The 44,833-nt window shown below is 72.0% G+C and carries 47 protein-coding genes, 1 tRNA gene and 1 pseudogene; 22 read left to right on the top strand and 27 right to left on the bottom strand.

The annotated features are described in order from the left end of the window. From V7Q31_RS07450 to V7Q31_RS07440, 3 genes are all read right to left on the bottom strand, one after another. The coding region (locus V7Q31_RS07450; protein WP_333833064.1) for an HAS-barrel domain-containing protein at positions 1 to 277 on the bottom strand (277 nt) is incomplete at its 3' end. Continuing rightward, a complete protein-coding gene (locus V7Q31_RS07445; protein WP_333833063.1) occupies positions 274 to 834 on the bottom strand; it encodes a F0F1 ATP synthase subunit delta in 561 nt (186 codons plus the stop codon). The genes V7Q31_RS07445 and V7Q31_RS07450, both read right to left, overlap by 4 nt. A 226-nt stretch (positions 835 to 1,060) precedes the next feature. Further along, positions 1,061 to 3,253, bottom strand: a complete 2,193-nt coding sequence (locus tag V7Q31_RS07440; protein ID WP_333833062.1) for a primosomal protein N' — start codon at positions 3,251 to 3,253, stop codon at positions 1,061 to 1,063. Positions 3,254 to 3,328: 75 nt separating this feature from the next. Between V7Q31_RS07440 and fsa the strand changes: the two genes are divergently transcribed. The 5 genes from fsa (at position 3,329) to V7Q31_RS07415 (ending at position 7,088) form a co-directional block, all read left to right on the top strand. Continuing rightward, a complete protein-coding gene (gene fsa, locus V7Q31_RS07435) occupies positions 3,329 to 4,006 on the top strand; it encodes a fructose-6-phosphate aldolase (protein ID WP_333833061.1) in 678 nt (225 codons plus the stop codon). After that, positions 4,003 to 4,740 (top strand): DUF484 family protein, encoded by a 738-nt coding sequence (locus tag V7Q31_RS07430; protein ID WP_333833060.1) that lies wholly within the window; start codon positions 4,003 to 4,005, stop codon positions 4,738 to 4,740. The genes fsa and V7Q31_RS07430 overlap by 4 nt, the downstream gene beginning before the upstream one ends. 3 nt (positions 4,741 to 4,743) lie before the next feature. Continuing rightward, positions 4,744 to 5,685: a tyrosine recombinase XerC gene (locus tag V7Q31_RS07425; protein WP_333833059.1), complete on the top strand. Its 942-nt coding sequence runs from the start codon at positions 4,744 to 4,746 to the stop codon at positions 5,683 to 5,685. 70 nt (positions 5,686 to 5,755) lie between these two features. Further along, the gene (locus V7Q31_RS07420; RefSeq protein ID WP_333833058.1) at positions 5,756 to 5,983 is read left to right on the top strand and encodes a DUF6324 family protein; all 228 of its coding nucleotides are present in this window, start codon (positions 5,756 to 5,758) and stop codon (positions 5,981 to 5,983) included. A gap of 4 nt (positions 5,984 to 5,987) precedes the next feature. Continuing rightward, on the top strand, positions 5,988 to 7,088 hold the full coding sequence (locus V7Q31_RS07415) for a sensor histidine kinase (protein ID WP_333833057.1): 1,101 nt from the start codon (positions 5,988 to 5,990) through the stop codon (positions 7,086 to 7,088). Positions 7,089 to 7,137: 49 nt separating this feature from the next. On the opposite strand, the gene V7Q31_RS07410 is transcribed toward V7Q31_RS07415, so the two are convergent. Continuing rightward, a complete protein-coding gene (locus tag V7Q31_RS07410; protein ID WP_333833056.1) occupies positions 7,138 to 7,887 on the bottom strand; it encodes a L,D-transpeptidase family protein in 750 nt (249 codons plus the stop codon). A 167-nt stretch (positions 7,888 to 8,054) separates the two neighbouring features. Here V7Q31_RS07410 and V7Q31_RS07405 point away from each other — a divergent pair. The 6 genes from V7Q31_RS07405 to V7Q31_RS07380 all read left to right on the top strand — a co-directional run bounded on the left by V7Q31_RS07405 (position 8,055) and on the right by V7Q31_RS07380 (position 10,210). Then, positions 8,055 to 8,138 (top strand) — tRNA-Leu (locus tag V7Q31_RS07405). Further along, positions 8,109 to 8,879: a monofunctional biosynthetic peptidoglycan transglycosylase gene (gene mtgA, locus V7Q31_RS07400; RefSeq protein WP_442976386.1), complete on the top strand. Its 771-nt coding sequence runs from the start codon at positions 8,109 to 8,111 to the stop codon at positions 8,877 to 8,879. Before V7Q31_RS07405 ends, mtgA begins: the two co-directional genes overlap by 30 nt. Positions 8,880 to 9,068: 189 nt before the next feature. Beyond that, positions 9,069 to 9,215, top strand: a complete 147-nt coding sequence (locus tag V7Q31_RS07395) for a hypothetical protein (RefSeq protein ID WP_333833054.1) — start codon at positions 9,069 to 9,071, stop codon at positions 9,213 to 9,215. Next, positions 9,203 to 9,394, top strand: coding sequence for a hemin uptake protein HemP (gene hemP / locus V7Q31_RS07390; protein ID WP_333833053.1), 192 nt, complete (start codon positions 9,203 to 9,205; stop codon positions 9,392 to 9,394). The genes V7Q31_RS07395 and hemP overlap by 13 nt, the downstream gene beginning before the upstream one ends. Then, positions 9,391 to 9,870: a hypothetical protein gene (locus V7Q31_RS07385; protein ID WP_333833052.1), complete on the top strand. Its 480-nt coding sequence runs from the start codon at positions 9,391 to 9,393 to the stop codon at positions 9,868 to 9,870. Before hemP ends, V7Q31_RS07385 begins: the two co-directional genes overlap by 4 nt. Positions 9,871 to 9,931: 61 nt before the next feature. Continuing rightward, complete coding sequence (locus tag V7Q31_RS07380) at positions 9,932 to 10,210, top strand: DUF1289 domain-containing protein (protein WP_333833051.1); 279 nt, start codon at positions 9,932 to 9,934, stop codon at positions 10,208 to 10,210. 10 nt (positions 10,211 to 10,220) lie between these two features. Here the strand turns inward: V7Q31_RS07380 and V7Q31_RS07375 are convergent, their stop codons facing one another. The 9 genes from V7Q31_RS07375 to V7Q31_RS07335 form a co-directional block, all read right to left on the bottom strand. Next, the gene (locus V7Q31_RS07375; RefSeq protein ID WP_333833050.1) at positions 10,221 to 10,694 is read right to left on the bottom strand and encodes a Dps family protein; all 474 of its coding nucleotides are present in this window, start codon (positions 10,692 to 10,694) and stop codon (positions 10,221 to 10,223) included. A 112-nt stretch (positions 10,695 to 10,806) separates the two neighbouring features. Then, entirely contained in the window at positions 10,807 to 11,277 is a 471-nt protein-coding gene (locus V7Q31_RS07370; protein ID WP_333833049.1) for a hypothetical protein, read from the bottom strand. A gap of 101 nt (positions 11,278 to 11,378) precedes the next feature. Further along, on the bottom strand, positions 11,379 to 13,001 hold the full coding sequence (locus V7Q31_RS07365; RefSeq protein WP_333833048.1) for a hypothetical protein: 1,623 nt from the start codon (positions 12,999 to 13,001) through the stop codon (positions 11,379 to 11,381). A gap of 258 nt (positions 13,002 to 13,259) precedes the next feature. Continuing rightward, positions 13,260 to 13,973, bottom strand: coding sequence for a rhodanese-like domain-containing protein (locus V7Q31_RS07360; protein WP_333833047.1), 714 nt, complete (start codon positions 13,971 to 13,973; stop codon positions 13,260 to 13,262). A 119-nt stretch (positions 13,974 to 14,092) separates the two neighbouring features. Beyond that, on the bottom strand, positions 14,093 to 15,091 hold the full coding sequence (nrfD, locus tag V7Q31_RS07355) for an NrfD/PsrC family molybdoenzyme membrane anchor subunit (protein ID WP_333833046.1): 999 nt from the start codon (positions 15,089 to 15,091) through the stop codon (positions 14,093 to 14,095). 24 nt (positions 15,092 to 15,115) lie between these two features. Further along, entirely contained in the window at positions 15,116 to 15,658 is a 543-nt protein-coding gene (locus tag V7Q31_RS07350) for a 4Fe-4S dicluster domain-containing protein (RefSeq protein ID WP_333833045.1), read from the bottom strand. After that, on the bottom strand, positions 15,655 to 17,841 hold the full coding sequence (locus tag V7Q31_RS07345; RefSeq protein WP_333833044.1) for a molybdopterin-containing oxidoreductase family protein: 2,187 nt from the start codon (positions 17,839 to 17,841) through the stop codon (positions 15,655 to 15,657). The genes V7Q31_RS07350 and V7Q31_RS07345 overlap by 4 nt, the downstream gene beginning before the upstream one ends. A 338-nt stretch (positions 17,842 to 18,179) precedes the next feature. Next, the gene (locus V7Q31_RS07340) at positions 18,180 to 18,722 is read right to left on the bottom strand and encodes a hypothetical protein (protein WP_333833043.1); all 543 of its coding nucleotides are present in this window, start codon (positions 18,720 to 18,722) and stop codon (positions 18,180 to 18,182) included. A gap of 28 nt (positions 18,723 to 18,750) precedes the next feature. Beyond that, positions 18,751 to 20,307 carry a class I adenylate-forming enzyme family protein gene (locus tag V7Q31_RS07335; RefSeq protein ID WP_333833042.1) on the bottom strand — a complete coding sequence of 519 codons (1,557 nt, stop codon included), beginning with the start codon at positions 20,305 to 20,307 and terminating at the stop codon, positions 18,751 to 18,753. A gap of 178 nt (positions 20,308 to 20,485) precedes the next feature. Here V7Q31_RS07335 and V7Q31_RS07330 point away from each other — a divergent pair, with 178 nt between their 5' ends. From V7Q31_RS07330 to V7Q31_RS07320, 3 genes are read left to right on the top strand one after another with little or no spacing between them, the layout of a single operon-like run. Further along, positions 20,486 to 20,899 (top strand): RidA family protein, encoded by a 414-nt coding sequence (locus V7Q31_RS07330; protein WP_333833041.1) that lies wholly within the window; start codon positions 20,486 to 20,488, stop codon positions 20,897 to 20,899. Between the two features lie 6 nt (positions 20,900 to 20,905). Then, positions 20,906 to 21,577, top strand: coding sequence for a DUF1028 domain-containing protein (locus tag V7Q31_RS07325; protein ID WP_333833040.1), 672 nt, complete (start codon positions 20,906 to 20,908; stop codon positions 21,575 to 21,577). Positions 21,578 to 21,584: 7 nt separating this feature from the next. Further along, positions 21,585 to 22,811, top strand: coding sequence for a flavin-containing monooxygenase (locus V7Q31_RS07320; RefSeq protein WP_333833039.1), 1,227 nt, complete (start codon positions 21,585 to 21,587; stop codon positions 22,809 to 22,811). A 21-nt stretch (positions 22,812 to 22,832) separates the two neighbouring features. Here the strand turns inward: V7Q31_RS07320 and V7Q31_RS07315 are convergent, their stop codons facing one another. Beyond that, positions 22,833 to 24,428: a thiamine pyrophosphate-dependent enzyme gene (locus V7Q31_RS07315; protein WP_333833038.1), complete on the bottom strand. Its 1,596-nt coding sequence runs from the start codon at positions 24,426 to 24,428 to the stop codon at positions 22,833 to 22,835. Positions 24,429 to 24,629: 201 nt separating this feature from the next. Here V7Q31_RS07315 and V7Q31_RS07310 point away from each other — a divergent pair, with 201 nt between their 5' ends. Together V7Q31_RS07310 and V7Q31_RS07305 are read left to right on the top strand one after the other, a co-directional pair. Next, positions 24,630 to 26,306 (top strand): formate--tetrahydrofolate ligase, encoded by a 1,677-nt coding sequence (locus V7Q31_RS07310; RefSeq protein WP_333833037.1) that lies wholly within the window; start codon positions 24,630 to 24,632, stop codon positions 26,304 to 26,306. 26 nt (positions 26,307 to 26,332) lie between these two features. Next, positions 26,333 to 26,794, top strand: a complete 462-nt coding sequence (locus tag V7Q31_RS07305) for a hypothetical protein (protein ID WP_333833036.1) — start codon at positions 26,333 to 26,335, stop codon at positions 26,792 to 26,794. Between the two features lie 35 nt (positions 26,795 to 26,829). On the opposite strand, the gene V7Q31_RS07300 is transcribed toward V7Q31_RS07305, so the two are convergent. From V7Q31_RS07300 to V7Q31_RS07280, 5 genes are all read right to left on the bottom strand, one after another. Next, the gene (locus tag V7Q31_RS07300) at positions 26,830 to 27,786 is read right to left on the bottom strand and encodes a PfkB family carbohydrate kinase (protein WP_333833035.1); all 957 of its coding nucleotides are present in this window, start codon (positions 27,784 to 27,786) and stop codon (positions 26,830 to 26,832) included. Further along, the gene (locus V7Q31_RS07295) at positions 27,783 to 28,454 is read right to left on the bottom strand and encodes a D-lyxose/D-mannose family sugar isomerase (RefSeq protein WP_333833034.1); all 672 of its coding nucleotides are present in this window, start codon (positions 28,452 to 28,454) and stop codon (positions 27,783 to 27,785) included. The genes V7Q31_RS07300 and V7Q31_RS07295 overlap by 4 nt, the downstream gene beginning before the upstream one ends. Beyond that, on the bottom strand, positions 28,451 to 29,239 hold the full coding sequence (locus V7Q31_RS07290; protein ID WP_333833033.1) for an ATP-binding cassette domain-containing protein: 789 nt from the start codon (positions 29,237 to 29,239) through the stop codon (positions 28,451 to 28,453). Before V7Q31_RS07290 ends, V7Q31_RS07295 begins: the two co-directional genes overlap by 4 nt. Then, positions 29,236 to 30,465, bottom strand: a complete 1,230-nt coding sequence (locus V7Q31_RS07285) for an ABC transporter permease (protein ID WP_333833032.1) — start codon at positions 30,463 to 30,465, stop codon at positions 29,236 to 29,238. The genes V7Q31_RS07290 and V7Q31_RS07285 overlap by 4 nt, the downstream gene beginning before the upstream one ends. Before the next feature lie 180 nt (positions 30,466 to 30,645). Continuing rightward, the gene (locus V7Q31_RS07280; protein ID WP_333833031.1) at positions 30,646 to 31,677 is read right to left on the bottom strand and encodes a sugar ABC transporter substrate-binding protein; all 1,032 of its coding nucleotides are present in this window, start codon (positions 31,675 to 31,677) and stop codon (positions 30,646 to 30,648) included. Between the two features lie 169 nt (positions 31,678 to 31,846). Here V7Q31_RS07280 and V7Q31_RS07275 point away from each other — a divergent pair, with 169 nt between their 5' ends. Then, positions 31,847 to 33,052, top strand: coding sequence for an ROK family transcriptional regulator (locus V7Q31_RS07275; RefSeq protein ID WP_333833030.1), 1,206 nt, complete (start codon positions 31,847 to 31,849; stop codon positions 33,050 to 33,052). Between the two features lie 6 nt (positions 33,053 to 33,058). Here the strand turns inward: V7Q31_RS07275 and V7Q31_RS07270 are convergent, their stop codons facing one another. The 7 genes and pseudogenes from V7Q31_RS07270 to V7Q31_RS07240 all read right to left on the bottom strand — a co-directional run bounded on the left by V7Q31_RS07270 (position 33,059) and on the right by V7Q31_RS07240 (position 41,157). Next, on the bottom strand, positions 33,059 to 34,261 hold the full coding sequence (locus V7Q31_RS07270; protein ID WP_333833029.1) for an FAD-dependent oxidoreductase: 1,203 nt from the start codon (positions 34,259 to 34,261) through the stop codon (positions 33,059 to 33,061). A 60-nt stretch (positions 34,262 to 34,321) separates the two neighbouring features. Then, the gene (locus V7Q31_RS07265; RefSeq protein WP_333833028.1) at positions 34,322 to 34,783 is read right to left on the bottom strand and encodes a hypothetical protein; all 462 of its coding nucleotides are present in this window, start codon (positions 34,781 to 34,783) and stop codon (positions 34,322 to 34,324) included. A gap of 32 nt (positions 34,784 to 34,815) precedes the next feature. Beyond that, complete coding sequence (locus V7Q31_RS07260) at positions 34,816 to 36,384, bottom strand: peroxidase family protein (protein WP_333833027.1); 1,569 nt, start codon at positions 36,382 to 36,384, stop codon at positions 34,816 to 34,818. Between the two features lie 261 nt (positions 36,385 to 36,645). Then, the gene (locus V7Q31_RS07255; protein ID WP_333833026.1) at positions 36,646 to 37,134 is read right to left on the bottom strand and encodes an ureidoglycolate lyase; all 489 of its coding nucleotides are present in this window, start codon (positions 37,132 to 37,134) and stop codon (positions 36,646 to 36,648) included. Beyond that, positions 37,131 to 38,575, bottom strand: a pseudogene (puuE, locus tag V7Q31_RS07250) (allantoinase PuuE). Before puuE ends, V7Q31_RS07255 begins: the two are co-directional and overlap by 4 nt. A 54-nt stretch (positions 38,576 to 38,629) precedes the next feature. Further along, positions 38,630 to 39,976: an 8-oxoguanine deaminase gene (locus V7Q31_RS07245; protein ID WP_333833025.1), complete on the bottom strand. Its 1,347-nt coding sequence runs from the start codon at positions 39,974 to 39,976 to the stop codon at positions 38,630 to 38,632. Then, positions 39,973 to 41,157 (bottom strand): urate hydroxylase PuuD, encoded by a 1,185-nt coding sequence (locus V7Q31_RS07240; protein WP_333833024.1) that lies wholly within the window; start codon positions 41,155 to 41,157, stop codon positions 39,973 to 39,975. Before V7Q31_RS07240 ends, V7Q31_RS07245 begins: the two co-directional genes overlap by 4 nt. 143 nt (positions 41,158 to 41,300) lie before the next feature. Here V7Q31_RS07240 and V7Q31_RS07235 point away from each other — a divergent pair, with 143 nt between their 5' ends. The 5 genes from V7Q31_RS07235 to V7Q31_RS07215 all read left to right on the top strand — a co-directional run bounded on the left by V7Q31_RS07235 (position 41,301) and on the right by V7Q31_RS07215 (position 43,506). Then, positions 41,301 to 42,005, top strand: coding sequence for a hypothetical protein (locus V7Q31_RS07235; protein WP_333833023.1), 705 nt, complete (start codon positions 41,301 to 41,303; stop codon positions 42,003 to 42,005). Between the two features lie 83 nt (positions 42,006 to 42,088). After that, the gene (gene mce, locus V7Q31_RS07230) at positions 42,089 to 42,493 is read left to right on the top strand and encodes a methylmalonyl-CoA epimerase (protein WP_333833022.1); all 405 of its coding nucleotides are present in this window, start codon (positions 42,089 to 42,091) and stop codon (positions 42,491 to 42,493) included. After that, positions 42,493 to 42,765 carry a DUF1467 family protein gene (locus V7Q31_RS07225; RefSeq protein ID WP_333833021.1) on the top strand — a complete coding sequence of 91 codons (273 nt, stop codon included), beginning with the start codon at positions 42,493 to 42,495 and terminating at the stop codon, positions 42,763 to 42,765. The genes mce and V7Q31_RS07225 overlap by 1 nt, the downstream gene beginning before the upstream one ends. Further along, complete coding sequence (locus V7Q31_RS07220) at positions 42,743 to 43,036, top strand: DUF167 domain-containing protein (protein WP_333833020.1); 294 nt, start codon at positions 42,743 to 42,745, stop codon at positions 43,034 to 43,036. Before V7Q31_RS07225 ends, V7Q31_RS07220 begins: the two co-directional genes overlap by 23 nt. A 68-nt stretch (positions 43,037 to 43,104) precedes the next feature. After that, positions 43,105 to 43,506, top strand: coding sequence for a hypothetical protein (locus tag V7Q31_RS07215; protein WP_333833019.1), 402 nt, complete (start codon positions 43,105 to 43,107; stop codon positions 43,504 to 43,506). A gap of 19 nt (positions 43,507 to 43,525) precedes the next feature. Here the strand turns inward: V7Q31_RS07215 and V7Q31_RS07210 are convergent, their stop codons facing one another. After that, on the bottom strand, positions 43,526 to 44,530 hold the full coding sequence (locus V7Q31_RS07210) for a 2-hydroxyacid dehydrogenase (RefSeq protein WP_333833018.1): 1,005 nt from the start codon (positions 44,528 to 44,530) through the stop codon (positions 43,526 to 43,528). Between the last annotated feature and the right edge of the window lie 303 nt (positions 44,531 to 44,833).

Below are 44,833 nucleotides of genomic sequence, written 5' to 3'. Positions count from 1 at the left end.
CGTTGGTGCGCTTGACGACGTCGCCTTCCTTGATCGAGCGGTCGTCGCCGAAGATTACGACGCCGACATTGTCGGCTTCGAGGTTGAGCGCCATGCCGCGGATGCCGCCCGGAAACTCGACCATCTCGCCCGCCTGGACGCTGTCGAGCCCGTAGACGCGAGCGATGCCGTCGCCGACGCTGAGCACGCGGCCGACTTCGGAGACTTCGGACTCCTGCCCGAAATTCCTGATCTGCTCCTTGAGGATCGCAGAGATCTCGGCGGCCTGAATGGTCATATAGCTGCCTCTTTCATGGCGGTCTGCAACTGCGACAGCTTCGAGCGGATCGAGCTGTCGATCATTCTGGAGCCGAGCTTCACCACGAGCCCGCCTATCAGCGACGGGTCCACGGAGACGTCGAGCGCGATCTTCGCGCCGGCGGCTTCGGCGAGGGCGGCTTCGAGGGCCGAGCGCTGCGCGGCGGTCAGCGGACGCGCGCTGCGCACTTCGGCCGGCACGATCCCGCGATGGCGGGCGAGCAGCGCGTCGAAGCCCTTGATCACGTCGCCGAGCGCGAACAGGCGGCGCTTGGCGGCCATCAGGCCGATCAGGTTCGAGGTCGGCGCGCCGATCCCCATCGCCTTGCACAGCGCCGAGAGGGCGGCGGCCTGCTCGTCGCGCCCGTAGAGCGGCGAGGAGACGGCGGCGCTCAGATCGGCGCTGGCGGCGAGGGCGGCGGAGAGTTGCGCCATGTGACCTTCGACCAGCTCGAGCTGACCGGACTCCTGCGCCAGTTCGAACAGCGCAGTCGCATAGCGACCCGAGACGCCGGAAACGGGGGTGGTGTCGGACACGAGCGACCCTTCGGCTGAGCCGGGGGCGGACCCGGCGCTGGACGACGTCCGGCGCGCGAGCGGCCCGGAGCGAACGCCGTGGGTGCTAGCATAGGGTCGCGGTCCGCGCAACAATGGCGCCGCAGCGCGGCAGAGGGTCCGGAGGCCTTTATCCAAAGGGCGTTTGCGGAGTTTTCGCCGGTTTCGCGGCGTCAAGACGCATCGTCGCAGCGGGCGCGCGAATCCCTCAGAGGAAGCTTTGCGGATCGACGTCGACGGCCAGCCGCACCGAGGAGGGCGGCGGCGCGGCGGCGATCCAGGAGCGGAGCGCGGGTTGAAGGGCCGCACCCTTGGCCGCCTTGACGAGCATCCGCACCCGCGCCCGCCCCCGGATGCGGGCGATCGGCGCCGGCGCCGGCCCGAACAGCCGGGCGCCGATCGCCGAGAGGGGCGCGGCGGCGCGCGCCAGCGCCTGCGCCGCCGCCCAGACCCGCGCCTCGTCGCGCCCCGACAGGATCGCGGCGGCCATCCGCCCGTAGGGTGGCGACCCCGCCGCCCGCCGCTCCGCCGCCTCGCGCCGCAGGAAGGCTTCTTCCGCGCCAGTGAGGATCGCCTGCATCACCGGATGCTCGGGCGCCGCCGTCTGGATCAGCGCAGCGCCGGGGCGGTCGCCCCGCCCCGCCCTGCCCGACACTTGCCGGATCAGCTGGAACGTCCGCTCGGCGGCGCGCAGATCGCCGTTCTGCAAGCCGAGATCGGCGTCGATCACCCCCACCAGCGTCAGCAGCGGGAAGTTGTGGCCCTTGGCGACGACCTGCGTGCCGATGACCACGTCGGCCTCGCCGGCGGCGATGCGCGCGATTTCGGACCGCAAGGCCTCGGCGCCGGCCGCGTGGTCGGAGGACAGCACCGCCAGCCGCGCCTCGGGCCAGAGCGCGCGCGCCTCCTCGGCCAGCCGCTCCACCCCCGGTCCGACTGCGGCGAGCTTGTCCGCCGCGCCGCATTTGGGGCAGGCGGGGGGAACGGGCTCGGCATGGCCGCATTGGTGGCAGATCAGCCGCGAGAGGTAGCGGTGCTCGACCAGCCGCGCGTCGCAGTCGGGGCATTCGAGGAAATGGCCGCAGGCGCGGCAGACGGTGAGCGGCGCATAGCCGCGGCGGTTGAGAAAGAGCAGCGACTGCTCGCCCGCCGCCAGCCGCTCGGTCACGGCGCGCGCGAGCGGGGGCGCGATCCAGCGGTTGCGCTCGGAGGGGCCGTCGCGGCGCAGGTCGATGGCGCGCAGGGAGGGCAGCACGGCGGCGCCGTAGCGCGCGGGCAGATCGAGGCGGGCGTATTTGCCGGCCTCGGCGTTGGCCCAGCTTTCGAGCGAGGGGGTGGCGGAGGCGAGCACCACCTGCGCGCCCTCGATGGAGGCGCGCAGCACGGCCATGTCGCGCGCATGGTAGAGCGCGCCTTCCTCCTGCTTGTAGGAGCCGTCATGCTCCTCGTCGACGACGATCAGCCCCAGCCGCGCGAAGGGCAGGAACAGCGCAGAGCGCGCGCCGACGACGACTTGCGCCTCGCCGGTCGCGGCGGCGGTCCAGAGGCGGCGTCGGCGGGCGGGGGCGACGCCGGAATGCCACTCGGCGGGGGGCGCGCCGAAGCGGGCGGAAAGGCGTGCGATGAAGCTCGCCGAAAGCGCGATCTCGGGCAGGAGGACCAGCGCCTGGCGGCCCTGGCGCAGCGTCTCGGCCACGGCCTCCAGATACACCTCGGTCTTGCCCGAGCCGGTGACGCCGCGCAGCAGCGTCGCGCCGTAGCCGCCCGAGGCCGCGCCCGCCCGCAGCGCCGCGGCGGCCTCGGCCTGAGCGGCGGACAGCACAGGGCCGGGGCAGTCGGGATCGAGGCGGGGAAAGGGCGCGGCGCGCGGCGCCTCGACGCGCAGGAGCGCGCCGGCGGCCTCCAGACCTGCGACCACGGAGGCCGAGACGCCGGCGAGGCGGGCGAGTTCGGCGGGCGCGACGGGCGCGCCGCCGAAGCCCGACAGCGCCTCCAGAACGCGGGCGCGGGCGGGGGTCATGCGGTCGGGGGCGCCGGGGCCTGCGACGAGGGCGACGCGCGGCGCCTCCGCCTCGCCGAGACCGGGGGCGCGGGTGGCCAACCGCAGCATCGCGCCGAGGGGCGTGAGGGTGTAGTCGGCGGCGCGGGCGAGGAAGGCGCGGAAGGGCGGCGCCAGCGGGGGCGCGTCGAGAACGCGCAGGAGCGGCTTGAGCGCCTTGCCATGCGCCGCCGCCCCCTCCCCTTCGCCCCAGACGGCGCCGATGGCGCGCCCGCCGCCGATCTCGACCTCCACCAGCGCGCCGTCGGGCGGTCGCGGCCAGCCTTCGGGGAGCGCGTAGTCGTAGGCGCGGTCGAGCGGCAGGGGCGCCAGCACCGCAACAGCGCGCGGCGCGGCGGTCACGACCGGCCTCTGGCGTCTGGCCCGCGCCGCGCCGCGCCGCTATGGTCGGTCTCGCCGCAGAAGCGAGAGGGACCGATGCAGTTTTTCGTGGACACCGCCGACATCGCCGAGATCCGCGATCTCGCCGCGACGGGCATGGTGGACGGGGTGACGACCAATCCGTCGCTCATCCTGAAATCGGGCCGCGACATCATCGAGGTCACCCGCGAGATCTGCGCGCTCGTGCCCGGCCCGGTCTCGGCGGAAGTGGCCGCGACCGACGCCGAGACGATGATCGCCGAAGGCCGCGCGCTGGCCGCGATCGCCCCCAACATCGCCATCAAGGTTCCGCTCACCTGGGACGGGCTGCGCGCCTGCCGGACCTTCGCCGACGAGGGGCGGATGGTCAACGTCACGCTGTGCTTCTCGGCGGCGCAGGCGCTGCTGGCGGCGAAGGCGGGCGCGGCCTTCATTTCGCCCTTCGTCGGGCGGCTCGACGACATCGGCCTCGACGGCATGGACCTGATCGCCGACATCCGCCAGATCTACGACAATTACGGTTTCCCGACCAAGATCCTCGCCGCCTCGATCCGCGGCGTGAACCATGTGCGCGACGCGGCGAAGATCGGCGCGGACGTCGCCACCGTGCCGCCTTCGGTGCTGCGCAGCCTCGCCCACCATCCGCTGACCGACAAGGGGCTGGCGCAGTTCGTCGCCGACTGGGCCAAGACCGGCCAGAAGATCGACGCCTCCAAGCTCGGGGGCGGGGCGTGAGCGTCGAGCCGGCCTCGGGCGAGGCGGCGGAAGGCGCGCGCGATTCGAGCTCCGCGGCGGCGGCGCTGCGCGCCCTGATCCTCGCCGAGCCTGGGCTGATCCTCGACGACCGGGAGGTGATGCGGGCGCTGATCGAGGCCGATGGCGGACCGGGGCGCAACGTGGTCGATCTGCGCGGCGCGCTGGTCAAACGGCTGGAGACGCGGCTGGAGCGGCTGGAGCGCACCCATCGCGACGTGATCGCCGCCGCCTACGAGACGCTGTCGGGCGCGGGCCAGGTCCAGCGGGTGACGCTGACGCTGCTGGAGCAGGACAGCCGCGCGGGCTTTCTGCGCGCGCTGCTCGAGGAGGCGCCGACCATTCTCGGGCTCGACGCGGCGCGGCTCTGTCTGGAGCCGGCGACCGAGGACGGTCCGCCCCCGGCGGAGGACGCGCCCGGGCTGGTCGCCCTGCCGCATGGCGGGATCGCCGCCTATCTCGCGCTTGGCGTCGCGCCGGGGCGCGGCGGGGTCTGGCTGCGCCCGGCGCCGCCCGAAGCCGAGCTGATCTATGGCGAGGAAGCCGGCGCGGCGGCCTCGGAAGCCCTGATCGCGCTGGACGACGCCGAGCAGCCGCGCGCGCTGCTCGCCTTCGCCTCCGCCGATCCGCGGCGCTTCTCGCCCGAGCACGGGGCCGATCTCGCGCAATTCCTCGGCGCGGTGGCGGCGCGGCTGTTGCGGCGCTGGAGCGCCTGAGCGATGCGCGCCGCCGCCCCCAGGCTGGAGGCGGGACTTGCGGCGGAGGCTCTGCTGGGGCGCTGGCTGGGCGCGCTTGTGGCGCAGGGGCGCGCGCGCCCGCGCACGATCGACGCCTATCGGCGCGACGTGGCCAGGTATCTGGGGTTTCTCGCGGGCCATCTCGGCGGGCCGGTCGCGGCGGGCGACCTCGCGGCGCTGGGCCCCGCCGATCTGCGGGCGTGGATGGCGGCGGAGCGGGCGCGCGGGCTGTCGGGGCGGTCGCTGTCGCGGGCGCTCTCGGCGGTGCGGGGGTTTCACGACTGGCTGGCGGAGGCGGAGGGCGCGGACTGCGCCGCGCTTGGCGCGATGCGGGGGCCGCGGGTCGCCCGCCGCCTGCCCCGCCCGGTCGCGCCCGAGGCCGCCCGCGCGCTCATCGCCGAAGTCGATGCGGCGGCGACGGCCCCGTGGATCGGCGCGCGCGACGCGGCGCTGCTGACGCTGCTCTGGGGCTCGGGCCTGCGAATTTCCGAGGCGCTGGCGCTGCGCGCCAGGGACGCGCCGCTGCGCGACGCGCTGACGGTCGCCGGCAAGGGCGGGCGCCAACGCCTCGTTCCGGTCCTGCCGGCGGCGCGCGACGCGGTGGAGGCCTATCGCCGCCTTCTTCCCTTCGCGACGAGCGGCGAGGACGCGCTGTTTCTGGGCGCGCGCGGCGGGCCGATGGGGCCGCGCCCGGCGCAGCTCGCCATGGCGCGGGCGCGCGCGGCGCTCGGCCTGCCGGCGAGCGCCACGCCGCACGCGCTGCGCCACGCCTTCGCGACGCATCTGCTCGCGGCGGGGGGCGATCTGCGCGCCATTCAGGAACTGCTCGGCCACGCCTCGCTCAGCACGACGCAGATCTACGCGGGGGTCGACGCGGCGCGGCTGGTCGACATCCATGCGGCCTTTCACCCGAGGGCGCGCTGATCGCGCGCAGCCTGCGCTTGAAAGCGCCGCGCCGCCCGCGCGATACTGCGTCAGAGGCGGGAGCAGGCCCATGAGCATCAACAGCGAAAGCGACGCGGGCGCGAGCCTGCAGATAGGCCCCACCACGCTCGGCATGGTGCGGATTTACGTCGAGCAGGACGGGGCGGAGATCCCGATGGATTTCACCCCGGAGGAAGCCGAGGAAATCGCCGAAGAGCTGCGCGCGGCGGCGGCGCAGGCGCGGCGGGGCCGGCCGTCCGGGCAGGGCCCGGCGAGCGGCGCGCGGCGCGGCGGCTGACGCGGTGAGCGCGGACGGCGCGCCCCTCGACCTCGCGGCCCTGCGCGCGCCGGCGCCCGAACCGGCCCCGCCCCCTGCGCCGCCCCCGGCGCCCTCTGCGGCGCTTTTCCTGCGCGACCCCGCGCGGCGGCGTCTGCTCTGGGCCAATGCGCGCGGACTGGCGCTGCTCGGCGCGCGCGATCCGGCGGCGCTCGCCCCGGAGGTCGCGGCGGCGCTCGACGCCGCGCTGGAGGCCGCGCGCGGAGAGACGGCGCATCTGCCCTGCGCGGCGGGGATCGTGTCGGGGCGGATCGCGCGGAGCGCGGTCGCCCTGCCGGATGGGCGCATCGGCGAGCGCGTCGCCTTCGAGCCCGACGCGCCGCCGCCTCGGCCCGAGCGCCCGCAGCGCCGCCGCGAGACGCTGATCGAGGCCTCGGCGCTGGCGCGACTCGCGCACGAGTTCCGCTCGCCCCTGACCGCCGTGCTCGGCTTCGCCGAGTTCCTGCGCGAGGCGATCGACGAGCTTCCGCCGGAGCGGGCGCGCGCCTATCTCGACGATCTGGCGACGGCGGCGGAGCGGATGCGGCGGCTCGCCGACGATCTCGTGGCCCTCGGCGCCGACGGCGCCGGCCTGACGGTCGCCCCCACCGATCTCGACGCCCTCGCCGCCGAGGCCGTCCGCCTCGCCGCGCCCGCCGCGCGCGCGGTCGGCGCGCGGATCGCGCCGGCGGGTCGGACCGGGCTGACAGCGCTCGCGGACCCCGACGCGCTGGCCCGCGCGCTCGGAAATCTCCTCGACAACGCGCTGCGGCACGCGGCTGCGACCGGCGAGGTGCGGCTCTCGGTGCGCGACATGGGGCGCGACGTCGGCGCCCGCATCACCGTGGCCGACGACGGTCCGGGCCTCGCCCCCGACCAGCTCGCCGAGGCGCTGCGCCCCTACGGCCGCGGCGGCGGCGGGACCGGAGCAGGCGCCGCCGGCGGGCTCGGCCTGCCGATCGTCGCCGAGATCATGGCCGCGCATGGCGGCGCGCTCGAGATCGACACCGCCCCCGGCGCCGGCCTGCGCGCCCATCTCGTCCTGCCGCCCGCGCGGGTGCTCCGCGGCGCCGGCCCGCGCCGCTGACGCGCGCGCAAGCCGCGCCGCGCCGCCGGCGGCGGGGCGAGCGGCGAAGTCAGCCCATCGGGCAGACCTCTCCGCTCGACGCCACGAGCGACGCGTCGCGGCGGTAGATGTCGCGATGACGCCGTATCGCGCCGTCGGCGTCGGGGAACTCGGTGTGATAGCGCAGGAACACCGGGACCGGCGTCGGCGGCGCCATGTCGAAGCTGCGCCGACCGTTGGCGTGCGCCAGCACCTCCTCCACCGAAATGTCGAGTATCCACGCCGCCAGCGCGTCCCATTTTTCGGTGCGCACGCAGCCATGCGACAGCGCGCGCGCGTCGCGCTCGAACAGGGCCGGGCGGTTGGTGTCGTGCAGATAGACCAGCAGCCCCGGCTCGAGCCGGATCGCCGCGAGGCCGAGCGGATTGCGCGGCCCTGCGGGCCAGACGCGGTCCTCGTATTCGCCGCTGGCGATCATGCTCGGGGTGGGCCGCCAGGTCGGGCGGAACCGCACGGCGGAGACGGCTGTGTCGAGCACCGGGGTTTGGGTGCGCGGCGTCCCCACGATGACGCGGCTGGTCATCACCGGCTCGCCGTCCTCGAAGGCGATCAGCTCGAAGGCGGGGATGTTGACCAGCACCGCCTTGCCGCGCGCGGGCGGGCGGAACTCGGCGCCGATCTCGCGCAGCGCCGCCTCGAAGGGCGAGAGCGTGGGTGCTTCGGCGACGACGATCGGGAGCGACGAAGGAGGGGCCGAGACGCGCGGCGCGGCGCAGGCCGCAAGCGCCGACAGGGCGAGGATCGGGAGAAAGCGGAGCATGGGCGCGCCTTTCGCAAGGATGCGGGCCGTCGGCGCGGCCCTGCTGGCGCGGCGGTCGGGCGGGCTGGCGGAGGTTCGGTCCGCCCCGGCACAGTGCGCCCGCGGCGTAAAGACAGCGTTGCCGCTTGAGCGCGCCGGGGGCGAAGGGCTATAGCTGACCGCGGCGGGCCTTGGTGGCGGAATGGTAGACGCACCCGACTCAAAATCGGGCGCCGAAAGGCATGGGGGTTCGAGTCCCCCCCGAGGCACCACCGTTCGGGAGTTTGCGGGATTTGGCGGCGAAGCGAGCGTCCCTCCGCGCCGCGCGACGGCGCTTGCGCGCTGCGGCGCGTCTGGGGCTCCGGCTGGCGCTGGGCGCCGTTGGGCTGTGCGTCCTCTGGGTCGGGCTCTACGCGGCGGTCCCGCCGCCGACGACGGCGCTGATCGAGATCGAGCGGGCGCGGCTCGGATCGGTCTCCCGCAACTGGCGTCCGCTGGCCGAGATCTCCCCGCATCTCGCCCGCGCCGTCGTCGCCGCCGAGGATGCGCGGTTCTGCCAGCACAACGGCTTCGACCGCGCGGCCATCGAGGCCGCATGGCGGTCGCGGATGGAGGGCGGCGCGCTGCGCGGCGGCTCGACGATATCGCAGCAGACCGCCAAGAACGCCTTCCTCTGGCCGGAGCGCAGCTGGAGCCGCAAGGCGCTGGAGGCCGGCTTCACCGCGCTGATCGAGCTGCTCTGGAGCAAGAGGCGCATTCTGGAAGTCTATCTCAACATCGCCGAGTTCGGCCCCGGCGTGTTCGGCGCCGAAGCCGCCGCCCAGCGCTGGTTCGGCAAGCCCGCGAGCGCGCTGACCGCCGCCGAAAGCGCGCGCCTCGCGACCCTCCTCCCCGCCCCGCGCAGCCGCGACCCCAACGCGCTGAGCCCGGCCCTCCAACGCCGCGCCCGCGCCATCGCCGACGGCGCGGCGACGCTGCGCGCCACAGGCGCCGACGCTTGTGTGTTCGACTGACGGCGGCGCAGCCTGCGTCCGCCTGTCGCGTCCTATAACCTAGCGCGAAACTCGGGTTTACAAAGTCCGACTGATTTGCTCAGATACCAATGTCGAAGCGGGCGTCGCTTCGGCGTTTCAGCCAGCCGGTCCCAGCGCCGCGCGAGCCGGACCATCGCCAGTCGAGGAGGATGCGAGATGGCGCGCGAGATGGCTGACCGGGAACGACCGATCGAGATGCGAGACGACGACGCAGCGACCCCCATTCCCGTTTTCGACGCCGACAGCGTGGTGGACGAGTTCGTCAATCTCGCCGAATGGCTGCGCGACCGGGAGGCCGCCGGATGGGCGCGGTGATGCGCGCGCAGGAGCGCGACGTCCGGAGCGCCGAGTCCAAGGCGCCGGCGCCCGAGGCGACGCCGCGGATCGACAGCGCAGCCCTGCTCAAGGGCGCGCGGCGGCTTCTGATCGAACATGACGGCGAAGTCTACACGCTGCACCTGACGCGGCAGAACAAGCTGCTGCTGACCAAATGAGCGCGCAGTTCGACCCGAACGGGTTCATCGAGCCGGTCGCCGCAGGGGCTGCGCCGGTCGGGCGGCTGGACGCGCGCGGACCCGCCGACCGGCTGCTGGTGCGCACGCTGCGGCTGTGGCTGCTCGGCCCGCAGCAACAGGCCGAGGCGTGGAGCGCGCTGTCGGGCGAGTTCGGCGCGGCGCCGGCGCGCCGCGCGCTGCGCGCGCTGGAGGAATTCCTCGGCGTGCTCGCCGAGGGCGCGCGCGGCCCGATCTGGCGGCATGGGCCGGACTGCGGCTGTCTCGGACGCGACGAGGCTCTGCTCGCCGACGCCGTCTCGGCCGCAGTCCGGGGCGATTTCAACGCGGCCTCCGTCGCGCTGGCGCCGCTGATCCGGCCCGAAGCGCGACCCGCCGCGCTGGGCTGCGCCCACCGCCTCGGCCGCGCCCTGCGCGCGGCTCCGCGCCGCCGCAGTTCCGGCGGTTGGCTCCATTGACCGAAGACCCGATCCAGCTCGACGCGGGCGCCGGGCCCGCGCGCCAGAGGAGAGACGCCGAATGCTCAGACCGCCCTCGCCCTGCATCGACGTGTGCAAGCACAAGCTGCGGGGCCACTGCATCGGCTGCGGGATGACGAAGGCCCAGAAGGAGCTCGTCAAACGGCTCGATGGCGCGGAGGAGCGCCGCGCCTTCATCGTCATGCTGATCGACCAGCAGCGCAGGCTGGGCGGCAGGTTCGCCGGCTGGGAAATCGCCTATCGCCGCAAATGCGCGAAGAAGGGCAAACCCTGCCTGCTCGACGAACTCGCCCAGGCCCCGCAACCCGCGGCGGAGTGAGGCGCGCGCCTCAGCCCTCCAGATGCGCGCCGAGCAGCCAGGCGAACTTGTCGTGCACGCTCGCGCGCTCGACGGCGAGGTCGTTGGTGACGAGATCGCCATGCTTGTCGGCGAGTTCGGCGAGCGCCGTCAGCTGTCCCGACAGCGCCTCCTGATCGGCCTTGAGGTTGGCGATCATGGTCTGGGCGTCGATCCGCCCGTCGCATTCCCTGATACGCGCGCGCTTGAGGAACCCGCTATAGGTGCCCTCGGCATGGGCGCCGAGCATCTTGATCCGCTCGGCCAGCTCGTCCTGCCCTTCGAAATGGTCCTCGTAGATCTTCTGGAACAGCTCGTGCAGCGGGCCGAACGCCATGCCGGTCACGTTCCAATGGTAGTTTTGCGCCTTGAGCGTCTCGACCGAGAGGTCGGCGACCGCCTGGGCGAGACCGTCGACGATTTCGGCGTTGGCGTCGGGGGCGAGGCTGGTTGCGATGCTGGACATGGACGTCTCCTTTCGGTTCGCGAGGGATTTGCGAGCTGGCTGGAGGCTGGCTTGCTCGGTCAGGCCAGACTTAACACTTTGTCGCAGGGGCGCCAGCGCATTTGCGCAGTCGTCAGCTCCCGGAGGGCGCGATTTCGCGCAAAGCGGTCGCGAATCGCTCTGCGAGCCAGAGCACGACGCGCCGACGCTCGCGCCGGATCATGCGGGTCGCGAGAAACACCGCGCTGTCGGCGTCGCCGTCGCGCAGCGCCGTGACGAGGGCGAGCAGCCACGCCTCGCCGAAGGCGAGCGTCCCGCCGGCGCGGCGGTGAAAGGTCACGGACCGCAGCGCGGAGGCGTCCACCGCGCGCAGCAGCGCCGCGCCATGGGCGCGCAGACTGTCTTCGGGCCGGGCCGCGATCAGGGCGCAACCGACGTCGAGATCCATCGGCGCGCTGAGCTGGGCTGCGCGCGCGAGGTCGCGCAGAACTTCCAGCAGCGCCGCATCCGCCGGGCGCATCGCGCGCGGCGCGATGGCCTCGCGCGGCGCCAGCGCCAGCGCGCCGCATTCCGTGATCGTTGCTCTGCCCGCCGCCGCAATCATCTCGCGCGTCCTTCTCCGACCACGAAAATAATTGAGCGATGCAGTCGGGAATTTCAACAGGCCCTTGGTCGCAGGTCGTTCGGGGCCGGGATTGACGCCGGTCAAGGCGCGTCGAGATCGGCGTCGAGGATCCGTCTCAGCTCGTCCGGCGCGAAGGGCCGCGCCCCGGCGCGCGTTGTCTCGGCGGCGCGTCCGTCCAGCGTCGTCATCGCGTCCGCCGCCATCCCGTCGCGCAGGATCGGCAGGGCGGGGAAGAACGTCCACTCCCCGCCCTCGCGCTCGAGCATCCCCTCGCCCAAGCCCAGCATCCGCGACGAGCGGTGGCAGTCGGCGCAGCCGATCCCCGCATTGGTCGTGTGCGGAGAGAGCGGGCCGAACAGACGACGGAATTGCGCCTCGTCCCAGTCGGGATGGTCGATGGTGCGCACCATGCCCGGCAGGAAGGGCCGGATCAGCCCGTCCGGCCCCACGCCGAGCGGAGGACGCTCGTTGCGGACCAGCCAGCGCGTCTCGAGCCAGTTTCCGAGCGTCACTCGCCGCTCGACATGGTCGAAGGACGCCCCCTCGGGGTCGTATTCGACGTGGCAGCCATAGCATTGCGGGATCCACTCGGTGTGACAGGCGGCGCAGGACAGCCGGTCATGCGCCCCGTTCGCCGGGTGGTTCTCGGGCGAGAGCTGCGGGATCGGCGTCGATCCGCCGGCGGTCTTGCGGTGCAGCACCGGACCTCCCGGCGCAAGCTCCACATGCCACAGCGGCGTGCCCTTGCGCCCGGTCGTCAGGAACTCGGTCCCGCCGTCGGTCGCAAAGGGAATGCGGGCGGCGCGGCCCGCCATGTCGGCGGGGAAGTCCTCGAGCCGCGCGCGCGGGTTGCGGTTGTCGTGACAATCCGCGCACTGGATGTCCACGGCTTCCGAGGCGTGCGCGTGGCCATGCGTCGGCCCCATCACGTCGCGAATGGTATGGCAGTCGACGCAGCCCATCCCCGCCTGATGGTGGAGGTCGGCATGGAGCACCTCGACCAGCCGCCCGTCCGGAAGCCGCCCCAGATTGCCCCGCTCCGCCCGGCGCAGCGCGTCGTCGTCCACTTCCGCCATCCCCGCATAGTTGAGCGAGATGCGGCCCGAGCGCGAATGGCAGCCGACGCAGTTCGCGTCCGACACCTGCGCGGTCAGAGCCGGGTGCGTCGCGTTCTGCGTCCGCGCGTCGGGTTTGGGCGGCAGATGGCAGGCGAGGCAGCCGCCGCCGCGATTGCCGATCGGGTCATGGCTTCCGATCGAATGCAGTTCCTGCCCCAGATGGCAACTCGCGCACATCTTGCGCAGATAGCTGTCGGCGGGACTGTCGCCGAGATCCGCCAGATCAGCAGGCAGATCGGAGTGCGGGCTCTCCCCGAAGGTGAAGCGCGTGACGCTGACCATGCCGCGCCCGGTGTGCATCAACCCGCCGGCCACGTTCTCGACATGGTCGAGATGGCAGGCGCCGCAGGTCTCCGCGGCGTCGGCCATGTGGCCGGGCCGCGCGACCACGCCGGCATGGGCGGCCTCCTCGTCGGCGGCGCGGTCGTCGCCGCGGTGGCAGGAGGCGCAGTCGTCGCCGATGAAGCCGTGCGGGTCGGCGGCGGTGGGAAGATGCGCGCGATGGCAGTCCACGCACTCCGCCGAGGCGGGGGGGGCGAGAAACAGGGAGGCGACGAGGAGCGCCAGCGATGCGAGCCGGCCCAACCCGGGTCGACATAAGCGCTGGGGACCGCGCCCTCCCTCGGGTGGGCGCTGCGCTCCGACTGCGCTAAGCGATTTATGGCGCAAGATACTTGTGCCGATCAGCTACTTGCGCCGTTGCAATGCGCCCTCCCTGGGGGGTGAGCCGCGCCCGGAAATCTCTCCTGCGGAGAGATTTCAGCGGCGAACGGGCGGAGCCCCGGACCGGAGGGCGCGGTCCGTACTGGTCGCACGGACCAAGAGATGTGCCGCATCCGCCGCTCAGCAGCCCTGCCCGGCGCTGAACGCTCCGCCGCCCGCCGCAGGCGCAGCGGGCTTCGCCGCCGCCGCCGCGCCGAGCCCCGGCGCGGGGCGACCGAGCGTCGGCGTGTCGATCGGCGCGACCAGCCCCGGCGCGTAGGCCGCGACCACCGCCTTCACCGGCATCCCCGATTCCGGCAGGTAGTCGCCCTGGAAATAGCAGGCCACGGCCACCCGCTCGGCCATGGGGATCCCCGCCGCCTCCTCCAGATCGGAGTTCGGGTCGAGCGTGTAGCGCAGCCAGCTGTCCATGCCGCCGCGCAGCGCCTTGGCCTCGACGCCCACGGCGCGGAGCAGCATCGCCGCCTGCGCCGCCTGCGCGCTGCGCCCGTCGTCGTAGAGGATCACCGGCTTGCCCGTGCGCAGCGTGTCCACCATGCGCTCGCTCAGCACCTGGCCCGCCGACAGGTTGCGCGCCCCGGGGATGTGCTCGGCGGCGTAGTCCTTCTCGGCGCGCACGTCGACCAGCGTGAAGTCGTTGCGGGCCTCGATGACGCGGCGCGACAGCTCGGGCGCGGTGATCTGGTCGCCGCCCTGCGCGACTTCGCGCGACAGCGCGGCGAGGCGGTCCGCGGTCACGCCCTGCTCGGCGGTGATCGCGGAGTAGAGCATCGCGGCCCCGGCGACGAACACGACGCCGGCTCCGGCCATCGTCATCACTGCGATCTTGTTCATTCAGGTCACCCTCTCGTCGGTGATTTTGCATCGGCGCAAGGTAGTTTCGCACAACGAAGGGCGCGTGTTGCGCGCGCCCTTCGGACATCTCGTCGCATCAGCGGCTCATCGGCGCCGCGTCAGCGGATCAGCAGGTCGAGCAGCGCCGGGTCGAAGGCGCTCTCGTAGCTGTGGAAGCTCGACGCCTGCCCGAGTTCGGTCATCAGGCTGCGCAGCATGTAGCCGCCGAACAGCACCAGCACCGGGGCGATGGCCATCCACGCCCGCCGCTTGCCGAACAGTTCGGCCAGTTCGATCGCGATCGGGATGACCACGCCGGGCAGGAAGAAGATCAGCCAGAACGGCACGGTGAACTCGCCCCCGAGGATCAGCCCCGACGCCTCGATATGCGCGGCGCTCGCGGTGACGAGATTGACGACCAGCAGCACGATCAGCGCGGCCTCGACGATCAGCAGCCCCACATCGACCTGCGTGAACACATGCCGCTCATGCTCGGACTTGGCGAAGAGCGCGACCAGCGCCGCCGCCCCCGACAGACCCGAGGCGAGGAACAGCGGCGCGAGCACGCCCGAGTTCCAGAAGGGCCGCGCCCCGAAGGCCGAGAGCAGCACGCCGGTGTAGAGCCCGAGGAAGGCCCCGAGGATCAGCGAGGCGCCGGCGATCATGCGGCGGTTGTCGGAGATCCAGTCGAGCGCCGTCGCGCCCCACTCGTAGCGGTCGATATAGGCGCTCGCCCAGGGGTAGCCCTGCCGCAAGGTGGCCAGCGGCAGCAGGATCGCCAGCGGGAACACCAGCAGCAGGCACCATGTGCCCCAGGACATCGGCGAGGTCGGCACGAAGGCGAGGTAGAAGTTCCAGACGTAGAGCTTGTGCGACAGGTCGAGGAACAGGGTCGTCAGGCCCAGCGCCAGGATCACCGGCGCCGCGATGGGCAGCAGTTGCGAGGCGAAGCGGAACTCGTTCTCGCGCTTCATCAGGATGACGCTCGAGGCGAAGACGAGAATGCCCGCCGTCAGGCCGCCCGCGAACAGGTAGAACGCGACCCGCCAGTCCCAGATGTGCATCTCGGGCGTGACGTAATGGTTCGCGTGGGGCGTGATGAGGATTTCTTCAAGCATGATCTTTGGTCCCCGGCTCGGCCGTCAGGTGAGGTAGAAGACGTTGGGCTGATTGCCGGATTCCTCCAGCAACGCCTTGTGCGGACGGGTCGCCAGCAGCCGGCTGACTTCGGAGTTCGGATCGTCCAGAACGCCGAAATGCATGCAGTGCGTCGGGCAGGCCGAGACGCAGGCCGGGTCCTGCCCGACCTCCACGCGGTGATGGCAGAAGGTGCACTTGTCGATGTAGCCCTCGGCCCGCATCACCAGCCGCGCGTCGTAGGGGCAGGCGGCGATGCAGGCCTTGCAGCCGGTGCACTTGTTGGCGTCCACCAGAACGATGTTGGTGTCGCCCCACAGATGGCTCGCGCCAGTCGGACAGGCGTAGACGCAGGTCGGGTTGGAGCAGTGGTTGCAGCGCTCCGACCGGAACTCGGTGGTGAGGTCCGGATAGGTGCCCTTGGTCGCCTCGACCACCCAGTCGCGGTTGAGGCCCTCGGGGATGTGGTTCTCGGTCTTGCAGGCGACCACGCAGTCCCCGCAGCCGATGCAGGTGCGGGTGTCGATGACCATCACATAGCGGGTCATGCTGCGGCCTCCTCGGCGATGATCGTGACGTAGTTCAGACGCATGGCCGTGGCGCCCATGATCGGGTCGATCGGCACGTTGGTCTGCAGCATGCTGTCGTCGGCGCCGCGCTGGTGCGCCAGCGTCAGCCCTTTCGCGTTGTGGCCGAAGCCGTGGACGATGTAGACGCTGTCAGGCCGGATGCGTTCGGTGACGCGCACGCGCACGCGGTTGCTCACGATTCCGTCGGGATTGCGCAACAGCACGTAGTCGCCCGATTTCAGACCCTTCTCGCGCGCGACGATCGGGTTCACCCAGACTGCGTTCTCCGGCATCAGCTCGAACAGGAGCGGGTTGTTGATCGACCGGCCGAAGGTGTGCTGCGCCGTTCGCCCGTAGTTCAACCAGAAGAAACCCTCGGGCGGCTGCGCGTGCTTGACGTATTTCGGCAGCGGATCATGGCCGAACTGCGCCAGCAACGAGGAGCTCAGCTCGATCTTGCCGCTCGGCGTGCCGAAGCTGCGTTCGCCCGCCGCCGCGTATTTCGGCGTCTGGCGCTCGAAGCGCTTGACGCCGATGCGCTTCATCTCCTCGAGCGACGATCCGACCTGCTGGAGCTGCCAGTCGATCACCTCCGAGAAGTCCTCGAACGGATAGTACTCGCCCAGCCCCATCTTCTCTGCGAGCTGCTTGGCCATCCACCAGGACGGCTTGCTGTCATAGAGCGGCTCGTAGACCGGCACGTTGACGGCCAGCGTCGGGATGCGCTCGGGCTGGTTGCGCAGCGGCTCGTAGCGTTCGAGATAGGTGCATTCGGGGAGCACGACGTCGGCCAGTTCGGTCATTTCGACCGGCAGCGTGTCGATCACCACGATCAGGTCGAGCGACTCCGCCGCATGCCGCAGCTGCTCGCGCGCGCCGGGGATCGTCATCGGCAGGTTGGTCGCGTAGATGAACCAGCCCTTGAAATGCGCGTCCGGCCCGACCGAATGCTCGATGATCTTGTTGGTCAGCCCCCCGCCGGCGAGCGGGAATTCGGCCTGCACGATCTGGCGCCAATCCTGTTCGGGCTTGGGGATTTCGGGGATCGGGAAGGACGGCATCTTGACGTTCTCGGCCTGGAAGAAGCCGCCTTCCGCGCCCCAGGAGCCGAGCAGGGCGTTGAGGATGGCGATGCAGCGGGTGCGCTGCACGTCGTCGCCGTACCAGGTGACGTGCCGACCGGGATGGATCATCGTCGCCGGCGCCGCGGCCCCCATCTGGCGGGCGGTGGCGCGGATCACCTCGGGCCGGATGCCGGTCTCGAGGAAGGCCCATTCGGGGTTGAAGTCCTTGACGTGATTGGCGAGCGCCTCGAAGCCCTCGCAGTTCTGCGCGACGAACTCGACATTGTAGCGCCGCTCGAAGATCAGCACGTGCATCCAGGCCAGCATCAGCGCGATGTCGGTCCCCGGCTTGATCGGCAGCCAGTGGTCCGCCTTGCCGGCGGCGACCGAGAAGCGCGGATCGACGACGATCAGCTTGCAGCCGTTCTCAAGCGCGTGGATCCAGTCCTGCACCTGCGCGTTGTGCATGTTCTCGCCGAGATGCGAGCCGATCAGCACGATGCACTTCGAGTTCTCCATGTCGGTCGGCTCGGGCGAGCCGAGATTGGCGCCGTAAGTCAGCACCCAGCCGACTTCGCGCGGGCCGCGGCACTGCGCATGCGAGGGGTGCGCCTCGGCGTGCGAGCCGTAAGCGTGCAGCAGCGGCCTGAAGATGTCGCCGCCCGAGCCGTGCTTCATGTAGGCGATCCGGTCGCCGCCGTGCTTCTCCTTGATCGCCGCCATCCGGTCGGCGATGAACTGAAGCGCCTCGTCCCAGGACACCGGCTTGAAGCTCTGGACGCCGTTCTCCTCGACGCGCAGGAGCGGCGTCTTGAGGCGGTCGGGGTCGGTGTAGGAGGCGATGCCGCCCGTTCCGCGAACGCACAGCCTGCCGCGACAGTGGGTGTCGTCGTCGTTGCCGACGAGCTTCCACGGCTTTCCGTTTTCCGTGTATCCCATGCCGGCGCAGGCCCAGAAGCACATGTTGCAGGTGAACGGCGCCGCGCTCACCTCGCCTTCGCCCGGAAGCGGACGGTCGGAGCAGCCCGCGAGCAGGCCGGGGACGACGGCGGTCGCGCCGATCGCTGTGGTGATCTTGAGGAATTCGCGACGTTTCATTGCACGGTCTCGACTTTCGGCTGCTGGCTGCGGCGATCTCCGCAAGCGCCGCGAGGTCCCTTGCGGGCGGCGCTGCGGTCGCGGCGAGGCGGGACGGCCATCCTGGCGGCTCCCGGAGCGGGCTCCTGACACGGGGCGCGCACTCCGACTCGGCGGAGCGCTGAACCACGAAGAGTTTCCGTGGTTTGCCGGCGCGGGGCCAGCTAGACCAAAAGACGAGCCGGAAAGGCGGGTTAGCGCGCGGTTTTGCCGCGCGGCCTTTGACGGATGTCAAACGCCGGGTCGTCGTCGGATGCTAAGGGGTCGGCGCTGTGCGCATTTGGCGCCGGCGGCGCGGCTCAATAGATCGCGACGACGATCCCCAGCCCGATGGCGAACAGCGTCTCCATCGTCAGCCGCTCCAGATGCGCCGCGCGCAGGCGGTCGACCGCCAGTTCGCGCGCCTCGCCCTCGACTGGCCCGACGGCCGCGACGCGCAGGCCGTTCTCCTCGATGGACAGCTGCGACGGCTCGACCAGCATCAGGAACACGCCGAGCACGATGGCGGCGATGGCGAAATGGCCGATCTCGGGCGCCTGCACCGAATAGAGCCCGCCGACCGCCAGCGCGATCCCCGCGAGCATCGTCCCGAGGAACCGGGGGCGGTGGAAAGTCGGGCTGTCGAGCAGGGCGCGCGCCCGCTCCGGCGCGATGTAGGGCGCGCCATGCAGCATCGGGCAGCGGATGAACATGACGATGGAATGGACTGTCTTGAGCGTCACTAGGGCCAGCATGATCCAGCCGACCGGCGTATCGCACAGATTGCGGAAGGCGGTCAGAACGCTGTCCATCTGCATCGCGACGATCTCCCACTGCGCGCCAATCGAGAATAGGGCCGACACGCGCAATTCGCCAGACGGAGCGCCTGCGTTACGTCCGCGGTTGCGGCGCGTGCGCGGCGATCAGGTCGCGCCGGGCCAGCTTGCCGGTGGCGGTGCGCGGCAACGACTCGACCAGCGCGATGCTGCGCGGGCGCTTGTAGCGCGCCAGCCGCTCGGCGCACCACGCCTCCAGCTCGGCGACCTCCGCGCCCGGCGCGACCACGAAGGCCGCCAGAATGCTCAGCGTCGCGTCGATGGGCAGCGCGACGGCGGCCGCTTCGACGACCTTCGGATGCGCCGAGAGCGCCGCCTCGACTTCCTGCGGCGCGACGCGATGCCCGCCCGCGTTGATCATGTCGTCGGCCCGCCCGCGCCAGCCGACAGCGCCGTCCGCGTCCATCTCCGCCAGATCGCCGGTGAGGAACCAGTCGCCGCGAAAGGCGGCTTCGGTCTCCGCGTCGGCGCGCCAGTAGCGCAGCATCAGCCCCGGATCGTCGCGCCGCACCGCAAGCTCTCCGGTCTCGCCGATGGGCGCCGGCGCGTCGGTCCCCGTCCGCAGCACCGCGACGCAGCGCCCGGGCTGCGGGCGTCCGACGAAACCGGGCCGGGCCGGCGCGTCGGGGCTCGCGCTGACATAGGTCGAGACTTCGCTCATCCCGAGCGCCTCGAGCACCGGCTTGCCGGTCTCGCGCTCCCAGCCCTCGCGCAGCCGGTCTGCCAGCGTCTCGCCCGCCGACAGCGCGTGGCGCAGGCTGGCGAAGCCCTCCCGCAGCGCGCCTCCATATTTGAGGATCTGGCGATAGACGCCTGGGGTTGCGGCGAACAGCGTGGGCCGCGTCGCGCCGGCGAGGACGGGCCACATCTCCGGCGTGCGCGCGCCGCCGCTGACGATGGTGGCGGCGCCGGCGGCCCAGGGGTCGAGCAGCCCCGCGCCCAGCGTGTAGGTCCAGTTGAAGGCGCCCGCGTGCAGCATCACGTCGTCGGGGCCGAGCCCGTACCAGCCGCGCCACATCATCCGCCGCGCCCAGGCGGCGCGCTGGGCGTGCAGCACGCCCTTGGGCTTTCCGGAGGAGCCTGATGTGTAGACGATGAAGGCGGGGTCGTCGCGCGCGGTGTCCGCGGGGGCGACAGGGTCGGCGCGCATGAGTTCGGCGGGGTCGAGCCGGGGCGCGTCGGTCTCGAAGGCCATCCCCTCGCCGACGCAGACGAAGCGGGCGTCCAGATCGCGCGCGACATAGGCCGCCTCGCGGTCGGTCAGCTGCGCCGAGACCGGCGCGGCGACGCCGCCGGCGGCGATGACGCCGAGAAACATCAGCGGGAAGTCCGGCCCGTCGCGCAACCGCAACATCACCCGTTCGCCCGGCGCGAGGCCCGCCGCGCGCAGCCCCCCGGAGATGGCGCCGACCTGCGCACGCAGATCGCCGTAGCGCCATTGGCCGAGCGCCGCGCCGTCCGGCCCCGCCAGCGTCAGCGCGACCTTGTCCTCGGGCTGGCCGGCCCAGAGCGTGTGCCTGGCGAGGTTGAAGCGGGCGGGACAGGGCGGCGGCGCGTCGGGGTCGGCGCGGCGGTCGCACAGGCTCGCGGCGAGGCTGGGGGGCAGGGACATGCGGGCGGGCCTTGTTTCCGGCTGCGGCGGTTCGGGAACGCGCCCGCCCTGTTGGCCCAACCCACCGCCCGGCGCAAGCGTTGCGCGGGAGGCTCGACAGAGCGACCGCCGCTTGCGACGCTGATCGCCCGAGGGGCTGCGCGCGGCCCCGCGCGCCGTAATTCCGGAGGACCCCGCCTTGGCCCATATCCGCCACCGCAAGTTCAACACCCGCGACACCTATCCCGAGCAGAATCTCGACAACGACCTCTGTCAGGCGGTGGTCGCCCGCGGGCGGATGGTGTTCCTGCGCGGCCAGTGCCCGCAAGACCTCGACACCGCGCGCAGCATCGACAGTTGCGATCCGGTGGAGCAGACGCATCAGGTCATGCGCAACATCCGCCAGCTGCTCGAGGAGTGCGGCGGCTCGATGGAGCATCTGTGCAAGGTGGTGGTCTATCTCACCGACGTGCGCCATCGCGAGGCGGTCTATCGCACGATGGGCGAATACATCCGCGGCGTGCATCCGGTGTCGACCGGCGTCGTGGTCACGGCGCTCGCCCGCCCGGAATGGCTGGTCGAGATCGACGGCGCCGCCGTCATCCCGGACTGAGCGGCGATGACCTTCTCGCTTGTCGGTCGCTGCGCGCGCAGCGGGCAAGTCGGCGTCGCCGTCGCGTCCTCCTCGCCGGCGGTCGCCGCGCGCTGCGCGCATGTTCGGGCGGGCGTCGGCGCGGCGGCGAGCCAGAACGTCACCGATCCCGAACTGGGGCCCCTCGCGCTCGACCTGATGGCGGCGGGGCGCACGGCGGAGGCGGCGCTGGCGGAGCTGCTGGAGGGCCGCGCGCATGCGGCGCATCGCCAGCTTCTGGCGGTCGACCGGAAGGGCGGCGTCGCCCTCCGAACCGGGGCGCGCGCGCTCGGCCTCTGGGCGGAGGCGCGGGGAGACGGCTGCGCGGCGGCGGGCAACCTTCTCGCCGATCCGGGCGTGCCCGCGGCGATGATCGCCGCCTTCGAGGCGTCCGAGGGGGCGCTGGCCGAGCGGCTCATGGCGGCGCTCGAAGCGGGACTGGAAGCGGGCGGCGAGGCGGGGCCGGTGCGCTCGGCGGGGCTGACGGTCGCCGACCGGCTCTCCTGGCCGATCGTCGATCTGCGGATCGACTGGGCCGACGCCCCAGTGGCGATGCTGCGCGCCGCCTGGGAGGTCTATCGCCCGCAGATCGCAGATTACGTGCGGCGCGCCCTCGACCCCGAGGCCGCGCCGCCTTACGGCGTTCCGGGCGAGACTTGAGATGCATATGACCGATGAGACAGTCGAGACGCTGGTGATCGGCGGCGGGCAGGCGGGGCTCGCGATGAGCGCGCATCTGCGCAAGCGCGGGCGCGACCATCTCGTTCTGGAGCGCGGGCGCGTCGCCGAGCGCTGGCGCAGCTGGCGCTGGGACGCGCTCAGGGCCAACGGCCCGGCCTGGCACGACCGCTTCCCCGACCAGATCTTCGAAGGTATCGACCCCGACGCCTTCCCGTCGAGGGACGAACTCGCGCGCTATTTCGAAACCTTCGCCGAGCGCATCGCCGCGCCGGTCCGCTGCGGCGTCGAGGTGACGCGGCTCCGCCGCGACGCGGACGGCGCGGGCTATCGCGCCGAGACGTCTCATGGGGCGGTGCGCGCGCGCAACGTCGTGCTGGCGACGGGGCCGTTCCAGAAGCCGCTTATCCCGGCCTGCGCGGCGGAGCTTGCCGGCGTCGTCCAGATGCATTCGACCGACTACCGCAACCCCGCCCAGCTGCCCGAAGGCGCGGCGCTGGTTGTCGGCGGCGGCTCGTCCGGCGCGCAGATCGCCGAGGAGCTTGCGCGCGCGGGGCGGCGTGTCTTCCTGTCCGTCGGCGCGCATGATCGTCCGCCCCGGCGCTATCGCGGGCGCGATTATTGCTGGTGGCTCGGCGTGCTGGGCAAATGGGACGCCAAGGCCCCGGCGCCGGGGACCGAGCACATCGCCATCGCCGTCAGCGGGGCTTATGGCGGACGGACGATGGATTTCCGCCGGCTCGCGGAGCAGGGCGTGACGCTGCTGGGCAGGATCGGCGCGGCGCGCGGCGGCGCGCTCGAGATCGCGCCCGATCTGGCCGGCAACATCGCGCGCGGCGACGCCAACTACCTGTCGGTGCTGCGCGAGGCCGACGCCTACGCCGCGCGCCACGGGCTCGACCTGCCCCCCGAGCCCGAGGCGCACCGGCTCGGCCCGCTCCCCGCCTGCGTCGCCGATCCGATCCTGCGGCTCGACCTCGCGGCGGAGGGCATCGGTGCGATCGTCTGGGCCACCGGCTTCGCGCTCGATTTCGGCTGGGTCGAGATCGACGTCTTCGACGCCGAGGGCCGGCCCCGACATGCCGACGGCGTGTCGGACGTCCCCGGGCTCTATTTCCTCGGCCTGCCTTGGCTGACCTGCCGGGGCTCGTCCTTCATCTGGGGGGCGTGGCGCGACGCGGAGACGCTCGCCGGCCACATCGACGCGCGCGGGTGAACCGCCCAGGCGGGGGGCGGTTCAGCTCTCGAACCAGAATTCCTCGCGCATCTCCAGCAGCGTGGCGCAGGGGCGAGCGGTCGCCTTCTTCATCGCCTCGTGGAAATAGGGCAGGCCGTGGACCCGGCCATAGGCCGCCCCGAAGCCGCGCGCGACCGCCTGGAAGTCGATCGGCGGCAGGTCCGCCATGCCGAGCGGCGCGCCCCGCGAGGCCATCTCCTCGCGCAGCGCGACGCTGCCCGAATTGTTCCACACCAGCATCACCACATGCGCGCCGGCCTGGATCGCCGAGGCGAGCTCGCCGATGGTCGACAGCGCCCCGCCGTCGCCCGCCAGCGCCACGACGGGACGGCGCGAACCGATCTTGGCGCCGATCGCCGCCGGCAGCGCGTAGCCCTGCGCGCCGAGCGCGCTCGCGCTGCTCCACCAACGCCGGGGCGCCGGCGGCGCGGCGGAGAACAGCGCCTGTCGCGCCGGCTCGCAGCTGTCGCCGATCAGGATCGCGTCCGGCAGGATGTCCCAGATCGCCTCGATCGTCGGCTGATGGCGGCGCAGCCGCTCCGGCGAGGCGGCGGCGATGCGCTCGCGCAATTCCTCGAGGTCGGGATGGGGGCCGTCGCGCGGGGCGACGTTCTCGATCAGCGCCTGCGCCGTCAACGCGGCGTCGGCGACCACGGTCTGCGCGGTGCGCAGCGGCGGCGAAAGGGGCTTGGGATCGAGCCCGACCCGGACCAGCGCGTCGTCGGCGAAACGCGGCGCGGCGGCGTTCTCGAACCCCCATTCCCCGGCGCTGAACCGCACGCCGACGGCGACGACGCAATCGGCCCCTGCGATCAGCGCCTGCGCAGGCGCGGCGTGGAGCGGCCCCCCGAGTCGAAGCGGATGGCCCGGCGGCAACAGACCCGCCGCGTCGGAGGACAGGAAGGCGGGCGCGCGCAACAGTTCCGCCAGCGCCATGGCGCGAGACGCCCCCATCCCGGCCGCCTCCGCGCCGAAGATCAGCACGGGGCGCCTGGCGGACGAGAGCCGCATGATCAATTCGGCGATCTGCACCGGCGGCGGACCGGGCGGCGGCGGCGGCGGCGCAGGCGCATGGTCGAGCGGGGGCGCGTCGGCGGCGAGCAGCGCGTGCGGAATTTCGATCACCGCAGGCCCTGGATATCCCGCCTCCAGCGCCGCCAGCGCAGCATCTAGCGCGTCGGGCGCTTCCTCCGCGACGTCGATGCGGCGGGCGTCGACGGCGAGGGCGCGCGCGAATTCAGCCTGATCGTCGAGATCGTCGTTGCGCGACAGACCCACCGGCGCGCCGCTCGAGGGCGGGCAGCTCGACACGACGAGCATCGGCGTCCCGCTCGCCTTCGCCTGCGCCAGCGCCGGGGCGATGTCGGCGACGCCGACCCCGCCCCCGATCAGGCATGCGGCGGTCCGGCCCGTCGCGCGCGCGTAGCCTTCGGCCATGTAGCCCGCGCCTTTGCCGCAGCGCGCCGACACGGTCCGCAGCCCCGCCTTCTCGGCGCCCGACCACAGCGGCGCCGCCCGCGGCGACGGCGCGCAGAAGGCGGTGTCGACGTTGCGCGCGGTCAGCATGGCCGCGATCTGTTCGCCAAGTCGCGCCATCGACGCCGGCCCCCTCAGCCTCGGCGCGTCGCGGATCGGCCCGCGCGCCGCAGGCCGCAGCGTTAGCGCGCAGGCGTGAGCGATTGGTGAACGGCGCGGCGGCTAAGCCCCGGCGCCGGTCCTCCGGGCGCGGACGGCAGGTTGGACAAGCGCCCCCCGGCTTGCGTAACTCACGCCGCCGCCGCAGAAGGACCCGCGCTCATGAGCCAACCCGCCGACATCGACATCGCCCGCGCCGCCCGCCTCGCGCCCATCGAGGAGATCGGCGCGAAGCTCGGCGTCCCCTCCGAGGCGCTGACGCCCTTCGGGCGCGACAAGGCCAAGCTGTCGGCGGCCTTCACCTCCGGGCTGCGCGACCGCCGCGACGGCGCGCTGGTGCTCGTGACGGCGATCAACCCCACCCCCGCAGGCGAAGGCAAGACGACGACTACGGTCGGTCTGGGCGACGCGCTCAACCGCATCGGCAAGCGCACGGCGATCTGCCTGCGCGAGCCCTCGCTCGGGCCCTGCTTCGGGATGAAGGGGGGCGCGGCGGGCGGCGGGCGGTCGCAGGTCGCCCCGATGGAGGACATCAACCTCCACTTCACCGGCGACTTCCACGCGATCACCAGCGCCCACAACCTGCTGAGCGCTCTGATCGACAACCATATTCACTGGGGCAACGCGCTCGGGATCGACCCGCGCCGGGTGACGTGGCGGCGCGTCATGGACATGAACGACCGCGCGCTGCGCCATGTGGTCACCTCGCTCGGCGGCGCCGCCAACGGCTTCCCGGCGGAGTCGGGCTTCGACATCACCGTGGCGTCGGAGGTGATGGCGGCGCTCTGCCTCTCCGACGATCTCGCCGACCTGCAGCGCCGGCTCGGCGACATCGTGATCGGCCAGACGCGCGACCGCCGCCCCGTCACCGCGCGCGACCTGAAGGCCGACGGCGCGATGACCGTGCTGCTCGCGCAGGCGATGCAGCCCAACCTCGTGCAGACGCTGGAGAACAATCCCGCTTTCGTCCATGGCGGCCCGTTCGCCAACATCGCCCATGGCTGCAACAGCGTCATCGCCACCCGCACGGCGCTGAAGCTGGCCGACTACGTGGTGACCGAAGCCGGTTTCGGCGCCGATCTCGGGGCCGAGAAGTTCTTCGACATCAAGTGCCGCAAGGCGGGCCTGCATCCGGCGGCGGCGGTGATCGTCGCCACGGTGCGCGCGCTCAAGATGAACGGCGGCGTCGCGAAGGCCGATCTGGGCGCGGAGAACGTGGCCGCGCTGACGCAGGGCTGCGCGAATCTTGGCCGCCACATCGAGAACGTGCGCCAGTTCGGCGTGCCGGCGGTGGTGGCGATCAACCGCTTCCACACCGACACCGACGCCGAGCTCGACGCGCTGCGCGCCTTCGCCGCCAGCCACGGGACCGAGGCGATGGTCTGCGAGCACTGGGCGAAGGGCTCCGAGGGCGCCGAAGCGCTCGCCCGCAAGGTCGCCGCGCTGGTCGAGGGCGGCGGCGCGCAGTTCTCGCCGCTCTATGACGACGACCTGCCGCTCTGGGACAAGATCGAGACCGTCGCCCGCCGCATCTACCGGGCCGACCGCGTCAGCGCCGACAACCGCATCCGCGATCAGCTGAAGGCGTGGGAGGACCAGGGTCATGGCCGCCTGCCGGTCTGCATGGCGAAGACGCAATACTCCTTCAGCGCCGACCCCGCCCGGCTCGGCGCGCCGACCGGCTTCGCCCTGCCGGTGCGCGAGGTGCGGCTGGCGGCGGGGGCGGGCTTCGTCGTCGCGATCTGCGGCGACATCATGACCATGCCGGGCCTGCCGCGCGTCCCCGCCGCCGAGGCGATCGGGCTTGACGGGCAGGGGTTGATTCAGGGCCTGTTCTAGGACGATTTCTGCACGGGAGAGAGCCGATGCGCGCGATTCTCATGGCGCTGGCGCTGCTGCTCTGGGCGGGCGCCGCGCCCGCCGAGCAGGAAGGCTATTACTACCCGCCGATCACCTCCTCCGAGGTCTTCGCCCGCACCCTCGCCGAGGCGCCGCCGGCGGGGCGCGAGGAGCGGATCGCCTTCGTCACCCAGTTCACCCGCGAGCAACTCGGGCTCGGCTACGCGCCGCGCTACGCGCTTCTGGCCAAGGGCGCGGAGGCGCAGGAGCTGATCGTCGTCTCCCTCGACGACGCGGTGTTCCGGACGCTGTTCCGGGCGCGCGCGGTGATGGCGCAGCTCTCCGCCCCGGCGCGGATGACCGAGTTCTTCACGCGCAACCAGGTCGCCGACGTCGCGACATTCTACGACATGCTCAAGCTGATGGGCTTCCGCAACCTGACGCTGAGCGACGGCGCGACCTGGAGCCACCGGGTGGATTTCGAGTAGCGACCGCAGACGCGACGCGAGCGGTTCGGCGCCGGTTACGCCTCGCCCTCCCCCGCACCAACCTCCGCGCGACGCGGCAGATCGGCGCCCCGTCGCGCGCAGGTGAGCGCGGCGGCCCGCACCGCGAAGCCGAGCGCCGCGCGCGCGCGCGGCGCGTCCAGCGCCGCCAGCCCCGCCGGCGTCGCCCGCCCGTCCGCCGCCAGCGCCGCGATCAGCGCCGCGAGGAAACTGTCGCCCGCGCCCACCGTGTCGACCACCGCCACCTCAGGGGCGGGCATACGGACCTCGCCGAAGCGACCCCAGATCGTCGCGCCCTCCCCCCCGCGCGTCAGGGCCACGAGCTTGACCCCGGAATCGAGAAAGGCGCGCGCCGCTTCAGCCGGATCGACGCCGGGATGAAGGGCGGACAGGTCCTCCGCGCTCAGCTTCACCAGATCGGCGCAGGCGGCGAAGGCGGCGACGCGCGCGCGCCAGACATCCATGTCGGGCTCGACGGTCGGGCGGATGTTGGGGTCGAGCGTGATCAGCGGGCGCCCGGGCCCCAGCGCCCGGGCGCGCCGCGCCAGAGCCAGATAGCTCGACCCCGTCGGCTCGGTCAGCAGCGACAGGCAGCCGAACATCAGCGCCCGCACGCCGTCGAGCGGCGGCAGGTCGGCTTCGGTCAGCGCCCGGTCGGCGGCGTTCTCGCCGTAGAAGCTGTAGCGCGCCCCGCCATCGGCCCCGAGCGCGACCAGCGCCAGCGTCGTGCGCAGCGCCTTGCGGCGGAGGAGCGCCGGATCGACGCCCTCCGCCGCCAGCGCCGCCGCGAGCCCGTCGCCGAGCGCGTCGGTCCCGACGCCTGCGAACAGCCCCGCCGGCATACCCAGCCGCGCCATCCCCACGGCCACGTTGAAGGCCGACCCGCCGATCCGCGCGTCCAGCGCGAAGCCGGTCGGAGTCGGGGCGCCGACGAACACGTCGTAGAGCGCCTCGCCGCAGACGAGGAAGGTCATCGCGCCAGCCGCTCGGCGACGAGGGGGAACCGGCGGGGCGCGTCTTCCTCGACCGCGGGAAAGCGGGGGAGCGGCGTCTCGAACAGGTTGTCGGCCACGTCGTCGTTGACGCTCGACACTTCGGCGAGCACGACCGTCGCGGCGTCGGCCTCGAAGGCGTGCCAGATCTCGGGGGTGAGCGTCACGCTCTCGCCCGGATGCAGGACCAGCGCGCCGTCGTCGCCGGTCTCGCGCCAGACCCCGTCGCACAGCGCCCGGACGCCGCGGTTGCGGTCGGGCGCGCCGCCCGCGTCGGGGCGCAGCTCGAACCTGCACGGCGCGTCGCCGCGCACGATGATGTCCTCGACCTTGCGGAAATGGCGGTGCATCGGCGCGAGCTGGCCGGGCCGCAGGTAAAGCGCCTTCTCGGCGTAGACCATCCCGCCGCCCGCCTCCAGATCGGCGAGCCGCCCGTTGCGCAGGGTGAAGAGCGTCAGCCCCAGACGGTCGAAAGCGCCCGCGCCGTAATCGGTCACGTCCCAGCCGCAGCCCGCCGCGACCAGCGGGGCGTCGCCCGCCGCATCCCACTCCTGCGGCCCCCACTCGGCGAAAGGCGGCAGGCGCAGGCCCGCCGCCGCGAAGGCCGCCCGCGCCTCGGCGATGGCGGCCTCGATCTGCGAGCGCTTCACGCCGCCTGCTCCACCGGCGGCGGCATCGCGCCGGTCATGATCGCGACGGCGTCCGACATGGTGTGGTCCTGCGGGCGGATCACGCAGGCGCGCCGCCCCAGACGGTGGATGTGGATGCGGTCGGCCAATTCGAACACATGCGGCATGTTGTGGCTGATCAGGATGATCGGCAGGCCGCGCGCCTGCACGTCCTTGATCAGCTCCAGCACGCGGCGGCTCTCCTTGACGCCGAGCGCCGCGGTCGGCTCGTCCATGATGATGAATTTGGTTGCGAAGGCGGCGGCGCGCGCCACCGCCACGCCTTGCCGCTGACCGCCCGACAGCGTCTCGACGGCCTGATTGATGCTCTGCACCGTCATCAGGCCAAGCTCGGTGAGCTTGTCGCGGGCGAATGCGCGCATCCGCTTCTTGTCGAGCATGCGCAGGTATTTCCCGAGAAACCCGGGCTTGTAGAGCTCGCGCCCCAGAAACATGTTGTCCGCGATCGAGAGGGCGGGGCTCAGGGCGAGGTTCTGATACACTGTCTCGATCCCGGCCTCGCGCGCCTCGATGGGCGAGGCGAAGCGGGTCTCGACGCCGTCGATCTCGATCGAGCCGGCGTCCACCTGCACCGCCCCGCACAGCGCCTTGATCAGCGTCGACTTCCCCGCGCCGTTGTCGCCGATCACCGCGAGGATCTCGCCTGGCATCAGGTCGAAATCGGCGTGGTCGATGGCGGTCACGCGCCCGTAGCGCTTCACCAGCCCCCGCGCCCGCACCACCGGACGCTTCATATCCGCGCTCATGACGAGACCCTCCGGATCCACTGGTCCATGGCCACCGCGACGATGATCAGCAGGCCGATGGCGAAGCCCTGCCACAGCACCTCGACCCCCGCGAGCTTCAGCCCCGAGCGGAACACGCCCACGATCAGCGCCCCGATAAGCGTGCCGAAGATCGCGCCGCGCCCGCCGAACAGCGAGGTGCCGCCGATCACCACCGCGGTGATCGCGTCGAGATTGCCCTCGTAGAAGCTCTGGGGCGAGGCCGAGCCGACCCGCCCGATGGCCGCCCAGCCGCCGAGCGCGCACAGGAACCCCGCGACGCCGTAGACCGACAGCAGCACCCGGTCGGTGCGGATGCCCGATAGCTCCGCCGCCTCCTTGTCGTCGCCCACCGCATAGACCGAACGGCCCCAGCCGGTGGAGCCGAGCGCGTACCACAGCGCGACGAACACCCCGAGCATCAGGAACGAGCCGAGCGTGAACTGCGCGCCGAACAGCTCGACCCTCAGCCCGAAGACCTTCAGCAGCGGCGCGGCGGCGTCGATGTCCTGACTGCGCACGGTCTGCGCTTCGGAATACCACAGCGTCAGCGCGAAGAAGATCGACCACGCGCCGAGCGTGACGATGAAGGGCGGCAGCCGCAGCGCCGGCGCCGGCCCCACGCCCCAGATCCCGACGCCGAGCCCGGCGAGGATGCCCAGCGGCGCCGCGTGGATGAGATCGAGCCCGGATTGCAGCGCCGCCACCCAGACGAGCACGGCGGCGAGGATCGGAAGCACCCGCGCCCGCGTCGCCAGCGAGCCGTTGAGCAGCCCGCAGGCCGCGCCCACCGCCAGCCCGATCAGGATCGCGAGCGGGGAGGGCACGCCCCCCTCCACCGCGAGCCGCGCCATCGTCATGTAGCTCAGGACCATGATCGCCGCGACCGACAGGTCGATGCCGGCGGTCAGGATCACCAGCGTCTGCGCCGCGCCGAGAATGCCGATCACCGTCACCTGCTGGATGATCAGCGACAGGTTGAACGCCGAGAAGAAATTCGGCGCGATCGCGCCGAAGACGGCGCAGCTCAGCAGCAGCACCAGCGCGGGCGCTGCGGTCGGGTTGTCGTGCAGGAACCCCTGGAAGGCCCGCAACGGCCCGCCCTTGGGCTCGTCGAACACCGCGACGTCGGTCTGCGAGCGGTCGATGGCCGCCTCGAATTCCTGCATCGGGCGCGCAGTGGGGCCCGGGCTCGTCGGCTCTGACATGGACGCGTCTCCTCCGTCCGTCGCGCCGCCATGGCGCGCCGGCTGCCGGGGAGGCGATGCGCGCCGCCTCCCTCGCCTCTTCAGGTTTGCGCGACGCTCGGCGTCGGATGCGACGCCGCCTGCGGCCCTACGGGCGTTCGGCGCTGAAAACCGTCCACCGGACGGTTTTCCGGGCGCGCCTCACCCCCAGCACTTCTTGAGCGCTTCCTCGGAGGTGATCGAGGGGACGCCCTCCACCGGACGGTCCGTCACAAGCTCGACGCCGGTGTTGAAGAAGTCGAGGCCGGGCGTGTTCGCGGGCTTCTCGCCGGTCTCGGCGTATTTCTTCACCGCCTCGACGCCCATCGAGGCCATCAGCAGCGGGAACTGCATCGAGGTGGCGCCGATGATGCCCTCCGCCACGTTGCGCACGCCGGGGCAGCCGCCGTCGACCGAGACGACCAGCACCTTGTCCGACAGCCCGAACGCCTTCAGCGCCTCATAGGCTCCGGCGGCGGCGGGCTCGTTGATCGTGTGCACGACGTTGATGCCGGCGTCCTTCTGGAGCAGGTTCTCCATCGCGGTCCGGCCGCCCTCCTCGGCGCCGAGCGTTGTGTCGCCGCCCACGAAGCGCGGGTCGGTCTCGTCGTACATCTTGTTGGGGTCGTTCACGTCGACGCCGAAGCCCGCGAGGAAACCCTGATTGCGCAGCACGTCCACGGTGATCTGCGCATCCGACAGATCGAGCGTCGCGATCTTGGCCGAGGCCGTGTCGCCCATGGTGGCGGCGGCCCATTTGCCGATCAGCTCGCCCGCCAGCCGGTTGTCGGTGGCGAAAGTGGCGTCGGCGGCGTCGATCGGGTCGAAGGGCGTGTCGAGCGCGATCACCAGCAGGCCGGCCTCGCGGGCGCGGCGCACCGTGTCGGCGAGCGCGGCGGGATCGGAGGGGGTGATCAGAATGCCCTTGGCGCCGGCGGCCTGAAGGCTTTCGATGGCCTCGATCTGCGCTTCGGTGTCGCCGTCGTACTTCCCGGCGAAGGAGCGGAACTCCATCCCGAGCTCCTTGGCCTTGGCCTCCGCGCCCTCGCGCATCTTCACGAAGAAGGGGTTGGTGTTGGTCTTCGTGATCAGTCCGACGATCTCCTGCGCGGCTGTCGGGCCGGCGCTCAGCCCGCCCGCGACGAGGGCGGCGGCGAGGATGGTCGTGGCGCGCAAGGCGGTGCGAGTGGACATGGCGTTCTCCCCAAGATGCGTTTTTCTGGCGGCGATTGTCCCGCCACTGCCCTGCGATACGCCGCGCAGAGGCGATTCGTCAATTAATAAATCACATTGCCTTGTTTAAAGGGGCGCCGCATCATCCTGTTCACGCGCAACGGGTTGCGCCCGATTCGGAACCAGCGGAATGTCCTTTCGCGGCGGAGATGCGAGCGCCCTGCGCGCCTATAACGAACGGCTGATCCTCGACGCGATCCGCCAGCGCGGGCCGCTGTCCAAGGCCGAACTGGCGCGCGCCACCGGCCTCAGCGCGCAGGCGGCGGCGGTGATCTCGCGCGGCCTGCTGGCAGAGGGGATGCTGGTCGAGAACGACAAGGTGCGCGGCCGCGTCGGCCAGCCGATGACGCCGCTGGCGCTCAACCCCCGCGGCGCCTTCGCGGTCGGCGTCAAGATCGGGCGGCGGGGGGTCGACGCGGCGCTGGTCGATTTCAACGGCGCGCCGCTCAGCATCTGGCGCGCGCCGCACGACGCGCCGCTGCTCGGGCCGTCGATGGCGCGCGCGGTGGAGGGCGCGTCCGCCGCCCTCGCCGCCCTGCCCGCAAGGGAGCGGGGGCGCGTCGTCGGTCTGGGAGTGGCCGCGCCCGGCCATGTGCACCTGTGGGCCGCCGAGCTCGGTCTCGCCTCCGACGCATTGGCCGACTGGGCGGGCTTCGACCCGGCGGCGGCGCTGGCGGACGCGCTCGGCCTGCCGGCGCAGCTCTACAACGACGCGACCGCCGCCTGCGCCGCCGAGATGGCGCTGGGCGCAGGCCGGCTGCGCGGCGACGCGCTCTACATTTATCTCGGCGCCTTCGTCGGCGGCGGAGTGGTGATCGACGGGCGCCTGCAACATGGCGCGCGCGGCAACGCCGGCGCGGTCGGGTCGGTTCCCTCGCACCGCGCGGGGCCGGACGGGCGGCCCCGCCAGCTGATCCACGACGCCTCGCTGGTGTTTCTCGAGGCCTCGCTCGCCCGCGCTGGCGTCCCCCCCCGCGCGTCCATCGCAGGCGAAGTTCAGAGCGCCGAAGCGGACGCCGCCTTCGCCGACTGGGCCGAGGGCGCCGCTGAAGCGCTCGCTCGATGCGCCGCCGCCGCAGCGGCGCTGATCGACGCGGGACGGGTCGTGATCGACGGCATGCTCAACCCGCGTTGGCGCGACGCGATGGTAGCCGTCACTGCGCGGCGTCTCAAAGCGCTCGACCTCTCGGGGCTCAATTCCATCGAGGTGGTCGCGGGCTCGCTCGGGGCGGACGCGCGGATGCTGGGCGCGGCGCTTCTGCCGCTGCACGCCCGCTTCTCGCCCCAGCCCGAGTTGCTCGCCCGAGAGAGCGCGGAGCCTGCCGCAGCCCAGTAGCGCGCCTCAGCGCATCCCCATCCCGATCCGCATCGCCGTGCGCCGCAGCGGAGCGAGCCGCCCGACCGCCGCGAGCCCCAGACGCCGCAGATCGCGCAGCGGCTGCGCCTCGGCCAGCGCCGCGCGGTTGAGCGCGTCGACGCCCGCCACCCGCGCCGCGGTCTCCGGCCAGCGCCGCCGCTGATATCCCGACAGCACGTCCCGCCCGCCGATGTCGCGCCCCTGAGCGCGCGCCGCTGCGATCCGCCCGGCCAAATCCTCCAGATCGGCCAGCGACATGTTCAGCCCCTGCGCGCCGATCGGCGAGATCACATGGACCGCTTCGGCCATCAGCGCGACCCGCCGCGCCGCCATCCGGTCGGAGATCTGGCAGATGATCGGATAGAGCGCCTTGCGCCCCACCACTTCGAGCCGCCCCAGCAGATCGAGCGACCGCGCGTTGAGCGCATCCTCGAACGCCTCCGCGGGCAGCGCCGCCAGCCGGTCGGCCTCCGCCGCCCGCTCGAGCCACACCACCGACGACATGTGCCAGCCGTCGGCGTCGGGCATAGGCACCAGCGTGAACGGCCCGCCCGAGCGGTGTATCTCCGTCGACGCGCCGCCATGCGGGCGCGGATGGCGCACGGCGAAGACCAGCGCCTTCTGCCCGTAGCGCCAGCGCCGTGCGGCGATGCCCGCCGCGTCGCGCACCCCCGAATCCCGCCCGTCCGCGCCGATGACGAGTTGCGCGCGCACGGTCGATCCGTCGCCCAACAGCGCGAAGGCGCAGTCGTCGCGCAGCGTCAGCCGTTCGAGGCCCGCCGGGGCGCGCACCTCCACGCCGAGGTCGCGCAACGGCGCCTCCAGCGCCCGCCTTGCGTCGGTATTGCGCACATTGAAGCCGAAAGGCCGCTCGCCCATCTCGCCCGAATCGAATTCGGCGCGCTCGCGCACCGCATTCACGCGGCCGCCCGCGTCGAGGATGCGCATGGTCCACAGCGCCTCGGCGCCCTCGGCCATGCCTTCCCACGCGCCGGCCTTGCGCAGCGTGTCGATGGCGGGTTGCAGAAAGGCGGTGGTGCGCAGGTCGGCGCCGTCCTGCGCGACGTCGACCGGGGGCGGCGCCGCCTTGTCCGCGACGATGACGCGCGCCCCGTCCGAGGCGAGGCGGGCTGCTGCGGCGAGGCCTGCGAGGCCTCCGCCGACGACGAGGATGTCCGTGCTGTCCATGCTCCGGTTATAGGGCGCGCGGACGCCGCCGGGAAGCGCGGCGGATCGCGCCGACGCGCCTCAGCGGCAGGTCGCGAAGACGTAGTCGGCGATCCGGCTGTCGAGAAAATCGCTGTTGCTGAGCTCGTAGGGGCCGCTCTGCGCATAGTCGCGATAGAAGGGGCTCAGCGAGAACCCGCCCCGGACGCGCCCCGCGTCATAGGCCACTGCGAGATTGCGGTTCTCGGCGAGCAAGTCGCGATCGGGCAGGCGGATCGCCAGATTCTGCGGCGTGCTCTCGTGAAAGCTCGCCGTCGCGGTCTCGTCGACGTCGATCAGCTCCAGCACGCCGGGGATGCGCCAGCTGCGGGTGGCGGGGTCGTAGCGCGCCTGCATGGCCTCGACGCCGAGCGCGTCGTTTGCGAATTCCGCGAGATCCGCCATCATTTGCGCGACCGTTGCGGGGCGGGCGCCCGAAAGGGTCAGCCGGCTCAGATAGCCGCCGACGAGTTGATGGGCGATGACGTTCATCTGAAGGGGCATGGTCGCGTCTCCGGCCTTGGATTCGGGGTTCGTCAGGATGCGGCGAGTCGGGCGGGAATCAGAGCCTCGATCAGATCGGCCATCCCGGCGGGCGCGCCGGCCGGGCCGAACACGGTCGCGGCGTCGACCTTCAGATCGGGATGGTCCTCGACGCTCTCGCGGCTGGCGTCGCGCGCGGCGTAGAGCGGCTCGGCGGTGACGATGGAGCCGAGCGCGCCGAAGCGCAGCCCGGCGCCGCCTCCCTGATCCTCGGGCGCCGCGGCCTCGATCAACGCGAACAGATAGAGCGGCGGCTCGGCGCACAGGCTCGCGCGCCAGGGCTTGAGCGCGCGGTCCTCCCCCAGCACCTCCAGCACCGCGGAGCCGCGATGCGAGGCGTCGAAGGCGAGCCAGCGGTGCAGTCCGGGGACGCCGGCGAAATCGGCGCGCACGTGCTCGGCCAGCGCTTCGACGCGCAAGGGGCCCGCATCCATGCCGCGCGCCAGATCGCGCAGCGGCAGATGCGCCCGGCGGGCCGGGCGGAGCGCGTCCGCCAGCAGCCCCGGCGCCTCGGCGAGGAACGGGTTGACATGCGGCGCGAAGGGCTCCGCGGGCTGCGCGCGCGCGCCGAAGAACAGCGACCAGTCCACCGCCCAGGCGCGCCCCTGCGCGAAGGCCTCGGGGTCGCGCCTCGAGGTATGGCGGATCATCTCCCGCACATTGATCGCATGGCCCGAATTCACCGTCGGCGAGACGGCGTAGTCGGGGCGGACCAGCGCATGACCGGCGCGGCTGACGGCGTGGCTGAACTCGACGGCGACGTCGTCGGTCCTCGCCGCCGGCAGATCGCGCCGGCGCCCGCGCTCATAGGCGAGACGCACGTCCGGGCGCAGCAGACGCGGGAGCAGATCGTCGAACACGACGCAGCGGAACGCGGCCTGCGCGACGCGGCGGGCCGCGGCGAAGCGCTCGGCGGGGTCGCCATAGCGGTCGAGGCGGCGGAGCGCGACATTGTGCAGCCGGATGAAGAGCCCCGCGACCTGGGCGACGACCGGGTTCTCGTCGTTGCGCGCATCGGCGGCGCAGAGTGGGGCTTCGGGGGCGCCGGACACCGACGTGCAATGCGCCGAGCGGGCGAGCGTGCGCTGACCGGGCGCGACGCCGGGGCCGAATCGCCCGAAGCGCAGCCGATAGGGGGCCAGCGCGTCGTCGCCCGCGCCGTAGAACTGCGGATCGCGCTCGGGGCCTTCGCCGTAGATCGTCTCGAGCGTCAGCCGCCGCTTGCGCAGCGCGACATGCGGGACCGCGGCGGGCGGATAGATGCGCTCGTCGGTCGAGAATTGCAGATCGTGCGCCATGAACTGCGCGAGATAGGTGTAGCCGGCGGGAAACGGGGCGGTGCGGCGCGCTGGCGGGCGCGCCATCATCCGCTCGGCGAGGGCTGCGAGCATGATCTCGGTGTCGTGCGCGCTTCCCTCGCCGCGCCAGCGGTCCGCCTCGTCGGCGTGGTGCTCGTGGAACATGTTGCGAAAGCCCGGCGGGGGCTGCCTCGGCAGCGCCGCGTCGCGCGCGTCGGTGCGCAGGCTTTCGGGCAGACTGCTGGGATAGCGGTGGGGGGTCATCGAGCGCTCCGGCTTCGTCCTGTCCGCAGCGTGTTAACCGAGCGAGCGTCAGAGAAACGTCAGCGCGACCGCGCGGGGGCGCGCCGCGCATGCTCGCGCGGCGAAAAAGGCCGGGCGCGCGCAAGCGGCGCGGCCCGGCGAGTGATGCGCCCCGGAGAGGCGGCGCGACGGACGGCGACGCGCGACGCAAGCGCCGCGCGAGGGACAGGGACGAAGCTCGCCGCCCGAACTCGACGCTGCACGGGCGGCGTCAAAGGAGCGTCAGAGCGCCGCCAGCGCGGGCGGGTTGAGCGCGATCTCGTCGAGATTGCCGCCCTGCCCCTCGCGGTCGACCACCAGGAAATCCTGCGTCTCGGCCAGCACGAGCAGCGGGTGATGCCAGACGCCGCGCGCATACTGCGCGCCTTGATCGCCGCGGGCTGCGAACAGCCGAACGTCGCGGGCCGTCGGATGTTCAAGACCTGCCGGCGCGACGGCGAGCAGCCAGGGCTCGGGCGAGAGCGGGACGAAGGCCTGGCTCGCCAGCGGGTGGCGTTCGAGCATCCCCAGAAGCGGCGGGCGGCGGCGGCCCCGGAAGATCGATAGAATCGCAGCGCCCTCGGGGCCGGGATCGGCGAAGGCCAGCGCGTGGAAGCGGTCGGTGAAGCCCGAATTGATGCTGCGCGCCGGCCCCGTCGCCTCGATCACGGCGCCGAAGGGCGCGAACGCCTCCGCCGTGAGGGGCTCGGGGCGCAGCGCCACGGGCGTCATGGCGTCTCCCGCGCCAGCGCGCGCAGGCGCAGCCGGGCGATCCGGTGAACTTGCGCGCGCGCTTCGGCGAACTCGGCCTCGGGGCTCTGGCCGAGCCGGCGGCGGAACGCGTCGAGGATCGCGGCCCGGTCGAGCCCCGCCACCGCGACGATGAAGGGGAAGCCGAACTTCGCCACATAGGCGCCGTTCAGATGCTGGAACTCGGCCAGTTCCTCCGCCGAGCAGCGGTCGAGTCCGGCGCCGGCCTGCTCGGCGCGCGACGCCTCGGTCAGATCGCCCGCCAGCGCCAGCCGCCCCGCGAGGTCGGGATGGGCGCGCAACAGCGCAAGCTGGGCCGCCGGGTCCGCCGCCTCCACGATCTCGGCCATCGCCTGCGCGAGCGCGTCCGGATCGTCGGACAGCCGCCCGGCGTCCCACAGGACCTCCGCGATCCAGGGCGAATGCTCGTAGACCCAGCCGTAGCGCGCCAGAAACCCCTCGCGGTCGAGCGCGCTCGGCGGCGGATCGCGGAAGATCACGCCGAGGCGCCCGGCCAGGGATGGGTCGCGCGCCAGTGCTCCGCGATGTCGATCCGCCGCGCCACCCACACATGGTCATGGCCGAGCGCGTAGTCGAGGAAGCGCTTGAGCGCCATGAACCGCCCCGGCCGCCCGATCAGCCGCGCATGCAGGCCGACCGACATCATCTTCGGCTTCGTCGCGCCCTCGGCGTAGAGGCAGTCGAAGCTGTCGCGCAGATAGGCCTCGAACTGCTCGCCCGAATTGAAGCCCTGCGGCGTCGCGAAGCGCATGTCGTTGGCGTCGAGCGTGTAGGGCACGACGAGATGGCCGCCGGGGATGATCCGGCTCCAGAAGGGCAGATCGTCCGAATAGTCGTCGGCGTCGTAGAGAAAGCCGCCATGCTCGGCGACCAGACGGCGGGTGTTGGACGAGATGCGGCCCGTGTACCAGCCACGCGGCGGCGCGCCGCAGAGACGGGTCAGGATCTCCACCGCCTCCTCGATCTGCGCGCGCTCCTCGGCCTCGGGCATGTCGCGATGCTCGATCCATTTCAGGCCGTGGCAGGCGATCTCGCAGCCGTCCTTGAGCGCGCGCTCGACGATGTGGGGGGTCCGCGCGGCGGCGGTGGCGACCGTGAACAGCGTGAGCGGCGCGCCGCGGTCGCGGAACAGGTCGAGCACGCGCCACACGCCAGCGCGCGGGCCGTATTCGTAGATCGACTCCATGTTCATGTGGCGCAGACCCGGCCAGGGCTGCGCGCCGACGATCTCCGACAGGAACGCCTCCGACGCCGGATCGCCGTGCAGGACGCAGTTCTCGCCGCCCTCCTCGACGTTCAGGACGAATTGCAGGGCGATGCGCGCGCCGTTGGGCCAGCGCGCATGCGGCGGGTCGCCGGCGTAGCCTGCGAGGTCGCGGGGATAAGGAGCGGAGTCGGTCATGGCGCGATTTGGCGCCGCGCGGGGCGGTTGGGCAAGGGGCCTTCGCGGCGTCCTTCACCCCGCCAGTCGCCGCGCGAGGCGGCGATGCCGCTCCAGCGCCATCGGCAGGTCGAGCGTCGCGATCCGGCCTTCCGCGACCACGACGCGCCCCTCCACCACCAGATCGCGCGCGCGCAGCGGCCCGCAGAGCATCAGCGCGGCGACCGCGTCCCACGCCCCGGCCGTCTCGACGCCCCGCAGATCGTAGATGGCGGCGTCGGCCCGTTTCCCATGCGCGAGCGCGCCCAGATCATCGCGTCCCAACGCCTTGGCCCCGCCCAGCGTCGCGATCTCCAGCGCCTCGCGCGCGGCCATCGCGCTGGCCCCGCCCGCCACCCGCTGAAGCAGCATCGCCGCGCGCGCCTCCGCCAGCAGGTTCCCGCCGTCGTTGGAGGCCGAACCGTCCACCCCCAGCCCCACCGTCACGCCCGCGTCGCGCATCGCGCGGATCGGCGCGATCCCGGAGCCGAGCCGCATGTTTGAGCAGGGGCAATGGGCCACCGCCGTGCCGCTGCGCGCGAACAGCGCGATCTCGGACGGGTCGAGCTTCACGCAATGGGCGTGCCACACGTCGGGCCCGGTCCAGCCGAGCGACTCGGCCCAGTCGCCGGGGCGCAGGCCGAAGCGCTCAAGCGAGAAGGCCACGTCCTCGTCGTTCTCGGCGAGATGGGTGTGCAGCCGCACGCCCTTGTCGCGGGCGAGGGCGGCGGCGTCGCGCATCAGCCCCTCGGAGACCGAGAAGGGCGAGCACGGCGCCACGCCCACCCGCGCCATCGCGCCGGGTTCGGGGTCGTGGAAGTCCTCGATGACGCGCAGGCAGTCCTTCAGGATCGCCGCCTCGTCCTCCACGAGACTGTCGGGCGGCAGGCCGCCCGCGCTCTCGCCGATCGACATGGCGCCGCGATTGGCGTGCAGCCGCACGCCGAGCTGCGCCGCTGCGTCGATCTCGTCGTCGAGCCGCGCGCCGTTGGGGAACAGGTAGAGATGGTCCGCCGCCGTCGAGCAGCCCGACAGCGCCAGCTCCGCCAGCCCGACCAGCGCGGAGATGCGGATCTCCTCCGGCCCCATCTTCGACCAGATCGGATAGAGCGCGCGCAGCCAGCCGAACAGCGCCGCGTCCTGCGCGCCGGGAACAGCGCGGGTGAGGGTCTGGAACAGATGATGATGCGTGTTGATCAGCCCCGGCGTCACCACGCAGCCCGACGCGTCGATCACATGGTCGGCCATGCGCGGCAGATCGGCGGTCGGCTCGACGGCGACCAGAACGCCGTCGCGCGCGAAGAGCCCGCCATCGGGGATTTCGCGCCGGTCCTCGTCCATCGTCACGACGAGATCGGCGTTGCGGATCAGCAGCGTGCTCATTCGTCCGGCATCCCGGCGCGGATCCACGCGCCGAGCCGCGCGCGCTCCTCCTCGGTCATGCCAGTGTCGTTGCCCATCGGCATCGCGTTCGTCAGCACCGCCTGCGCGAGAACGCGGGACGCGTGGGACTTCAGCAGCGACGCGGTGTGCAGCATCACGCCGGCGGGCGCATCGTCGAAACTGTCGTCGCTCGGAACATCGGCGTGGCAGGAGGCGCAATGCACCGTCGCGATCGCCAGCGCCTCGGGGGTGAAGACCGGATCGGCGACCTCCACCGCGTTCGGCTTCCACGCGCTGAAGGCCATCATGAAGGCGGTCAGCGCGCCCGCGACCGGCCATTGCCACCAGATCTTCGGCCCGTGCGCGCCCGCCTCGTGCAGGTTGAACCAGTGCCGGATCACGACGCCCAGGAGCAGAACCACCGCGACGATGACCACGTTCCACTCATGCCCAAAGGTCATCGGGTAGTGGTTGGAGATCATCATGAACAGAACGGGCAAGGTGAGATAGTTGTTGTGCGTCGAGCGCAGCTTGGCGATCCGCCCGTATTTCGCGTCGGGCGTGCGGCCGGCCTTGAGATCGGCGACCACGATGCGCTGATTGGGGATGATCACGAGAAACACGTTGCCGGTCATGATCGTGCCGGTCATCGCGCCGACATGCAGGAACGCCGCCCGCGCCGAGAACACCTGCCCCCACGCCCAGGCCGCGAAGCAGATGAAGGCGAACAGCAGCGCGAAGACCAGAACGGGCCGGTCGGCGAGCGCGGACTTGCACAGCCGGTCGTAGACCAGCCACCCCGCCGCCAGCGACACCAGCGAGATCAGGATCGCCTGCGCCTGCGTGATGTCGGCCACCGAGCGGTCGATCATGTAGCTCTCGGCGCCCCAGTAATAGACCACCGCCAGCAACGCGAAGCCGGTCAGCCAGGTGCTGTAACTCTCCCATTTGAACCAGTGCAGATCGGCGGGCATCCGCTCCGGCGCCACGGCGTATTTCTGGATGTGGTAGAAGCCGCCGCCATGCACCGACCAGTTCTCGCCCTTCACGCCCGCCGGCATGCCCTCGGCGCGTTTCAGCGAACTGTCGAGCCACATGAAATAGAAGGACGAGCCGATCCAGCCGATCCCGGCGACGATGTGCGCCCAGCGCAGCAGCAGCGACACCCAATCTTCGATCATCGAAGCGCTCCCAAAGCCCCAGCTTGATGCTGCGGCGCCGCAGCCCGTGGGTAAAGCCCTCCGCGCCCCCTTTCCGCCCTGCGGCGCCGTGTCTATTTCCGAGGAACGGAGGCGCGTCCGGCGCCAATGGCGTGAGGCGCGCGATGCCGATCTCGGCCCTGCTGATCCCCGCGCTCTGGCGGGTGACGCTCTATATTCTGGGGCTTCTCGTCGCCTATGGCGCAGCGATCGGCGCGGTCTTTCTGTTCGTGGCGACGCCGGGGCTGGTGGACATGGTGTCGGCCTGCAAGATCGTGTCGCTGATCCTGCTGATCTACGCCAACCGCGAAATTCCGCACGCCATCGACCTCGACCGCAACGCCGACATCCAGAACGCGAACTTCCTCATCGTACTCACCTCCATCGTCGTTCTGGTGATGATGGTGGTGAAGACCATCGTGCAGGACTATTCGCTGCTCAATACGCCCGAGCAGGGCCGCGAGGTGCTGAGCTTCTTTTTCCGCAACTCCTACTGGATTTCCGCCATCCCGATCTTCGCCTATTTCTTGCTCGACCTGTTCATCGCCTTTTTCCGCGAAGGTTCCGCCAACGACCGCCGCGTCGCGGTCGAGTTCGTGCTGTTCCGCGATCTCGTCTGCGCCTTCCCGCTGGCGCTGGTGCTGCTGCTGACCGAGACCTACCGCGCCTTCTCGCCGCAGCCGGAGGCGGCCGCGCATGCCGAGCTGTTCTTCGGGGGCGCGATCGCGGTGATCCTGCTGTCCTCGGCGATCTCGACCCGCGCGCTCGACCTGCTGCAGACCCGGCGGCGCGAGCGCGGCGCGCCCGATCCCGCCACCCTGCCCGCCTGACCCCGCGTCGCCGGCGCGCTTGCCCGCCCGACGCGTCCGAGCTAGGCGTTAAGGGTTCGCCGCCCGATGCAGGAGACCCGCCCATGATCGGACGCCTCAATCACGTCGCCATCGCCGTCCCCGACCTTCAGGCCGGCATCGCCACCTATCGCGACGCGCTCGGCGCGACCGTCACGGCCCCGCAGGCGCAGCCCGCGCATGGCGTGACGGTGGTGTTCATCGAGCTGCCCAACACCAAGATCGAACTGCTCGAACCGCTCGGCGAGGCCAGCCCCATCGCGGCCTTCCTCGCCAAGAACCCGTCGGGCGGAATCCATCATGTCTGCTACGAGGTCGACGACATCCTCGCAGCCCGCGACCATCTGAAGGCTCAGGGCGCGCGCGTGCTCGGCGACGGCGACCCCAAGATCGGCGCGCATGGCAAGCCGGTGCTGTTCCTCCACCCCAAGGATTTCAACGGCACGCTGGTGGAGCTGGAGCAGGCCTGATGTCGGTCACCTCCGGCATCGTGCTCTATGCGGTGCTGTGGTTCGTCTCGCTGTTCATCGTGCTCCCCATCGGCGTGCGCAGTCAGGACGAGGCCGGCGAGATCGCGCCGGGCACGCCCGCCGGCGCGCCCGAAAACCCGATGATGGGGCGCAAGATGCTGTGGGCGACCATCGCCGCGGCGGTATGCTGGATCGTCGCAGTCGCGGTGATCGAGGGCGGGATCATCGACAACGAGGACATTCGCGGCCTTGCGCCCTTCGATCGACCCTGAGATCGCGGCGCTTGGGCGCGCCGCGCGGGACGCAGGGGGACTGATCGCGATTCGCGTGATCCCCGGCGCCTCCGCCGACGCCGTGGCGCTGGATCGCACGCCCGAGGGCGCGCCGCTCCTGCGCGTGCGCGTCACCGCCCCGCCGGCGGAGGGCGCGGCGAACGCCGCCGTGCTGAAGTTGCTCGCGCGCGCGTTCGGCGCGCCGAAATCGGCGCTGAGCATCGAACGCGGCGCCTCGGGGCGCGACAAGCTGGTGCGGCTGGCGCGCTGAGGGCGCCTCTTGTCGTTTCGTCAACCTCCGCGCCCGAGGATCGGCGCGCAGACGGACGGAGCCCGGCCATGAACTTTCGCGCGCTTTCGGCGGGCTTCTTCCTCGCGGCGATCTTCGGCGTCCTCGTCGCCGCGATCCTGTTCCGACCCGACGCGGCGGCGCGGCTGCTCGCCGTCCATGTCGAAAGCTCCGAGCTGCGGCCGGACAAGGCGGGCGGCTGGGAGTATTACGCCGACCCCGAGGCGGTGCGCCGCAACAGCATGGACCGCCAGCGCCAGGCGATGTCGGGGCCGCTGGTCGAACATGCGGATGCGGAACTGCGCCGCTTCACCGTCGTCGCCGTGCCGCTCGCCGTGATCGCTCTGGTCTCGGGGATCGCCTGGACGATGCTCGGCCGGCGCGACGAGGACGCCCCTGCGCCGCCGTCGAAGCCGCCCCGCAAGAAGCGGCCGGCGGCAGGGCGCGGCTGACGGGCCAGGCCGAGACGGGTCAGACCACCACCCGCCGCGCCTCCGGCAGCGCCGCGGCGCCGCCCGCCTCGAACTGCGCCACGCTGTCCAGCGTCGTCTCGGCGATCTCGTCGAGCGCCTCGCGGGTGAAGAAGGCCTGATGCCCGGTCACGAGCACGTTGGGGAAGGTCAGCAGCCGCCCGAAGGCGTCGTCCTGCAGCACTTCGTTCGAATGGTCGTGGAAGAACAGGTTCTCCTCCTGCTCGTAGACGTCGAGGCCGAGATGGCCGATCCGCCCGGATTTCAGCCCGTCGATGGCCGCCTGCGCGTCGACCAGAGCGCCGCGCCCGGTGTTGATGAGCATCGCGCCCGGCTTCATCAGCGCCACGCTGCGCGGATTGATCATGTGGTGCGTGTCGGGCGTCAGCGGACAGTGCAGCGAGATCACGTCGGACTGCGCGAGCAGCTCGTCGAGCGGGACGTAGCGCATCCCCATCGCGACGCAGTCGGGGTTCTCGAACACGTCGTAGCCGAGCAGCTCCATGTCAAAGCCTTTGAGCGCCTGCGCCACCTGCCGCCCGATCCGCCCCGTGCCGACGATGCCGGCCGTGCGCCCGCGCAGATCAAAGCCCATCAGCCCGTTGAGCGCGAAATTGCTCTCGCGCACGCGGTTGTAGGCGCGGTGGATGCGGCGGTTGAGCGCGAGGATCAGACCGACCGTGTGCTCGGCCACGGCGAACGGCGAATAGGCCGGCACGCGCGAGACGGCGATGCCGAGCTCGCGCGCCGCCTCGAGGTCGAGATTGTTGAAGCCCGCGCAGCGCAGCGCGATCATCCGCGCGCCGCCGTCGCGCAGCGCGGTCAGGACCTCGCGGTCCAGCACGTCGTTGACGAAGGCGCAGATGGCGGGAAAGCCGTTGGCGAGCTCGCGCGTCTCCCGGCTGAGGCGCGATTCGAAGAAGGTCAGGCTGTGGCCGAAGCGGGGATTGGCCGCTTCGAAAGTCTGCTGGTCGTAGACCTGCGTGCTGAACACCGCGACGTCCATGAGCGCCTCCCGGGGGTTGTCAGGGCAGGATAGGTCTTTGCGCGCGAGGGCTAAAGAACTCTTGCGCGAGGGGCGGGCCGAGTCGCAGGCGGCGTCGCCGTCCGAGTTGCCCCTTTCACATGTCGCCGGGCCGGGGCGTTCGCCGCGCCAGTTCGGAACTCGGCAAGTCCTTTGTGCGCAGAGGGGCTTGCGAGGGTTCTGGACAAGCCCGCTCAAGGACGCTAGTCGATCCGGGCGTCGCTGGCGCGGCCCGGGTAGCTCAGTTGGTAGAGCAGCGGATTGAAAATCCGCGTGTCGGTGGTT

It is taken from the genome of Rubrimonas sp., assembly GCF_036788415.1.
Taxonomy (GTDB): Bacteria; Pseudomonadota; Alphaproteobacteria; order Rhodobacterales; family Rhodobacteraceae; genus Rubrimonas.
The sequence above is the reverse complement of the archived record's forward strand: the minus strand, read 5'-3'. Positions and strand labels throughout refer to the sequence as shown.

What these genes read in the sequence shown, in the direction of transcription:
- fsa (WP_333833061.1), top strand. Translation starts at nt 3,329, where the DNA reads ATGCAGTTTTTCGTGGACACCGCCGACATCGCCGAGATCCGCGATCTC.
- V7Q31_RS07225 (WP_333833021.1), top strand. Translation starts at nt 42,493, where the DNA reads ATGTCGGTCACCTCCGGCATCGTGCTCTATGCGGTGCTGTGGTTCGTC.
- V7Q31_RS07280 (WP_333833031.1), bottom strand. Translation starts at nt 31,677, where the DNA reads ATGTCCACTCGCACCGCCTTGCGCGCCACGACCATCCTCGCCGCCGCC.
- nrfD (WP_333833046.1), bottom strand. Translation starts at nt 15,091, where the DNA reads ATGCTTGAAGAAATCCTCATCACGCCCCACGCGAACCATTACGTCACG.
- V7Q31_RS07375 (WP_333833050.1), bottom strand. Translation starts at nt 10,694, where the DNA reads ATGTCCAGCATCGCAACCAGCCTCGCCCCCGACGCCAACGCCGAAATC.
- V7Q31_RS07350 (WP_333833045.1), bottom strand. Translation starts at nt 15,658, where the DNA reads ATGACCCGCTATGTGATGGTCATCGACACCCGCACCTGCATCGGCTGC.
- hemP (WP_333833053.1), top strand. Translation starts at nt 9,203, where the DNA reads ATGGGCGCGGTGATGCGCGCGCAGGAGCGCGACGTCCGGAGCGCCGAG.
- V7Q31_RS07385 (WP_333833052.1), top strand. Translation starts at nt 9,391, where the DNA reads ATGAGCGCGCAGTTCGACCCGAACGGGTTCATCGAGCCGGTCGCCGCA.
- V7Q31_RS07395 (WP_333833054.1), top strand. Translation starts at nt 9,069, where the DNA reads ATGGCTGACCGGGAACGACCGATCGAGATGCGAGACGACGACGCAGCG.
- V7Q31_RS07345 (WP_333833044.1), bottom strand. Translation starts at nt 17,841, where the DNA reads ATGAAACGTCGCGAATTCCTCAAGATCACCACAGCGATCGGCGCGACC.
- V7Q31_RS07320 (WP_333833039.1), top strand. Translation starts at nt 21,585, where the DNA reads ATGACCGATGAGACAGTCGAGACGCTGGTGATCGGCGGCGGGCAGGCG.
- mtgA (WP_442976386.1), top strand. Translation starts at nt 8,109, where the DNA reads ATGGGGGTTCGAGTCCCCCCCGAGGCACCACCGTTCGGGAGTTTGCGG.
- V7Q31_RS07210 (WP_333833018.1), bottom strand. Translation starts at nt 44,530, where the DNA reads ATGGACGTCGCGGTGTTCAGCACGCAGGTCTACGACCAGCAGACTTTC.
- V7Q31_RS07325 (WP_333833040.1), top strand. Translation starts at nt 20,906, where the DNA reads ATGACCTTCTCGCTTGTCGGTCGCTGCGCGCGCAGCGGGCAAGTCGGC.
- V7Q31_RS07265 (WP_333833028.1), bottom strand. Translation starts at nt 34,783, where the DNA reads ATGCCCCTTCAGATGAACGTCATCGCCCATCAACTCGTCGGCGGCTAT.
- V7Q31_RS07310 (WP_333833037.1), top strand. Translation starts at nt 24,630, where the DNA reads ATGAGCCAACCCGCCGACATCGACATCGCCCGCGCCGCCCGCCTCGCG.
- V7Q31_RS07315 (WP_333833038.1), bottom strand. Translation starts at nt 24,428, where the DNA reads ATGGCGCGACTTGGCGAACAGATCGCGGCCATGCTGACCGCGCGCAAC.
- V7Q31_RS07270 (WP_333833029.1), bottom strand. Translation starts at nt 34,261, where the DNA reads ATGGACAGCACGGACATCCTCGTCGTCGGCGGAGGCCTCGCAGGCCTC.
- V7Q31_RS07420 (WP_333833058.1), top strand. Translation starts at nt 5,756, where the DNA reads ATGAGCATCAACAGCGAAAGCGACGCGGGCGCGAGCCTGCAGATAGGC.
- V7Q31_RS07305 (WP_333833036.1), top strand. Translation starts at nt 26,333, where the DNA reads ATGCGCGCGATTCTCATGGCGCTGGCGCTGCTGCTCTGGGCGGGCGCC.
- V7Q31_RS07410 (WP_333833056.1), bottom strand. Translation starts at nt 7,887, where the DNA reads ATGCTCCGCTTTCTCCCGATCCTCGCCCTGTCGGCGCTTGCGGCCTGC.
- V7Q31_RS07240 (WP_333833024.1), bottom strand. Translation starts at nt 41,157, where the DNA reads ATGATCGAAGATTGGGTGTCGCTGCTGCTGCGCTGGGCGCACATCGTC.
- V7Q31_RS07360 (WP_333833047.1), bottom strand. Translation starts at nt 13,973, where the DNA reads ATGAACAAGATCGCAGTGATGACGATGGCCGGAGCCGGCGTCGTGTTC.
- V7Q31_RS07380 (WP_333833051.1), top strand. Translation starts at nt 9,932, where the DNA reads ATGCTCAGACCGCCCTCGCCCTGCATCGACGTGTGCAAGCACAAGCTG.
- V7Q31_RS07260 (WP_333833027.1), bottom strand. Translation starts at nt 36,384, where the DNA reads ATGACCCCCCACCGCTATCCCAGCAGTCTGCCCGAAAGCCTGCGCACC.
- V7Q31_RS07245 (WP_333833025.1), bottom strand. Translation starts at nt 39,976, where the DNA reads ATGAGCACGCTGCTGATCCGCAACGCCGATCTCGTCGTGACGATGGAC.
- V7Q31_RS07275 (WP_333833030.1), top strand. Translation starts at nt 31,847, where the DNA reads ATGTCCTTTCGCGGCGGAGATGCGAGCGCCCTGCGCGCCTATAACGAA.
- V7Q31_RS07255 (WP_333833026.1), bottom strand. Translation starts at nt 37,134, where the DNA reads ATGACGCCCGTGGCGCTGCGCCCCGAGCCCCTCACGGCGGAGGCGTTC.
- V7Q31_RS07300 (WP_333833035.1), bottom strand. Translation starts at nt 27,786, where the DNA reads ATGACCTTCCTCGTCTGCGGCGAGGCGCTCTACGACGTGTTCGTCGGC.
- mce (WP_333833022.1), top strand. Translation starts at nt 42,089, where the DNA reads ATGATCGGACGCCTCAATCACGTCGCCATCGCCGTCCCCGACCTTCAG.
- V7Q31_RS07425 (WP_333833059.1), top strand. Translation starts at nt 4,744, where the DNA reads ATGCGCGCCGCCGCCCCCAGGCTGGAGGCGGGACTTGCGGCGGAGGCT.
- V7Q31_RS07235 (WP_333833023.1), top strand. Translation starts at nt 41,301, where the DNA reads ATGCCGATCTCGGCCCTGCTGATCCCCGCGCTCTGGCGGGTGACGCTC.
- V7Q31_RS07370 (WP_333833049.1), bottom strand. Translation starts at nt 11,277, where the DNA reads ATGATTGCGGCGGCGGGCAGAGCAACGATCACGGAATGCGGCGCGCTG.
- V7Q31_RS07335 (WP_333833042.1), bottom strand. Translation starts at nt 20,307, where the DNA reads ATGTCCCTGCCCCCCAGCCTCGCCGCGAGCCTGTGCGACCGCCGCGCC.
- V7Q31_RS07215 (WP_333833019.1), top strand. Translation starts at nt 43,105, where the DNA reads ATGAACTTTCGCGCGCTTTCGGCGGGCTTCTTCCTCGCGGCGATCTTC.
- V7Q31_RS07290 (WP_333833033.1), bottom strand. Translation starts at nt 29,239, where the DNA reads ATGAGCGCGGATATGAAGCGTCCGGTGGTGCGGGCGCGGGGGCTGGTG.
- V7Q31_RS07285 (WP_333833032.1), bottom strand. Translation starts at nt 30,465, where the DNA reads ATGTCAGAGCCGACGAGCCCGGGCCCCACTGCGCGCCCGATGCAGGAA.